At 42.2% G+C, this 57,671-nt stretch carries 50 protein-coding genes (2 of these 50 running past the window's edge); 23 read left to right on the forward strand and 27 right to left on the reverse strand.

What is annotated here, in order from left to right; all coding sequences use genetic code 11:
• Positions 1-417: the 5' portion of a JAB domain-containing protein gene (locus tag AC1XUE_RS15315; protein WP_483356855.1), read on the reverse strand. Its footprint begins 54 nt before the window's first position; the window shows 417 of its 471 coding nt (coding positions 1-417); the start codon lies at positions 415-417; its stop codon lies off the left edge, out of view.
• 241 nt (positions 418-658) lie between these two features.
• Here AC1XUE_RS15315 and AC1XUE_RS15320 point away from each other — a divergent pair, with 241 nt between their 5' ends.
• Positions 659-1,282 (forward strand): AAA family ATPase, encoded by a 624-nt coding sequence (locus AC1XUE_RS15320; protein ID WP_483356856.1) that lies wholly within the window; start codon positions 659-661, stop codon positions 1,280-1,282.
• Positions 1,283-1,560: 278 nt separating this feature from the next.
• Here the strand turns inward: AC1XUE_RS15320 and AC1XUE_RS15325 are convergent, their stop codons facing one another.
• From AC1XUE_RS15325 to AC1XUE_RS15335, 3 genes are all read right to left on the reverse strand, one after another.
• Positions 1,561-1,923 (reverse strand): helix-turn-helix transcriptional regulator, encoded by a 363-nt coding sequence (locus AC1XUE_RS15325; RefSeq protein WP_483356857.1) that lies wholly within the window; start codon positions 1,921-1,923, stop codon positions 1,561-1,563.
• Between the two features lie 168 nt (positions 1,924-2,091).
• Positions 2,092-2,781, reverse strand: a complete 690-nt coding sequence (locus AC1XUE_RS15330; protein ID WP_483356858.1) for a putative nucleotide-diphospho-sugar transferase — start codon at positions 2,779-2,781, stop codon at positions 2,092-2,094.
• A 239-nt stretch (positions 2,782-3,020) separates the two neighbouring features.
• The gene (locus AC1XUE_RS15335; protein ID WP_483356859.1) at positions 3,021-3,392 is read right to left on the reverse strand and encodes a helix-turn-helix domain-containing protein; all 372 of its coding nucleotides are present in this window, start codon (positions 3,390-3,392) and stop codon (positions 3,021-3,023) included.
• Positions 3,393-4,197: 805 nt separating this feature from the next.
• Here AC1XUE_RS15335 and AC1XUE_RS15340 point away from each other — a divergent pair.
• The 6 genes from AC1XUE_RS15340 (at position 4,198) to AC1XUE_RS15365 (ending at position 14,627) form a co-directional block, all read left to right on the forward strand.
• Complete coding sequence (locus tag AC1XUE_RS15340; protein WP_483356860.1) at positions 4,198-5,550, forward strand: nucleotide disphospho-sugar-binding domain-containing protein; 1,353 nt, start codon at positions 4,198-4,200, stop codon at positions 5,548-5,550.
• A gap of 43 nt (positions 5,551-5,593) precedes the next feature.
• Positions 5,594-7,228 (forward strand): vitamin K epoxide reductase family protein, encoded by a 1,635-nt coding sequence (locus AC1XUE_RS15345; RefSeq protein WP_483356861.1) that lies wholly within the window; start codon positions 5,594-5,596, stop codon positions 7,226-7,228.
• A gap of 438 nt (positions 7,229-7,666) precedes the next feature.
• On the forward strand, positions 7,667-8,743 hold the full coding sequence (locus AC1XUE_RS15350; protein ID WP_483356862.1) for a TlpA family protein disulfide reductase: 1,077 nt from the start codon (positions 7,667-7,669) through the stop codon (positions 8,741-8,743).
• A gap of 179 nt (positions 8,744-8,922) precedes the next feature.
• A complete protein-coding gene (locus AC1XUE_RS15355; RefSeq protein WP_483356863.1) occupies positions 8,923-10,800 on the forward strand; it encodes a glycosyltransferase family 2 protein in 1,878 nt (625 codons plus the stop codon).
• 85 nt (positions 10,801-10,885) lie between these two features.
• Positions 10,886-13,306: a peptidase domain-containing ABC transporter gene (locus AC1XUE_RS15360; protein WP_483356864.1), complete on the forward strand. Its 2,421-nt coding sequence runs from the start codon at positions 10,886-10,888 to the stop codon at positions 13,304-13,306.
• Positions 13,307-13,322: 16 nt separating this feature from the next.
• Positions 13,323-14,627, forward strand: coding sequence for an HlyD family secretion protein (locus AC1XUE_RS15365; RefSeq protein WP_483356865.1), 1,305 nt, complete (start codon positions 13,323-13,325; stop codon positions 14,625-14,627).
• A gap of 309 nt (positions 14,628-14,936) precedes the next feature.
• On the opposite strand, the gene AC1XUE_RS15370 is transcribed toward AC1XUE_RS15365, so the two are convergent.
• From AC1XUE_RS15370 to AC1XUE_RS15380, 3 genes are read right to left on the reverse strand one after another with little or no spacing between them, the layout of a single operon-like run.
• Positions 14,937-18,167, reverse strand: coding sequence for an error-prone DNA polymerase (locus AC1XUE_RS15370; protein WP_483356866.1), 3,231 nt, complete (start codon positions 18,165-18,167; stop codon positions 14,937-14,939).
• 6 nt (positions 18,168-18,173) lie between these two features.
• The gene (locus AC1XUE_RS15375) at positions 18,174-19,673 is read right to left on the reverse strand and encodes a Y-family DNA polymerase (protein WP_483356867.1); all 1,500 of its coding nucleotides are present in this window, start codon (positions 19,671-19,673) and stop codon (positions 18,174-18,176) included.
• 1 nt (position 19,674) lies between these two features.
• Positions 19,675-20,409: an ImuA family protein gene (locus tag AC1XUE_RS15380; RefSeq protein WP_483356868.1), complete on the reverse strand. Its 735-nt coding sequence runs from the start codon at positions 20,407-20,409 to the stop codon at positions 19,675-19,677.
• A gap of 72 nt (positions 20,410-20,481) precedes the next feature.
• Between AC1XUE_RS15380 and AC1XUE_RS15385 the strand changes: the two genes are divergently transcribed.
• Together AC1XUE_RS15385 and AC1XUE_RS15390 are read left to right on the forward strand one after the other, a co-directional pair.
• Positions 20,482-21,300: an XRE family transcriptional regulator gene (locus AC1XUE_RS15385; RefSeq protein WP_483356869.1), complete on the forward strand. Its 819-nt coding sequence runs from the start codon at positions 20,482-20,484 to the stop codon at positions 21,298-21,300.
• 811 nt (positions 21,301-22,111) lie between these two features.
• The gene (locus AC1XUE_RS15390) at positions 22,112-23,137 is read left to right on the forward strand and encodes an FRG domain-containing protein (RefSeq protein WP_483356870.1); all 1,026 of its coding nucleotides are present in this window, start codon (positions 22,112-22,114) and stop codon (positions 23,135-23,137) included.
• 5 nt (positions 23,138-23,142) lie between these two features.
• On the opposite strand, the gene AC1XUE_RS15395 is transcribed toward AC1XUE_RS15390, so the two are convergent.
• The 4 genes from AC1XUE_RS15395 to AC1XUE_RS15410 are packed head-to-tail and all read right to left on the reverse strand — an operon-like array spanning position 23,143 to position 25,602.
• Positions 23,143-23,472 (reverse strand): hypothetical protein, encoded by a 330-nt coding sequence (locus AC1XUE_RS15395; RefSeq protein WP_483356871.1) that lies wholly within the window; start codon positions 23,470-23,472, stop codon positions 23,143-23,145.
• Positions 23,473-23,487: 15 nt separating this feature from the next.
• Entirely contained in the window at positions 23,488-24,744 is a 1,257-nt protein-coding gene (locus AC1XUE_RS15400) for a Y-family DNA polymerase (protein ID WP_483356872.1), read from the reverse strand.
• A complete protein-coding gene (locus AC1XUE_RS15405; RefSeq protein WP_483356873.1) occupies positions 24,744-25,187 on the reverse strand; it encodes a LexA family protein in 444 nt (147 codons plus the stop codon). The genes AC1XUE_RS15400 and AC1XUE_RS15405 overlap by 1 nt, the downstream gene beginning before the upstream one ends.
• Before the next feature lie 19 nt (positions 25,188-25,206).
• Positions 25,207-25,602 carry a hypothetical protein gene (locus tag AC1XUE_RS15410; protein ID WP_483356874.1) on the reverse strand — a complete coding sequence of 132 codons (396 nt, stop codon included), beginning with the start codon at positions 25,600-25,602 and terminating at the stop codon, positions 25,207-25,209.
• 275 nt (positions 25,603-25,877) lie between these two features.
• Between AC1XUE_RS15410 and AC1XUE_RS15415 the strand changes: the two genes are divergently transcribed.
• A complete protein-coding gene (locus AC1XUE_RS15415; RefSeq protein WP_483356875.1) occupies positions 25,878-26,600 on the forward strand; it encodes an SOS response-associated peptidase in 723 nt (240 codons plus the stop codon).
• Between the two features lie 96 nt (positions 26,601-26,696).
• On the opposite strand, the gene AC1XUE_RS15420 is transcribed toward AC1XUE_RS15415, so the two are convergent.
• Together AC1XUE_RS15420 and AC1XUE_RS15425 are read right to left on the reverse strand one after the other, a co-directional pair.
• Positions 26,697-27,551, reverse strand: a complete 855-nt coding sequence (locus AC1XUE_RS15420; RefSeq protein ID WP_483356876.1) for a hypothetical protein — start codon at positions 27,549-27,551, stop codon at positions 26,697-26,699.
• A gap of 85 nt (positions 27,552-27,636) precedes the next feature.
• Complete coding sequence (locus AC1XUE_RS15425) at positions 27,637-28,080, reverse strand: DNA methyltransferase (RefSeq protein ID WP_483358000.1); 444 nt, start codon at positions 28,078-28,080, stop codon at positions 27,637-27,639.
• Positions 28,081-28,092: 12 nt separating this feature from the next.
• On the opposite strand from AC1XUE_RS15425, the gene AC1XUE_RS15430 reads away from it, so the two are divergent.
• Entirely contained in the window at positions 28,093-28,203 is a 111-nt protein-coding gene (locus AC1XUE_RS15430; protein WP_483356877.1) for a hypothetical protein, read from the forward strand.
• 468 nt (positions 28,204-28,671) lie between these two features.
• Here AC1XUE_RS15430 and AC1XUE_RS15435 read toward each other — a convergent pair whose 3' ends face one another.
• From AC1XUE_RS15435 to AC1XUE_RS15470, 8 genes are all read right to left on the reverse strand, one after another.
• Positions 28,672-28,848 carry a hypothetical protein gene (locus AC1XUE_RS15435; RefSeq protein WP_483356878.1) on the reverse strand — a complete coding sequence of 59 codons (177 nt, stop codon included), beginning with the start codon at positions 28,846-28,848 and terminating at the stop codon, positions 28,672-28,674.
• A 355-nt stretch (positions 28,849-29,203) separates the two neighbouring features.
• Positions 29,204-29,695, reverse strand: a complete 492-nt coding sequence (locus AC1XUE_RS15440) for a hypothetical protein (RefSeq protein WP_483356879.1) — start codon at positions 29,693-29,695, stop codon at positions 29,204-29,206.
• Between the two features lie 726 nt (positions 29,696-30,421).
• Positions 30,422-30,754: a YegP family protein gene (locus AC1XUE_RS15445; RefSeq protein WP_483356880.1), complete on the reverse strand. Its 333-nt coding sequence runs from the start codon at positions 30,752-30,754 to the stop codon at positions 30,422-30,424.
• A 506-nt stretch (positions 30,755-31,260) separates the two neighbouring features.
• A complete protein-coding gene (locus AC1XUE_RS15450) occupies positions 31,261-32,079 on the reverse strand; it encodes a TIR domain-containing protein (RefSeq protein ID WP_483356881.1) in 819 nt (272 codons plus the stop codon).
• 45 nt (positions 32,080-32,124) lie between these two features.
• On the reverse strand, positions 32,125-33,750 hold the full coding sequence (locus AC1XUE_RS15455) for a DUF4435 domain-containing protein (RefSeq protein ID WP_483356882.1): 1,626 nt from the start codon (positions 33,748-33,750) through the stop codon (positions 32,125-32,127).
• Entirely contained in the window at positions 33,732-34,046 is a 315-nt protein-coding gene (locus tag AC1XUE_RS15460; protein WP_483356883.1) for a hypothetical protein, read from the reverse strand. The genes AC1XUE_RS15455 and AC1XUE_RS15460 overlap by 19 nt, the downstream gene beginning before the upstream one ends.
• Positions 34,043-34,387: a hypothetical protein gene (locus tag AC1XUE_RS15465; protein WP_483356884.1), complete on the reverse strand. Its 345-nt coding sequence runs from the start codon at positions 34,385-34,387 to the stop codon at positions 34,043-34,045. Before AC1XUE_RS15465 ends, AC1XUE_RS15460 begins: the two co-directional genes overlap by 4 nt.
• Positions 34,388-34,649: 262 nt before the next feature.
• A complete protein-coding gene (locus AC1XUE_RS15470; protein ID WP_483356885.1) occupies positions 34,650-34,904 on the reverse strand; it encodes a helix-turn-helix domain-containing protein in 255 nt (84 codons plus the stop codon).
• A gap of 513 nt (positions 34,905-35,417) precedes the next feature.
• On the opposite strand from AC1XUE_RS15470, the gene AC1XUE_RS15475 reads away from it, so the two are divergent.
• Genes AC1XUE_RS15475 through AC1XUE_RS15485 form a run of 3 tightly spaced genes read left to right on the forward strand, consistent with a single transcriptional unit; the run spans position 35,418 to position 41,389 of the window.
• Positions 35,418-36,779 carry a TlpA family protein disulfide reductase gene (locus AC1XUE_RS15475; RefSeq protein ID WP_483356886.1) on the forward strand — a complete coding sequence of 454 codons (1,362 nt, stop codon included), beginning with the start codon at positions 35,418-35,420 and terminating at the stop codon, positions 36,777-36,779.
• Between the two features lie 18 nt (positions 36,780-36,797).
• On the forward strand, positions 36,798-40,007 hold the full coding sequence (locus AC1XUE_RS15480) for a SusC/RagA family TonB-linked outer membrane protein (protein WP_483356887.1): 3,210 nt from the start codon (positions 36,798-36,800) through the stop codon (positions 40,005-40,007).
• Positions 40,008-40,054: 47 nt separating this feature from the next.
• Entirely contained in the window at positions 40,055-41,389 is a 1,335-nt protein-coding gene (locus AC1XUE_RS15485) for a RagB/SusD family nutrient uptake outer membrane protein (RefSeq protein WP_483356888.1), read from the forward strand.
• Between the two features lie 55 nt (positions 41,390-41,444).
• On the opposite strand, the gene AC1XUE_RS15490 is transcribed toward AC1XUE_RS15485, so the two are convergent.
• From AC1XUE_RS15490 to AC1XUE_RS15500, 3 genes are all read right to left on the reverse strand, one after another.
• Complete coding sequence (locus tag AC1XUE_RS15490) at positions 41,445-41,753, reverse strand: hypothetical protein (RefSeq protein WP_483356889.1); 309 nt, start codon at positions 41,751-41,753, stop codon at positions 41,445-41,447.
• A gap of 141 nt (positions 41,754-41,894) precedes the next feature.
• Positions 41,895-42,335 (reverse strand): MauE/DoxX family redox-associated membrane protein, encoded by a 441-nt coding sequence (locus tag AC1XUE_RS15495; RefSeq protein WP_483356890.1) that lies wholly within the window; start codon positions 42,333-42,335, stop codon positions 41,895-41,897.
• Positions 42,336-42,480: 145 nt separating this feature from the next.
• Positions 42,481-43,044 (reverse strand): Crp/Fnr family transcriptional regulator, encoded by a 564-nt coding sequence (locus AC1XUE_RS15500; RefSeq protein WP_483356891.1) that lies wholly within the window; start codon positions 43,042-43,044, stop codon positions 42,481-42,483.
• Between the two features lie 350 nt (positions 43,045-43,394).
• Here AC1XUE_RS15500 and AC1XUE_RS15505 point away from each other — a divergent pair, with 350 nt between their 5' ends.
• The 5 genes from AC1XUE_RS15505 (at position 43,395) to AC1XUE_RS15525 (ending at position 50,207) form a co-directional block, all read left to right on the forward strand.
• The gene (locus AC1XUE_RS15505) at positions 43,395-46,526 is read left to right on the forward strand and encodes a lantibiotic dehydratase (RefSeq protein ID WP_483356892.1); all 3,132 of its coding nucleotides are present in this window, start codon (positions 43,395-43,397) and stop codon (positions 46,524-46,526) included.
• 75 nt (positions 46,527-46,601) lie between these two features.
• Entirely contained in the window at positions 46,602-47,405 is an 804-nt protein-coding gene (locus AC1XUE_RS15510) for a LytR/AlgR family response regulator transcription factor (RefSeq protein ID WP_483356893.1), read from the forward strand.
• A 4-nt stretch (positions 47,406-47,409) separates the two neighbouring features.
• The gene (locus AC1XUE_RS15515; RefSeq protein WP_483356894.1) at positions 47,410-48,570 is read left to right on the forward strand and encodes a sensor histidine kinase; all 1,161 of its coding nucleotides are present in this window, start codon (positions 47,410-47,412) and stop codon (positions 48,568-48,570) included.
• Between the two features lie 93 nt (positions 48,571-48,663).
• Entirely contained in the window at positions 48,664-48,819 is a 156-nt protein-coding gene (locus AC1XUE_RS15520) for a hypothetical protein (RefSeq protein WP_483356895.1), read from the forward strand.
• A 194-nt stretch (positions 48,820-49,013) separates the two neighbouring features.
• Positions 49,014-50,207: a hypothetical protein gene (locus AC1XUE_RS15525; protein ID WP_483356896.1), complete on the forward strand. Its 1,194-nt coding sequence runs from the start codon at positions 49,014-49,016 to the stop codon at positions 50,205-50,207.
• A gap of 206 nt (positions 50,208-50,413) precedes the next feature.
• Here AC1XUE_RS15525 and AC1XUE_RS15530 read toward each other — a convergent pair whose 3' ends face one another.
• Genes AC1XUE_RS15530 through AC1XUE_RS15540 form a run of 3 tightly spaced genes read right to left on the reverse strand, consistent with a single transcriptional unit; the run spans position 50,414 to position 54,697 of the window.
• Positions 50,414-51,313, reverse strand: coding sequence for a DUF4249 domain-containing protein (locus AC1XUE_RS15530; RefSeq protein WP_483356897.1), 900 nt, complete (start codon positions 51,311-51,313; stop codon positions 50,414-50,416).
• Positions 51,313-53,685 carry a TonB-dependent receptor gene (locus AC1XUE_RS15535; RefSeq protein WP_483356898.1) on the reverse strand — a complete coding sequence of 791 codons (2,373 nt, stop codon included), beginning with the start codon at positions 53,683-53,685 and terminating at the stop codon, positions 51,313-51,315. The genes AC1XUE_RS15530 and AC1XUE_RS15535 overlap by 1 nt, the downstream gene beginning before the upstream one ends.
• 28 nt (positions 53,686-53,713) lie before the next feature.
• Positions 53,714-54,697, reverse strand: coding sequence for a hypothetical protein (locus AC1XUE_RS15540; RefSeq protein ID WP_483356899.1), 984 nt, complete (start codon positions 54,695-54,697; stop codon positions 53,714-53,716).
• Positions 54,698-55,816: 1,119 nt separating this feature from the next.
• On the opposite strand from AC1XUE_RS15540, the gene AC1XUE_RS15545 reads away from it, so the two are divergent.
• The 4 genes from AC1XUE_RS15545 to AC1XUE_RS15560 form a co-directional block, all read left to right on the forward strand.
• Positions 55,817-56,278, forward strand: coding sequence for a hypothetical protein (locus tag AC1XUE_RS15545; RefSeq protein ID WP_483356900.1), 462 nt, complete (start codon positions 55,817-55,819; stop codon positions 56,276-56,278).
• A 231-nt stretch (positions 56,279-56,509) separates the two neighbouring features.
• Complete coding sequence (locus AC1XUE_RS15550; RefSeq protein ID WP_483358001.1) at positions 56,510-56,806, forward strand: DUF4134 domain-containing protein; 297 nt, start codon at positions 56,510-56,512, stop codon at positions 56,804-56,806.
• A 126-nt stretch (positions 56,807-56,932) separates the two neighbouring features.
• On the forward strand, positions 56,933-57,445 hold the full coding sequence (locus tag AC1XUE_RS15555; RefSeq protein ID WP_483356901.1) for a hypothetical protein: 513 nt from the start codon (positions 56,933-56,935) through the stop codon (positions 57,443-57,445).
• 56 nt (positions 57,446-57,501) lie between these two features.
• On the forward strand, positions 57,502-57,671 hold the 5' portion of the coding sequence (locus AC1XUE_RS15560) for a DUF4133 domain-containing protein (protein ID WP_483356902.1). It continues 160 nt past the right edge of the window; the window shows 170 of its 330 coding nt (coding positions 1-170); its start codon is at positions 57,502-57,504; its stop codon lies beyond the right edge, outside the window.

A 57,671-nucleotide genomic window follows, 5' to 3' on the forward strand; every position in this document is an offset into this window, starting at 1 on the left:
ATGATCCAGTATTTCAATATCAAGGATTTTACCTGCAGTTTTGATACGTTGTGTCATATCTTTGTCTGCAGAACTTGCTATCAGCTGCCCAGATGGGTGATTATGAGCCAGGATCAGACCGACCGCATTTACTTTTAATGCAGCTGTAAAAATCAGCTTTACGTCCACTGCAACACCTGACAACCCTCCTTTTGAGACTTCATAAATACCTAACACACGGTTGGCGCGGTTTAGCATCATAATCTTAAAGCATTCCCGCAGCTCCAACTCATCTTCATTCCAGCTGTTTCTGAAAATCCTGTAGGCATCTTGGGGAAGTGTGATTTTGGGGCGGTCAGATGCTTTAACCTTGCTTTTATAAACAAGTTCTACTTCAGCTGCTATGATAACGTTTGATTGATTTTGCGTGCTTTCCATAATTCTGTGATTTTAAGTGATCAGATCTATTATGGTGCACCCATAAGACGCGGGCAGCTAAGGATGTTGAAGCAACGGAATAAAGGATAGCCACGCGCGCAGCCCAGTGTTTATGCCGGACATTTGACAGACTTCCAGCTGAGCCCGGCGGCTAACTTAGCAGCAGAATTGATGAGTGATACTCTGAGGAAATTTTACTATCAGAATCAGTTCAACACTTAACAACTTTCAAAACAAAAACGTGATTTCAAAGACAAATCAAGATCCACATGTCAACCTATTCGTAATCACAGGTGGTCCGGGTGTAGGAAAAACCGCCCTACTACAGGCGCTTCGTCAATCCAGATTCAATATCGTAGACGAAGATGCACGAAGAATAATCCAGCAACAGGCTGCAAGTGGCGGAGACGGACTACCCTGGAAAAATAAGGAGCTTTATGCAAGTTTAATGCTACAGGCGTCTATTAATACATATCAAAAAGCAATGACAAATCACTCAGACGCGCCTATGTTCTTCGACAGAGGTATCATTGACACCCTGTGCTACATGGATATGGAAAATATTCCGTTACCAAATAACCTTGACAAAATCGTCAGTGAATACAGATACAACACCAAAGTCTCCATCCTACCGCCATGGAAAGAAATCTATCAAACGGATTCAGAACGCAAACAAATCTGGCAAGAAGCAGAATTTACGTTTCATCAAATGAGCAAGAACTTGAAGTATGGTTATGAGCTGATTCAGGTTCATAAAATCAGCTCTGAATTACGGGCTCTATTCGTGCTTGGACATATTTTATTAACTACTCCGGGACCGGCAAAGAAAATCTCTTTAAATCCTAGCATCAGGTTGCACGTTTAAAAATAAATGTTAAAAAATGTAAATAGCTGATTAATAATACATTAAAACTACAAAACAGCGGGTATGGTGGCAGGAATTTGAGAAAATAGAGGAAGTATCAGCAACGAGTAACAAATGATTCTAACCGGACATTTCACAGTTAATACTAATTCACAAATGTCCACAGATAGCAAGCAATATCTAGATTACAAGCTAAATGAGCTCCTTTCAGACAACCCTACCACCGAATTCGCATTTATTATAAATTGAAGACATTTAGAAACACTATCATCTGATAATCAAAACATTGCAACCAAAGAAGCTTCAACAATCACTAGCTCATGATTAATATCCCCCTGCTCCTTTCTTAAAATTTCTGAATATTTTTTATAATAATTCAGCATTTCTCTCATATCAGTAATACTATTTCTAATCTCTGCAGACATAGGCTGTGATACCTTACCCATAAAATAAGCCATAAGTTCCACCGGACAGACATCTAATGCAGAAGCTAACTTTAGATAAACCTTCATTGACGGCGAAAACTTATCATGCTCCCAATCGGTGTAAGTACTCTGCGACACACCGATTCTCTTTGCTATTTCCCTAGTGGTAAGCCTCTTACAATCGCGCAATTTACGTAGGGACGTTCCTATTTTCATGATATAGCATTTAATTTGGAAAACTCTTGTTGTAAATCTTACATTTTCTTGTATCAAATCTGTCATCCCCTAGGGCAGACCATATTGACAATTAGCAATTGTTTCTGAATTCATGTATTCACCAGCAAACTCCTAGCCAATAAATTATAAACTCACAAATACAAGTAACTAATCAGCTACATTATAATCCGTAGATAAATAGTCAGCTATGAACCTTAATTGTTCCAGCTTCAACTCAATAGAGCCAATTAAGGAATCATTTCTTATAATGGGCGCTGTACAATTCGCATGGTGAAGGACAATATCACGAGGAGGCGCGAGCGAATCAGAAAGATAGTGTGAAGTCGCCCAAAATTGCCTGGGTAATACACCCCATCGAATAGGCAACATATTTGAACTTAAAATAATATTTAGCGCTGACTGATCAGCAAAAGCCAACTTATCAATTTCATACTGCAAAACAAGTTCGAATAGTGAAATAGTAATATCGTTGCACCTGATAACGATAAAACCCGCGTTCACTTCTTTATCTGGCCATCGCTCTGCCTGAAACAAGATATCACGATCGACCATATGAGAACATATAATATCAGAACAAGTGGCATAAAATTTTACATCAATGTCCGACCATATGATTATATTTCCATAATTTTGCCTGATTGTTTCAATCAGAAAAACAATCTTTTGCCGGATAGTATTGTACCATCCTGGAGAACGAAAGTTTCCATCTCCCTTTCCTATTCTCCCAATGTATCTCAAATGTACTTTAAAATCGTCCTTAATACTATCCTTGAAAATACTCATCAGTTCTGAAGACTCATCTGAGTAAATCGAGAATATACAAGCTATTTGATCCATATCATCTAAAAAATATCTAGTATATATTGAAATCCAATACTTTTACTCACAAAAAATTATCTTTCTAGTAGACACCTCTCTTACGCTTTCATTAGATACAATAAATTCGCCAGGATTATTAAAAATAATAAATGAATAAAAATCAACATGTATAAAAATTGTTTCTGCGTATACAAATATATATCTCATTATCATTGATTGATAATATCAAGCAAAAACTACGTTCACATAAGCAATAACTAACGAGAACTACTCTTCCGTTTCAACCTTTTCTTCAACACCTCTAGTTTTAGCTTTGCGGCGCTGTTATCATGGGCAAGGCGCTCCGTGTAGTGTTGATAAACCTCAATCATACCCCTTAACTCCTCAACATTCTCCTTATCATGAGAAGATAATGGCTCCAGTTTCTGATCTACAAAAAAAGACATCAGCTCTATGGGGCAAACATCAAACACAGATGCTAAACTTAAATAGAATTTAATTGATGGAGACGTCCTGTCCCGTTCCCAATCAACATAGGTACTGTGAGATATTCCAATAGTGTCAGATACACTTCTAGAACTCAATTTACTACGGGTTCTTAGCATACGCAGAAATGTTCCTATCTTCATTCAATTGTATGATTTTAGTTAGACAAATCCATAAAATTCTTCATATACAAAATATACCTACCTATATAAAATAAATGTATTGTAATTGGAACATTAAAAACCATGTTTGTTGACCATATACATTCATTTCACTTGGATCAGTTCTGTAGTAGCTGTACTGCATTGACTATCAATTACAAAATCATCTTAATAAATAAGGACATTATTCAATATTTCACCTTCGATGTATGATAATAATTACTTAACGAATCGGCAGAAGTTCGTATCAACTTCGCTGCTCAAAGCACATCAGAGGAATTTCCCAGATAAAAGAAGATCAATAAAGGAGGTGTCTATTCTTAACAGACTCCTCTTTGAATCGTCATATATATAGACAAGATTACACCATTTCGCTTCATATACGATTAGAAAATAGTGACCCCTTTATACTCATTTTTGCAAAATATTTTTTTTTAAAATATCCATACAATCACAATGATCTGATATTTAAGCCATTGCATTGAATACCCAAATTATAGCTAATCTTTCAAAGCCCATCCGCGGTTCTGATGCTGAAGACATAAACGATCAGAAAAAGCACGATAGATACTCGATGCCAGCAGCTATAAGCCAAAAAACTAGGCAACACTTCAATGCATTAATAGGAACAAACTTTGTGTAACCAGGCATTCAAATGATCTCTAGCCGATGTCACATAATCACCGCATCGATTCTTTTGATCGGTTTTCCGTAACAAGTTAATCGCTTTTTACTACGCTAACGATCATAAAATAAGTATACATTTGCTTAGATTAACAATATAACTATGAAACAACCGATTCTATTTATACCAGCATCGATCACAAGCCATGTTATCCCAGCCTTATATTTGGCAGGTCAGCTATCTGATAGATATGAATCGTATTTCGCCCTATCAGATTTTTCTCTACAAGATCTGGTTGACAAAAATGGCCATCACTCAATAGCGACGGAAATTTTCAGGATAGCAAGAGGAATGGAAAACCAATATATACATTCAAGGTATAATAAAAAAAGTAAGTTGCTAGTCCTGAATAGTATCTTAAATAATGACATTTACCACTTTCGCAAAAGCGAATTGGCTCAAATTATCGATCGCATAAAGCCGGTTCTAATTCTGGTCGACATATTTAACAGCACTGACTTTATAGCATTGTTCCCCCTTTGCAGACACAAAATAAAAATTGCATTTTTTAACCCGATGTTATCTACCTACAATGAAGTGAAACAAGCTATACCATACACTAAAAAAAAAGACAAACTCTCCTACTTGTACACTTCATTATCTAGAATAAGGCAAATGTGGTCAAATATGCCCTTTAGACCCTTGGAAGCTTTAATCAGGTTAGCATATAAAAATCAGTTTAATAAATTAATCGAGTATGACAGATTAAAAGACATACATCCCATTGAACAAGAATCTTATTTAGCACTACTTTTTAGCAACGTCCAAGAAATAATACTAGCACCACAGGAACTAGAGTTTACTGATACCGTAAAAAAAAGTAATCAAAAATATATTGGTCTTTGCGTAGATGATAACAGGCTTGGCTTGGATATAGATAAAAATTACGCTCCGGGACTTCTTTCTAAAAGTTCCGAAATATATAGAAAAACAATTTACTGCTCCTTCGGAACATTCTACGAAGGATCATTGCATACATTATATAAATTTATAAATAGAGTAATAGACGCAGTTGAAGATCTAGAAAAAACAAAAGTTGTAATATCAGTAAATAGCTTTGTTATCGAAACAATATTACATAGTAGAGACGTTCCTAGTCACATAAAAATGTTCAGCGGCCTGCCACAACTTGATATTCTAAAAAATTGTGATCTGTTCATCTCCCATGGTGGACTCGGATCTGTAAAGGAAAGTATACATTTTGAAGTTCCTTTGCTTGTATATCCACTAGATCCTAAATTTGACCAAAATAGCAATGGGGAAAAAGTTGAATATCACAAAGTTGGTCTAGCTGGATCTATATATGATGATAACAGCGCAGATATCAGATCAAAAATACTAAACATATTAGAAAATAGATACTTTAAAGACAATATTTCTAAAATGAATACCAGGATAAAAAGCAAATTTTCTAAACCCTCTGAGATTATAAACAAACTTATCCTAGAACTCTGAAGTACAAATTTTAACAATTTGAAAAGTACTTAACATTATCGTGATGATCAGCCTCGACTCTGCAGAAAAAAATGCATTAAACACAATTAACTTTATAGTTAAATATTATAAATTGAGGATAAACTATAAGACCATCAAAGAAAAGATATTTTTTCATCCAGAAACTCCTTCATTGGCTGCACTAAGTGACCTTATGACTGAATGGAAAATTCCAAATCTTGCCACTAGAATATCACCTGATCAACTGATTATTGCTCCTTTGCCATGCATAGCATTTATTAATGTAAACGGTGGTGAGTTCGCCCCGATCAGAAGAGCGTCCAGAGAACAGGGTATCGAATGGCTGGATAGTAAAAACCGGTGGAATACTGATCCAGTAGATCAGTTCACGGAGAAGTGGAATGGCATTACCTTATTGGTTGAACCCAACGAAAGTTCGGGAGAACTAGACTATGAACAGAATAAGAAAATTTCAAGGATGGAACAGCTGAAAAGTTTATTTCAGTTTGCATCACTGGTTATGTTCCTGACATTTACACTGTATACATATAGTGCAATTTTCACAACCATTCCATTCTTAATATGGGCACTTATAATTTGTAAATTTTTCGGAATAGCTGTAACCACACTTCTCGTAAGACAGACAATAGGACTAAAAGACGAACTTGTTAGATCAATTTGTAATATTGAGCAATTCGACCAATGCAGTTCTATTTTGAATTCCAGTGCTTCCAAGTTCATGGGCAAGATTAGTTGGTCAGAAATTGGTCTCTTTTACTTCATAACTGGAACATTTTTTATTATCACATCCATTTTAATGAGTGATAGTATAGCTCCAGTTCTTGTACTAAATATTCTTTCCCTACCATTCACTATATATTCTTTGTGGTATCAGGGCATAAAGGTAAAACAGTGGTGTGTACTATGCTTATCAATATTGTGCATTCTATGGTTAGAATTTTACCTGGGAATTCAGATTTACACTTCCGTATCAACTAGTATTCAACTCAATGGGTTGTTTATATTAGCATTTAGTTGTTTAATACCGGTAAGCATTTGGTCATTGATAAAACAACACCTGATTATGGCTCAAAGCAAATATCCGCTTCTTCGAGAATTGAACAAGATAAAATTTGACACATCATATGTGGAATTGATGCTAGGTCAGCAGACTACAATGCCTCCAGTCTTTAGACAAATGAGAACGTTAGTTGTAGGAAACAAAGATGCGGAGTTTACATTAACGGTGGTTACAAACCCGCTTTGCGGTCCATGTCGAAGGTTACACTCTAGTCTCGAAGACCTAATCTCCCGTAATGCTGAAATAAATATACAATTCATCTTTTCTGGCAGTGGCCAATCAAAAATTATTGCAAACACTCTACTACGTGTTGCAGATGAAAATATACAAAACGCAATGAATAGTTGGTATTTAGGGAGCTCCCATGACGTAGATGAATGGATTGACCAATATCAGAGTTTTGTTCAGTTGTCTAAGGGAAATCTCAACCTTGTCGAAGCGCATATTAGATGGTGTGAATTGGCGGAAATTAAGGCAACTCCAACTTTATTCCTCAATGGATTCGAATTACCTATTGTCTACACGGTAAACGATCTACCGAATTTAGTTAAAGTGTGGCCTAAACGTTTGGAGAAGTCAAGGGCAAATACTTTTTAATTCAATTCACATAAACAGTTTTTTCACTTAATTTAACAAAAAATGAAGCAAAAACTCGAGATTTTTAGCAAGTTCTCTCTAACAAGATCGGAGATGAGTAGCATTAAGGGAGGACTAGCCGGAGCCTGTAAAACTGGTCATTGCAGGCTAGTAATTTGGAATTCTGCCACAGAGGAATACATTTCCTATGATGGTATGTGCGAAAGTAGTGGAGCAGGCCTACCTGTTCAGCCTGAAAATCATTGTTTCTGTAAGACAGACCAAAGTCATGTTCCAGCCAAACTAAAGGGCGGAGCGACTAGCAACTGTTTCGCCTAAAATTTAAATCTAGATAATTTATTGGCGGCTTTTTATTATTGTTGAGCTATGCGTGCTTTTATAATTCGATAATTGTACGCATAGCCAATTTAATTTCCGTATAAATAAACCCTTATAAAAATGAAATATGTGATAATATTCATTCTTATTACATTGTCTTGCTGTACAAAAAGTCACGAAGAAAAAATTATCATCGAAGGAAATGTTATCGGGCTTCCTGATGGGGTTTTACATTTTCAATCTTACCTTGTGAAACTGTACTCTACACCAACTAAGAATGGGAATTTTAAGTTAGAAATTCCGATAAAGCCTGATTTTGAGCCTATTTATGTTAACCTTGTGCATATTGCTAGTAAAGACAGTGTAAAAAGATTATTTTCTTTTTCGACAAAAGCAGTATACAAATCAAAAAAGACAGCCAACAGCCGTATCTTGATTGAAAAAGATTTCCCCAAATTAGAGGGAACTATTAGTGATTCTGATATAGGTATAAACGTAAAGTCTTCTAAAATAATTGGAGATGTAGTATTTGGTAAACAAAATAAGGTTATGTATGAGGACACAATACCTTCATTTGTTCCATACTCACTTATACACCTTCGGAGAATGGTGAAAGAGTTCCCATATTCATACCATGTCTTTTACAGTTTTGAACAGGTAGTATCAAGTATTCCAGATGAAGAAGCAATACATATTATGAATCAGTTTAATCAGGAGATAAGAAAAAGCACTTCTGGAGTCAGACTAACTAGGCATATAAGAACAAGATCGTCCAATAAGCTTAATTCTACAACTACCCTCCCCGACACGAGCGGCAGGATGATAAAAGTTCTTTCTCCATCTTCAAAAATGAACCTAATAGTCTTATGGGCTTCTTGGTGTGCTCCTTGTCGCCAAGAGATTCCAGAGCTAAAAGTACTATATAAAAAAAGTAAATTAACCGATAAAAATCTTAATATCGTATCAATATCTGTTGATGAAGATTTAAAAAAATGGCGGAAAGCAGTTAAAATAGAAAACATGCCATGGAATCAGTTGATAGTTGATGAGAAACACAAAAAGTACATGCAAGAATTTTTTAGCTTCGATGGAAGTATTCCTACTTCAATATTGGTAGATAACAAAGGAAGTATAATTAAAAAGTTTGTAGGATACGATAAGAAGAATATTGAACTATTAGAAAGAGAAGCGCTCTAGTTCAATATTTATCCGGATCACACTCCATTTTATATAAATTGTAGCTTTTCTATTCTTTAAAAAAGCTCATACTTACATACTTCATCCATATTGATGTACAATTAGAAATTCATTATTATTATTCCAATATCGATAAATCATTTCTTTCAAGCATCTTCAAATTTAACCTTCTCATTTTCATGCCGGAAGATAAGTCTTATTGCCAAAAAATATCAGTTATAATACCTGTGTTCAATCAGGCACTATTTATTAGTAGAGCCATAAGGAGTGTTATATTACAAGACTTTACAGCATGGGAGATAATTATTGTGGATGATGGATCTACAGACGACTTAGACGTTGCCCTAAAGCCATATATCACAGGATCTTACCCAATAAGGTTGATACGAAATGGGACAAACTTCGGATTAGGTTATTCGTTAAACAGAGGAATCGAATTAGCTCGTTACGCCTACATATCATATCTTCCTGCTGACGATATATTTTTTAAAGATCACTTAGCCATATTATTCCAGACGCTTTCATTGAACAGCTCGGCAGTTCTAGCATTCTCAGGAATGAAATTCAACTATTATGATTCTGTACATACCAGTGTTGCTGAAACGACAATGCATAAAGCCACAGGATTACCTCTCCAACTAGTGCAGGTTTTGCATAAGAGAAATAATATTAAGTGGATGGAGCGTAGTGAGCTGGTTACAGATGACCTAGGAATTATGTATTGGAATCGCTTAGAGAGCATTGGCAACTTTGTCCCAACAAATCATATTTCTGCCGAGTGGGTATCGCATCCTCACCAACGTCACAAAATAATCAATGAACTTGGATCATCGGGTGGGATCAATCGCTACAAGCAACATTATAATGTCTCCACTCCATTACGATTCAAGTCTTCAAATGGTAATCTGATAGACGAGATCAATGATTTCTCATCACTCGGATACGAGGGACGAACGAGCGGCCCAGCAGGATTAAAAATACTTCTGGTGGGCGAGCTGTCTTATAACGCAGAGCGTATTGCTGCCTTAGAAGATCAAGGACACAAGTTGTATGGGCTATGGATACGTAATCCGTATCACTTCAACACAATTGGCCCGCTACCCTACGGGAATGTGCAGAATCTTTCTTACGAAAATTGGCAGAAAGAAATAAATATCATTAAACCTGATGTCATATATGCCTTATTGAATGCTAGCGCAGTACCCCTAGCTTTTGAAGTTCTCAGGGCATGTAGGGATATCCCGTTTGTCTGGCATTTCAAGGAAAGCCCATTCGTCTGTAGGCAGCAGGGAATGTGGGATAAACTTGTTTACTTGTACCAAGAATCAGACGGCCAGATTTACATCAACAACGAGGCCAAAAGGTGGTTTGAGGAGTTTCTTACATCTCCCAGCCAGAACGTCTTCGTATTAGATGGAGATTTGCCTTCAAAGTTTTACTTCGGCGACAATCAATCCGAGTTGCTTTCCGAGACTTATGGAGATATCCACACGGTTGTTCCGGGTCGCCCATTTGGTATTGAACCTAGTGACTTGAAAGAAATGGTTGACCAGAACATCCATCTCCACCTCTATGGAGATATCAGCAATAAGACTTATGAAAACTGGATCAATAGAGCTTTGGAGCATGCACCGGATAATCTTCACCTTTATCACCATTGCCCTCCATCGATGTGGACTGAAGAGTTTTCTCAGTATGACGCAGGCTGGTTGCATATTTTTGAAAGTTCAAATTATGGAGAAAATATGAGAGTAACCTGGATGGATCTGAATTACCCTGCTCGTATGACAACATTAGCTGCAGCAGGAATTCCCATGATTCAACGAGAAAACGGTGGGCATATAGTAGCAACCCAAAGAACCACTAGCGAACTAAAAACGGGAATTTTCTTCTCTTCTTACGAAGATCTTGGAAAACAGCTTGCCAATAAGGAGCTTTTGCTTGAGATTAGAAAAAACTGTTGGAGTAACAGATCCTATTTCACCTTTGATCGGCACGTTATTGATCTGATTGGATTTTTTAAGCAAGTAATCAGATCCAAAGGTAGCAAATCCTAAATGCTTGTATTGACCAAACCGCCAGATAGTCTCAAACCTAATTAACGATATTTCTCGATTTGCCTTAAACTACAAATATTAATTCATGAAATTCCCTCACTATAGGCAATTGGATCAAATGGACTGCGGCCCAACTTGTATTCGCATGATAGCGAAGTACTTTGGTAGACATTACAGTGCGCAAAGTTTAAGGGACAGATCGCAGTTGAGTCGAGACGGAGTATCAATGCTCGGTATTGCTGAAGCAGCTGAGGCTATTGGATTCAAAGCGATTGGCATTAAAGTTAATTTATCTAAATTGAGTACGGAAGCACCTTTACCTTGCATATTGCATTGGGGACAGAATCATTTCGTTGTACTGGTTTCCGTCACGGAAAAGCAAATTGCATTGGGAGCATCGGTTTTGAACCGTATCTGGGGTGGTAAGGGACTCAAAGATGACTTCGAACACCTGACTTTACGTGCTAATTCCACTGACTTGTCAGAACGAGAACTGATTGACATCCCACCTTGTAGCAGATCAGCAAAATCAAAGAGAGATGTAGAAAAAACAGTCTTTCATGTAGCTGACCCGGCCATAGGATTGATTAGTTATACTTCTGACGAATTTAAAAAACATTGGCTTTCCGGTCATCTCGATGGGGAGAGTGAAGGTGTAGCGCTCCTATTGGAGCCAACTCCCCGATTCTACGAGGAAGAAGGTGAGAGGTTAGATGAGGTCAAATTTGATCAGTTACTTGGATATCTCTGGCAATACAAAAAATTGGTAGTTCAGCTTGGCTTGGGAACAATCATTGGAAGTGCATTATCATTAGTTCTTCCCTTTCTTACACAATCTGTTGTAGACGTTGGAATTGGAACTCAAAACTTGCCATTCATCTATTTGATATTAATTGCCCAAATGGTACTACTATTCAGCACCACGGCGGTAGACTTTCTGCGCAGCTGGATATTACTACATGTCAGCACCAGAGTTAATATTGGAATCCTATCTGATTTTTTTTCGAAGCTATTGCGGTTGCCTATATCATTTTTTGATGTTAAACAATTTGGCGACATCATGCAAAGAATAGGCGACCATCATCGTATTGAGTCGTTTCTTACTGGGCAAACACTCAGTTTGTTATTTTCTATTTTTAATCTGTTGGTATTTGGCTTTGTTCTGGCGTATTATCATTTGTCCATCTTCATAGTAACCGTGTGTACATCTGTTATTTATGCTCTCTGGGTGATTCTGTTTCTCAAACAACGTCGTAAACTGGATGCCAAGCGGTTTGACGTATCTTCTCGAAATCAAAGTCAGATAATTCAACTCATACAAGGCATACAAGACATCAAGCTATCCGGGGCTGAAACCTCAAAACGCTGGGAATGGGAACGGACACAGGCCCGACTTTTTAAATGGAATATTAAAAACTTATCATTGATTCAAATCCAGCAAGCAGGAGCTTTGTTAATTAACCAAAGTAAGAACATATTTATTACTTTTCTTTCTGCTAAGGCAGTTATAGACGGAAACTTAACACTTGGAGGAATGATGTCCGTTCAGTATATTCTGGGACAATTTAACTCACCGATAGAACAATTAATTGGTTTTTTACAAGGCTGGCAGGATGCACAGATTAGTTTAGAACGTTTAAATGAAATCCGAGGTCTGCCAGACGAAGAGCCAATTGAGCAACTGAAGCGAAAAAGCTGGAATCATAAGCTGGACATATGTTTGTCCGGAATCGCTTTTACTTACCCAGGTGCTGGCAATGAGCCAGTATTAAAAAATATTCATCTGGTAATTCCACGCGGAAAAACAACTGCGATTGTAGGAACCAGTGGGAGTGGTAAGACTACACTACTAAAATTACTTCTTCGAATCTATGAACCACAGCAAGGATCGATTACCCTAAAATCAGGTACAGCATTGACTGCTGACAGTTCTGATGGCTTGGTAAAACCTCAAAAATCCTCCGGGCTAGGCATAAACTACATTTCTCATAGAGCATGGCGCAAACAATGCGGAGTAGTCATGCAAGACGGATTTATTTTTTCAGATACGATAGCGCGAAATATCGCAGTTGCTGACGAAGTGATCAATCAACAGCAATTGTACAATGCTGCAAGAATAGCTAATATTCACGAGTTCATTGAATCACTTCCGCTCGGTTATTACACGAAAATTGGTACTGAAGGAAATGGAGTTAGCCAAGGGCAAAAGCAAAGAATTCTAATTGCTCGTTCTGTTTACAGAAACCCTCAGTTATTACTTTTTGATGAAGCAACAAATGCGCTGGATGCTAATAATGAAGCAGTCATTGTCCGCAATCTTACAGATTTCTTTCGGGGAAGAACTGTGGTAGTTGTCGCTCACCGCCTAAGTACGGTTAAACATGCTGATCAGATTGTGGTAATGGAAAAAGGTGAGATTGTTGAGGTCGGAACACATTCTGAGCTTATACTTGCTAAAGGCAAGTATCTGGAGTTGGTGAGTAACCAGTTGGAGTTGGCAGTCTAATCCAAAAGTTTGTTGTATGTCTCCAAATCGCAATTCCGCTCAAAGTGTTATTCCATTTTTTGAACCTAAATCAGAAGAAGTTCAGGAAATTATGAGCCGACCGCCACACTGGTTGGTTACCTGGGGTATGACCCTTTTTTTTATTGTATTACTTATGCTAGCATATGGTGCATGGTGGCTCCGTTATCCAGATGTCATCACAACCTCTTTCTCACTCACTGTTACAGATCCCCCACGCCCTGTCATAGTACGCAGTGAAGGAAAACTTCATAAGCTTCTAGTGAAAGATGGAGATAAAGTGGCCTCGGGGCAGGCCTTGTGTTATTCAGAAAGTACTGCGGATCACAATCAAATGATTGAACTAGCTAAAGCCTTGAAAGAAATTAGTTACGCTGTCGAACATAATCAATGGGCTGATGTCCATCAATTTACCACCGACCATTTTAGAAAATTGGGTGAGGTTCAGCGCGATTTCCAGGTTTTCAACCAACAGCTTAATGAGTTAAGATCCTTTTCGCAAGGCGGGTATTATTTTAAAAAGAAGAATCTATTAATTGAAGATCAATTAGATTTGGTATCAATGGAAAAGATAATACGGGAGCAACTCGATTTACAAAACAAGGATTTACAACTCGCCAGCGAAGAATTCCTAACTCAAGAGAAGTTACACAAAGGCAAAGTAATATCTCTTTCAGATTTTAATAAGGAGAAATCAAAACTGCTTTCCCGTACCATGCCAGTTAAGGGCCTGTCTTCATCACTTCTTCAAAATCGCTCATCTCAAACAGCCAAGCAAAAAGAGCTCCTAGAATTGGAGAATATGATTCAGGAGAGAAAAAGTAATTTTCTCCAGACCTTACAGACACTTTCAAATAGTGTTGATGCATGGAAGCATCGATATATTTTAACCGCACCTATAAATGGAGGTATCTCGTTTACGGCTCCATTACAAGAACAACAGCATCTTGCGATAGGGTTAGAAATAATGAGCGTTGAATCTGAAAGCAGTATTTTTCAAGGTGTCGTAAAAATTCATCAGGCCAGCATAGGAAAGCTCCAAGAAGGTCAATCGGTACTAGTCAAGCTCGATGGATTTCCATTCCGAGAGTATGGCATGCTCAAAGGGAAGCTATCTAAACTGTCAGTCACGCCAGCAAAGGACAGCACTTATTGGGGCTATGTTGACCTTCCAGGAAAATTAGCAACAACTTATGGCAGAGAGTTACCATACCGAAATGGACTAAAAGGTTATGCTGAAATTATCACTACAGAAAGAAGCCTTTTAGAAAGGCTTACATCATCGTTCAGTATAGGCAAATGATTGATCTGTCACCCTTTCAGCCAGTATCTTCCGTTCGCAAGAATTGTAAAAATTAAGGCTATGAAAGCAATTACTCAGTTGCGAGAGCAGTATGTCTACCGCATCGGTCTAACTACCCACCGTCAGGCAAAAGCACACTGCAAATCAATTTTCATTTTCTCTAAGTTTCTATTCTGACCCCATTTTCTATACTTAATAGTTGATGGTTCAAAGACTGGTTGAAGATATAAATCCTAATCACGTAGGGCCAGGAAAGACGTTAATTCTTAAAGATTCACGCGATACAAGTTAAAAAATCCAGAACTTCCCCTACCTAAAATTCCTCCCTGAAGGAAAAATCTCTGTCTGTACACCCGGCTTTCTGACCTGTGTCCTTTTGTTAACCGCCTGCGAAGCGTATTCATCCTTTTCGTCTGCCCGTGAGAGCGTCTGAACAGCCGGATCAGTCTGGTTCTGGTGCATTTCTTTCAGAAGAGAAGACATATCGTAGCAGTGCCGCACGATCACGTGCGTGACCTGGCCTTCTCTTTGCAGCTTGCCTTCGACCATCAGCAGTCTTGCCCTGAGAATCTCTTTTCTGTATTTCTCAAAAAGGCTTTCAAAAAGCACCAGATTACAAAACCCTGTCTCATCCTCGATCGTGATAAAACAGACCCCTCCTGCCGTGCCCGGCCTTTGCCGGACGAGCACAAGCCCAGCTACGCGCAAGATCATGCCATCTTTGTAAAGCTCCAAAGCACTAGTCGGAACCGCTCTTTGGCTTGCAAGCCCCTCTCTTACAAAGCTGACAGGGTGCGCCTTCAAGGAAAGTGAAGTGGAAGCATAATCCTGCACGACATGCTCAGAGGCGCTCATGTTGGGAAGGGCAACATCTGGCTCAAAATCACTTTGTGACCGATGCCCTTTGAAAAGCCCATCCGGCCGGTCAGTGAGTGCTGTCGTTTCCCACAGCGCCCGTCTTCTGTCAAGGCCCATTGAGCGGAACGCGTCGGCATCAGCCAGTTTTTCAATAGCCTGCTGGGACACACCTGCATCCCGGATCTGATGAATGCTTCCATAGCCGCTGCTTCTGCAGGCAAGCAGAATCAGTATGTCAGTTTGTGCCAGGCCTTTCACCTGCCGGAAACCAAGACGGATACTTTTGTACTTGCCCCCTTCATCTATCAGTGTGTTGTCCCAGTCAGACAGGTTTACATCAATAGGTAATACCTTCACACCATGCTTTCGGGCATCAATCACAATCTGAGCTGGCTGGTAAAAGCCCATCGGCATACTGTTCAAAAGCGCGGCTGCAAAAACATCCGGGTAGAAGCATTTCATGTAACATGACACATATACCAGCAGCGCAAAACTGGCAGCGTGGCTTTCCGGGAAACCATAACTTCCGAAACCTTCCAGCTGCTTGAAGATCCGCTGTGCGAATTCAAGACTGTATCCGTTGGCCAGCATACCCTCGATCAGTTTCTTTTCATACTGCGCCACCAGCCCCTTGGCTTTAAAGGTAGCCATGCTCCGCCGGAGCCCGTCGGCTTCAGCAGGCGTGAAGCCTGCCGCCACGATCGCTATTTTCATCGCCTGCTCCTGAAAAAGCGGAACACCCAGTGTCCGTTTGAGGATCTCTTCGAGCTCTTTGGAAGGGTACTCAATCTTTTCTTCACCGTTACGCCTTCTCAGGTAAGGATGCACCATATCGCCCTGTATCGGTCCGGGCCTGACGATAGCTACCTCAATGACCAGATCATAAAAGGTTTGGGGCTTCAGCCTTGGCAGCATCGACATCTGCGCGCGGCTTTCGATCTGAAAAACGCCCAGGGTGTCCGCATCACTGATCATATCATAGACCTCTTTGAGATCCTGCTTTATATTGGCCAGTGTGTAGTGCTTATTATAATGCTTTTTAGCCAGATCAAATGCTTTTCTGATGCAGGTAAGCATACCCAGGGCCAGCACATCGATTTTCAGAAAACCCAGCGCGTCAATATCGTCCTTGTTCCACTCAATGTTGGTGCGGTCGGCCATACGCGCATTGATCACCGGACAAAGGTCTGTGATCTTGCCTTCTGTGATTACAAAACCGCCGGTATGCTGGCCAAGCTGCCGTGGAAAGCCCATAAACTGTGAGGTAAGCTCCAGGACCTTTCTCAGGTGTGAATCATCCGGGTTAAAGCCGTGCTCGCTGATTCTTTTGCCATCAAACCACTCATCGGTAAACTCCCAGATCGAGTTAGCCAGCCTGCCGATTGCATCCTGCGACATGCCCATCGCTTTGGCTACATCACGGATCGCGCCTCGCTGGTGCAGCTGGGTGACCGTGGCCACAATCGCCGAACGGTCACGGCCATACTTATTGTAAATATACTGTATAACTTCCTCGCGCCGCTCGTGCTCAAAATCCACGTCAATGTCAGGCGGCTCGTTTCTGGCAGAAGAGATAAAACGCTCAAAGAGAAGATCAAATTTGGTGGGGTTCACAGACGTAATCCCTAGACAAAAACAGACCGCGGAATTAGCCGCCGATCCCCTGCCCTGACACAGAATACCCTGCTGCCGGGCAAAGCGCACAATGTCGTAAACTGTTAAAAAGTAGGAAGCATAATTCTTCTCTTCTATGAATTTAAGCTCATACTCCAGGGTCTGCTTTACTTTTTCCGGGATTTCCCCTCCAAAGCAGTCGGGTGCCATCTTCCAGGTCAGATGCGTCAGCTCCTGCATGGGTGTTCTGCCTTCAGTGGTAATCTCTTTGGGATATTCGTATTTGAGACTATCCAGCGAAAACCGGCAGGCGCTTGCCAGCACCTGTGTATTGCTGACTGCATCCTCATACGCCCTGAAAAGCCTGAGCATTTCAGCCTGTGGCTTCAGATGCCGCTCCGCATTCTGGTGCAGTCTGTATCCCGCATCATAGATGGTGCACTTCTCTCTGATGCAGGTGACAATATCCTGAAGCTGTCTTCGGTCCGGGTGATGGTAGTGCACATCATTGGTGGCAATCAGCGGCACACCCAAATTATCAGAAAGTTCTCTGAGCCGGAAAAGGATTTTGGCATCATCTCCACGGTAGGCCCTTCTTACTGCCAGGTAAAGCGAGTCTGCCAATCTTTGTTTGTATTCTTTCAGGTGGGCAGCAAATGAGCTGTCGAGCTCAAAGAATTCATTCAGCGACTCGGGAGGCAGCACGATAAACTGCATCCCCTCTTTGCGTGCATACACATCCGCTTTGTAAAGCAGGCACTTGCCTTTTTCAGTGCGCGAGTTGCCTAGCGAGAGCAGGGCCGATAACTTGCTGTAGGCAGCTATGTCTTCCGGATACGCCAGAAGGCTGGGTCCATCTGCCAGGTTCAGACGGCAGCCGACAATGATGCGGATTCCTCGCGCTTTCGCTGCTGTGTGTGCCCTGACGATCCCAGCCAGCGTATTGTGGTCAGTAATGGCGATCTCTGTATAGCCCAGATCAGCTGTCTGCGCGATCATCTCTTCAGGATGCGAAGCGCCCCTCAGAAACGTAAAATTGGTCGTGACCTGTAGTTCTGTGTATTTCATCGCTGTTCAGGAAAAAAAACCATGTAGAAACCATTCGGGAAAATCCTTTCCGTAATGCCCTAGACGGAAAATCCAGTAGCGCGCGCCCTGATGGTCTTCGATGATGTAATAGTCTCGGTGAAGGCCAGCTTGTATCCACCACTCCTGCTCTATTCGCTCAGGACCATCTGCCCTGATTACATTATGGATAACGCCCAGGTAACGAAACAGCATCGGCGGGTAGTCCGGCACGGGTGCTGTTACATGTATTTTCTCAGGCGTCGTTAGAAGACTGATCGGTCTTGGCCGCTCTGTCGGCCATTTGAAAACAGGCATCTGCTGCAAAGATCCCGCCACTTTTACCGATCGCTCTGGCCAGTAGTGCTCATCGGGCAGATAACGGCTGACACTGCCCTGCCCTGTCTTGGCTGTGATCGTATCGAGCAGCTCTGCGATCTCAGCGCTGTCTCCACTGGCGGACTGAGCAAACATCATTTGGGTATGCTGCTCTGTATCTTCCAGCATCAGCGCCTCTAATTCAAAAAGCTCAAAACCCAGATCGGGCCGAAGTTTGGGGATCTGCAAAACAAAGAGTTTTAGAAGATGCTGGGTGCTGCAGCTGGCAGCGTGTGTACCGATCTGGATCTGCTGGCTGCTGCCATCCATTCTGTGGGCAGTCAGAACCGCTTTTCTCAGTCCTTTTGATTCTTTCGAGAGTCTTTGACATATGGCTTCCAGAAGCTTTTGCACCGCTATTTCAATACCCGCGCCGCTACGGATTGCTTCCAAACAAGGCAGGATCTCTTTGTAAGGCTCATCTGCCTCGATGGCCGTAATCGGCTCCGGGGCCAGCCCCAGCACCTGGTCTAACCTCAGCAGCAGCTGCGGGCCGAACCGTCTTCTTAACACGCTGCACGGCATATCGATCAAACTTGCCAACTGGTAAAAACCGAGCTTTTCCAGCTTTTCCACTACGGTTGGATCCACTCTGAGTGCTGCCGGCGGCATCACAGAAATTGCCAGCGTCTGCCCCGCTGGCTCAATGATGGCTTTCAGCCTGCCGTAGCGGCTATTGGCCCAGGCCGCAGCCGGTGTTTCAGCAATCGCGCAGCGCACATGATAGCCTTTTTCTTTCAGTCGCTGATTGATATCTTGCAAGTAAAGCTTCTCTGATCCCCATAAATGCGCGCAGCCTGTGATGTCCAGTAGCAGGCCATCAGCTCCGTCTACAGCCACGATAGGTGTAAATCTGAGCGCCCACTGACCTATACCGTTTAACAGCTTTTCGGCCAGTCCGGGTTTATCTTCCAGTACGGTCAGCTCAGGAAATACCGCTCTTGCATCAGCCAGTACCATGCCCGGAAGAATACCTTTCTTTTCTGCATGAACGCTGCTGGCGGTAATGAGCATACGCCCCTTTCTGGGCGCGGCAATCACAAAGGCTGTCTCTTTCAGCTCAGGCATGCGCACGGCGCGCTGATCGCAAAGAAGGTTTCTAAACCAGATGGCTGCATATCGGCTTTTCATATCAGCCTGCTTTTAAAAGTGCTTCTTTCCCTGGCTGAGCCGCAGCGTCTTGGGTGAAATGACCAGGCATCCATTGTATATCCCAGCTTCCCGGCTCCCCGTTACGTACTTTCAAAAGCTCTACATGCCAGCGGAAAAACCCAACACCCGGCATGCCATCAGAGAGCGTGCTGGCCACAGGTGTGATCCTCCAGCGGGCAGCGGCGGCGGTGCTGCTGACTACCGAAGGATTGATACGGTGCATCAGTCCTGTCACCCGGCTTTGCTCTACTGCCAGCTGAAGACGCCTGGATTCTGTCAGGCCTATGTCCTTCAGCTCTGTGATCACTGCTGATAGCGCCTGGCATTTCAGACACTGCTCTGTAATCCATAAAAGATCTTTCTGGTTTTTTACATCGATAAAGATGACCCTGTCAGGGTCCACGCCAAAGTATTTAAGCCCTGGGGCAAACACGGTCCTTGCCGTGCTGATCCACACGCTCATGCCGCCCGGCCTTGTGATCTTGCCTAGCACTGCGGCCATAAACCCGCTGGCAGCCGCTGCCTGTTCACTGCTGTGACTGACCAGCTCATGCACGCAGCCTACCGGAAAGACCCCATTTGGAAAGGACTTTTCAATCTGCCCAAGGCCCATCTCCACTTTTCTGTGACGGGTACTGCTGTGGTAGCCCTGGCGCTCTAATATGTCGCGGCGGAGCTTTGTTACAAGCTCACTTTTGTTTGCCAGCTGTTTCATATTCTTCCATTTTTAAATTACATTTGATACAAATTGTATCAATTAAATGATTGTAATTATAACAAACATATTATGGATAGTCAAAATATATTTTTCCATAGCAACATTAAATTCCTGCGGGAGCGTCTGAAAATGAGCCAGGAAACACTTGCAGAAAAAGTAAATCTGACGCGCACCAAGCTCAATGCACTGGAAAACGGGCATACCAAAGCACCCCAGCCACTGGATTATATCAACTACTCCAATTTTTTCAAGATCAGTGTGGACAGCTTGCTCAGAGTCGATCTCTCTAAACTCTCTGAGCTGAAACTTCGGGAACTGCAGGCCGGAAATGATGTGTATCTGACAGGTGGACAGATAAGGGTGTTGGCTATTACCGTCAACACAGAGAACAAGGAGAATATTGAGTATATACCTGTAAAGGCCAAAGCTGGCTACCTGGCAGGCTATTCGGATCCTGAGTATCTGGCCACGCTTCCCAAGTTCTCACTTCCCAACCTTCCCAAAGGACAGACTTTCCGCATGTTTCCTATCACAGGTGATTCGATGCTGCCGCTGCCGGACGGCGCAGATGTGATCTGCCGGTTTGTGCAGGATTGGACGGGACTAAAACCCGGCACCTTATGCATCGTGATCCTAAGGGGCGAACAGGACTTCGTTTTCAAAAAAGTGACCGTGGATGCCAGCGCAGGAATGCTGATTCTTGAATCTTTAAACCCTGCCTATCAGCCCTATCAGGTGGGTCTTGACCAGGTGCTGGAAATCTGGAAGTACCATAGCTATCAGTCCAGCATCGTTCCGGAGGCAGTGGCTGAGGTTCAGCATATATCAGCTACACTTAATGAAGTGCTCAAAAGACTGACGCTGATTGAGGGTAAGGTTCAAGGATGATTTTAATTTGATTCTGAAATTACACGGTTGAAGAAATCTATGACTTCTTATTTACAGATCACATGCAATTCTTTAAAACGTAGAAAATCCTAACCAACAGCAATAGGCATAGTAACTTGGGGAGTGCCGATAAATAGCCCAACCATCTGGTGCTTAAGACTTCATCTACAGATTATGCGTTTTTAAAATAGGACATTAATGAATTAGAGCTTTTTTCAGTGTTGTCTTAAAATCAAACACTTATGATCTCTAACTCACAGGTAATTCAGATACAACCAGAAAAAGAATAAAGTGACCATTTATAGATAAAGCCATCGCTCAGTACAGAATCTTCAAAAAGATTTCAATATTTAAAGCACTGGTGCACTCAGATTGTGCCGGGACAATGTTCTGAAAACTTCCCTCTAAACTGGCATACTATTGCGTTAGAAGAATGTAATCTGAAGGACAGGGGTTACACGCTATATTCCTGGAAGCACATGGGTGCAGTTAATGCTTATCTGTAAGGAGTTGGAATTAAGTAACTGCAAGCTATGCTCCACCATAGCACGGTTCAAATGACGGATATTTACTTGAATTCGCTTGGCCTGCGGACAGGTCCAAAAATCGAGAGTTATAACTGGTAAGCATATTTCTCAGAAGTAGGAATCAACGAGTTGTAGCTTATGCTCCGACATAGTACGGGTCAGATGACCGACATATATCTAAAATCTTTGGGATTACGGACTGATCCAAAAATAGAGAGTTATAACTGGTAGATTCGTGCTACTTACTTATATTGGACTTCAATTAATAATTACCTACCCTCATTGTGATTGAATCTCAAAAATTTGATACCGCATTGGATCTCCTTGATTTCATTAATCCATCAAAAGGAAACTGGGCTAATCTAAGATGTCTCTTTCGAGCACAGTATGAAACTGACGATAATGAAGGCTATCCACTAGTTCCCACATTATTTAGAAAACCTGTGAATAAGACAATAGGTAAGATAATGTCTCATGTAGTTACTTTAATTGGTACTTCTTCAAGAGATGGAATGGTCCATTACGGCAGTCTTCAATCGCAAAATAAAGACAATATTGAATCACTCTCACTTGCTGGAGCTGAACAAATAATTTTACAAGATTTTGTATCGCGAGCCAACAAGCTAGGATTACAGGTTCCAGAGGCTGAGAAAATTTTAAACTGGGAGTATAATGATATGGAATTGCTCACAAATCTCGATCACCAAGAAGCCCGATTTTTTAGTTCAGGTCAAAGCTCTGCATACCTAAGTTTGCATGAAAGATTCTCCGATACGCATTTTAGCAGACCTCCTTTGTTCATGGGTTTGGCACAGCATCACGGTTGTCCTACACGTCTACTGGATTTTTCTCATAACCCTTATAAGGCACTATTTCACGCTATTAACCGAACGGTGCTTACGGATGATACAGGATTCATATCATTGTACTATATTCCGGAAAATTTATTTAGCAAGCGTCATATTTTGAATAAAACAAGCTTGATGAGGGCTGAAGAAACAACCTCAGTGTACCGATTAATAAAAATGCCATCCAGTCACAATCACTACTTATTTCAACAAGAGGGTTTATTTGCATATCCGATTACTCCATTTCACCACTATTTACTTAAAAACGAGTATCCAAGCATAAACTCATTCGCAGAAATGATGGCTGGACCACATCCAGAGAGTAATGGACTGAAAAAAATTTGCATTCCAGCATCTGAGCACTCTGAGTTAAAAAAACTATTGAAAGCATTTAACATTTCCTTATCGACTATGAAGCCCAACTTGGATAACGTGGTAGCAGAAATGACAGAAAGTGCTTAGCAAAGTCAAAGTATGCATAACTGGTGTAGCTGGTGCAACAGGTCATTAAAGATCAATCCACCTTTCCGCCAAAGTGGCTGCGTCAAAATCCGTTTTTCATCTGGATTAAGCGAAAGTATCAACAACTCAGCTGCCTGGTGAAACTCTGTTCTTCCGCACCGGTGTTCGTGATAGATTTTTACCGACTCACCAGCCTTTTCAAAGTACCGAAGATTCCGGGTGACAACGTCATCCGGTGTCATCCTGGGATGGATATCTAACTTGTCTCGCACAAGTTGCAATCGGCTGTGCAAAGCATGCACCTGTATTGGATAGTTTTTCTTTATCGTTGACATATCATAATCATTTTATCAGCATTTTATAGTGACTATCTCACTCATACGCGTGGTGTACCTGGGTGATAACCTCTCCCGTTTCATCTTCCAGACTCTATCCAGATCCTGCGAGGCCAGCTTTACTTTCTGCTGGCCTAACGCATGATTCAATTTATCAACTACAGCCATCAGGTTTCCGTGTTTTGGATCGGTGTTGTCGAAAATCATGAGCTGGGCATCGGCTGCAGGTGTAAGCTCCATCACAATAACCCCTGCTTTTTTATAACCGAAACCTGATTTGTAAATCCGCTTTAGGGCGTCTTGGGCAAAGTGTGCCAACTCAATATTTGAGTTGGTGGGATACGGAAGTTTGACTGTAGTTGCAGGTGTATACTGTGGCTGATCCGGACGAAAAGAATTTGTGAGCAAGAAAACCTGAATGACATTACAGCAGGAGTCCTGCTTTCTCAAACGCTCCGCGCATATGGTAGCGAACGTAATTACACGCTCCTGTACCCGTTCGTAATCATCGTAATTTTCATTGAAACTTCGGGTTACGGCAATGTTCTGTTTCGGTTTTACATCTTCCAGATCCAGCGTGCGGATTCCCTGCAATTCATGTTTTAACCGTAAACCGACAACACTCATTTGTTTTTTTACCCATGCGTCGGGCAGTCGGGTAAAGTCCTGAACCGTCCTGATCCCCATTGCCTGAAGCATTTTAAAATGCCGTGGGCCAATACCCCATACATCATCAATGGTGAATTTGGCAATCTCTTTTTCTAATCCTTCCCGTGTATCAATCACAAAAACGCCTCCGGTTTCTTTGCGTTTCTTCGCAATTTTGTTCGCCATTTTCGCCAGCGCTTTTGTAGGCGCGAAGCCTATGGAGATTGGTATTCCCGTTCCTTGGGTCACCTCCTGTCGCATTCGTTTGCCGATCTCCTGAAGACTGAAGTAATCAAACCCGTCAAAGCGTAAGAATGATTCATCAATGGAATATACTTCGATGTCTGGTGTATACACACTAAGCATACTCATGACCCGTGCGCTAATATCCCCATACAATGCATAGTTAGATGAAAACACATGTACATTCTGATCCTGAAAGAGTTTGTCAAACAGAAAAGACGGCGCACCCATTTTTATTCCCAGATCCTTTGCTTCCTGGCTACGGGCAATCACACATCCATCGTTGTTGGAAAGTACAACTATTGGCTTTCCTATCAGATCTGGCCGAAAAAGGCGTTCGCATGATGCATAAAAATTGTTACAGTCAACCAGTGCAAACATCAGAAAGATTTGATTACGTGAACAACTACACCCCAGATTTGAAAGTTGTTTCCCTCCGTTACCCGAATCGCAGGGTAATTGGAATTTTCTGCACACAACCAGCATCCGGTTTTTTCGATCCGGATACGCTTCACAGTAAATACACCGTCTAGAAAGGCGACAATAATTTTTCCATCAGTAGCTTTCAAGCTCTTGTCGATCACTACAATATCGCCATTGCAGATACTGACATCTTTCATAGAGTCACCCTCTATCCTGGCGAGGAATGTACTAGGCGGATTTTTGATCAGTTCCTTATTCAAATCAATAGTGAGATCGATAAAATCGGCAGCAGGAGAAGGGAACCCGGCGGACAGGCCAGGTATAAGAAGAAGATCCAGTGACGTTTTAACGTCGGCTGGAAAAACTTCAATTTTTCCGGAGTCTGAGAGTGAAAATGTCATATCAGCTCGCCATTAGCATTCAGATATAATCGGAATAAATATAATCCTCAATTACGTCCAGTTGTCCAGGTGTCAAATCGGCCTGCTCCCTTATGCAAATCTTCATTTCTTCTGACTGCATAGGAGTTAGGTCAAACATACTTTCATATCTTAGTCGTCCATCCTGCCCTTGGATCTGTAGTGTGATGTTTACTGGTACACTGTATAATATTGCGGAATCTGAGACAAATCTGATGGGGAAAATGATTGGCTGAGTCTTTGTTTGAAAGCCAAAAATCAGGATTGGCATGCTGCAAAAGATATCAACTCTGAATGTCATTCGAGAGAATGAAATGCGGTCGATATCGTTGTCCTGGAACTGGACGATTAGTCCAGTCTCATGTTCTATAACGTTGCTTTCGTGTAGCATTTTCATATTTTTCGTTGATTAAAGTTAAAATTTACCTGACTCGATATAAAAGATTGATTCAGAGAACTTAAAATTAAAATGATACGTTTAGTATCAAATAAATGATGTAATTAATACCAAGTTTAGCGGTTTTGAGAACGGTTAGCAAGTAGTATTGAAATTTTATTTTCGACGTATACTGTTAGTAAAGAGTGTTCGAGTCTGCGTATTTTTTGCGGAATTTACTCGCTGGCTTGGTTTTAGATTAGCAGTATTTCAACAGATGAAAAACTTTGAAAATTATGTGTTACCACGTATCCAATGAGCTGGACGCTGACGAGATTGCGAGAGAGTTCAGACTACCGGCTGCCAAGCTGGAGAATTTCAAAAAAGGATTTGATTTGAACGGGTTTGATAAGCCATATTTGCCTGTGATCAGTAAAGAGAATCCGCGCGAATTGACGACTTATCGCTGGCGCCTGGTGCCGAGCTGGGTAAAAGAAGAAAAGGACTGGAAAGCGAATACGCTCAATGCTCGAAACGACGAGTTATTTACAAAGGCGTCCTACCGGGATTCCTGGCAAAATCGTTGTCTAGTGCTTTGCACAGGTTTTTTTGAACCACATTATCCAGTACTTGGAGGAAAGGAACATGAATCCTGGTACATCAAGCCTACCACAAAAAAACTTTTTGCTTTGGGTGCTATCTACTCGAAATGGAATGGAATGAACACGTTTGCCATCGTAACCACAGATGCTAGTCCTAAGATGGCAAAGATTCATAATGACGGGGTACGGCAGCCGCTAATTTTAACGGGTGACGCTGCACTGTCCTGGCTTATTCCAAATTTGACACAAGATGAAATGGCAAATCTGATGGAATTCAAATACCCGGATGACAAAATGGAAGGCTACAGGACTATTGATGGTATTTACAATGCGCGTCAGGATACGAATGTTCCGGAAGCCATTCAGCCGTACGAACGGCCTCCGTTTGATGCGTTGGAGATGTTTGGAGTGAAGTAGTGTTTATCAAATTAAAGAACAGAACTTCTATAATGAGCTAGTTTGCAAGCTTATTAGTGTACCCCACTTTAAAACATGTGTAATTTATGTCGTGATCTACGGAAGATTAATACGCATCTCTGAATCACGTACACCATTATCTTTGTTGACAAGATATATGAAATTGCCTTCGAGCTCCAAGCCACTATTGTCCTTATTAAAACTGTATTCACCGGACTGTAAGTATGCGTCCAGTTCCCTAAGTCCTCCAATAATGGTATTGGCAAACCGGGCAGCATTAACAGATGTGCCACTGCTCGCAGACCCCATACCGGGAGGTGCATAGATGAGCCCATTACTCAATTTTACTGGACTTACGATATTTGCCTTACGTAGGAGGTGAGCGTCTTCCGTATCTATTTCGACTGCCAAACCTGTTACTCCTTTACATATGTATTTTTCAAGCAGATGCGGAAAATTTCTCAGGATAATTTCTAATAATTTTTTGTCAGAATACTCATAACCAGATAAATGAGGCAAGATATCTAGGAAATAAACGTTAGAATCGGTTTTATAAAAGAATAGTTGAAAATCACTTCGTTTAACAAAATAAGAAGCAGGATTCTCCAACTCCGTTTCCATATGTGCATGATAAATATCCCAGTGAATAAGTAAGCCGCCATTGGTTTCTTTCAAAATGCTCTTGCTAAGATGCTTTGTAATATCAGCACCTATCTCCAAATCATTTTTGATCGACAAATATGGACTCATCAACTCCTCATTATCCTTAAGGGTATTACACACATCCTCCGACTCATGAATAATGTACCTAGAGGGCCTAATTCTCCTTCTAGCATGATCATAAAATCTGATCAAACATTGCTTTAGGTCGTCTTCAGCCTTATTGGGAGCTACTTTAAACTTAACTAATTCCCGATCCAATATTGACCTAAGGTCGTTTTCTAATAACATGTTACAAGATTTATTTCTTAAATGATGCAAATTTCCAATCAAATGAGAGAGCTAAAACCTGCTCTTTCTTAAAACTCTCGTCAGTTCACAAACCACGCTTTTTTTTTCTATTGCTATCAGGAGTAAATAAACGGTTATATCCGTTTCTGTATTTATTGAGTAAAGGTCGTTCCGATTCAATATTAGAGAATCTGGAAAGTATATCATCTACTGGTCCAATTTCAACTCCAAGCCATTTCCGCTTTTTCAATTCAGCAACTATATATGTGCTACCACTGCCGCCAGAAGGATCAAATATTACGTCACCGGGTTGGCTCGACATCTCCAAAACTCTATCAAGTAACTTAATCGATAGTTCATTTGTTCCTTTTCGCTTCTTATATTTGGTATGCCGAACTGGCGGTATATCATACCATACATCAGTCATACTTATTCCTTTCGGATACATTTTATCTTTATAGCCGCCATAGTCTTTCAGATCGCCCTTGCATTTTGGGCATATTTCCATTGGGAGACGGTCAGCATTAATATAGTCGGTGGGGTGTTGATATTACCAACGAAAGAGCTTGCGCAGTATATAACTGACAGGGCTGGCAGTTATGACGAATTACAATCATACTTCACTTTATATAATTATCTTTCTATAGATTAAGGCGTACTCGGTGTGATCTCTGTAACTTACGATGAACTAGATAGTGATGTACCTCTTATTCCAAAAGGAAAAGATGGTAACAGTAAGAAACTATAAACAGGTAGCTTCTTACTGCATTTTTTACTCCGTCAACTCCCGAACATGGTAGTCAGTGTAAATGTCCTGACCAGACTTCTCGTTCCTTAGATGCAACTGAATTTTAGTTGCTCCAAGCTTTAGAGCTGAACGGATCTGTTCTGTAACTTCCCCTTTCACGTCATTCTTTATCCATCCCTGACCGTATATCCAGAACTCCTTAACGCCGGTCGGGGTGCAGCTAGGATAGAGCCGGTTAACATTTCGAAATGTTATGGAGCGTTTAGAATAGTGGTCGAAATTGCTTTCTGGCTTTTGTTCCATTGTGTTCATCGTATTATGGTTTAGAGTATGAGATTTACAATTAGGGAGGCTTTCGCCTCCCTTTACTGCTTAATACGGCAGCACCATATCACAAACCTGCTGATACAGCTTGTACAACAGTGAATACTTGCTTTTCAGAACAACTTTGGCTGCTGGTGATTTGGCTCTGTGCAGTTGCTTCTGAACTTGTGAGAGGTCTGAGGAAAGACTTTGCTGTAATGCGAATAGTTTATCTAGCGTATCCATGTGTGTAATCTTTAACCTTCCAGCACCGCACTGGAATTACGCGATCCACAGGTGTTAGAGCCGGATACATGCAGGGGAGAATTGAAAAATACTACCCGACGTCAGGAGGGTGGAGATTTTTCGATTCGGCGTAGCGCACCCTTGCGTGTTTCCGGCCGAGCCTAACTTTCGTAATACCTGTGTGGTAAGTGAGCAACCAGGATGCGGCATCCATTTGCGGAGCCGCCAACGCCGCTCCGCAGGGCGGCTAAAAAATGTCGGCACGGTCAACCAAACCCGGCTGGTACAGAGCTGAGCGGTGGTCGAGCTATGGAGCGACCTAAGCAGGCGGGAAGAATGAGCCTGATGGTCGGAATTACTTTTGCGAAAGCTGCTCTATCAGCCAATCTTCAAATCTCCCTGTGGATTTTCCTTTCAGAGAGTAATCGCTTGTAAAAGCTTTTGCATCGTATAGTTTAATGCGGATCTGGGTTGTGCTGCTGTCAACGGGGACTATCAGTAAGTTCCATGAAGCGGTAAAAGTGAATTTGTCAGTCCGGTCGGGGTATTCGTCTGAATAGCGCTCAGCGACAATATATGCGTCTGTGTTGGGAACGCGTCCGCTTTTACTTTCGAATCCTCCGTGTTTGGGAAATTTAGTCGGGCCGACGGTGATCAGTCCAGACCTGGTATCGCTACTTTCTACGGGGTAGCTATTGTCTACAGCAAGCAAAGCGAAGTCGTTCAGGACATCTTGTAGCGGTCTGCTTATTACAGCAACACGCGGCTGTTCGTCGTACTGATTTTTGAGAGGCACAAGTCTAACGCATGAAGTGCAAAGGAAGGCGAGTAAAAAGAGCTTTTTCATTTTTTTACTGGTTTGGTGAAATAGAAAAAAGGGACTGAAAAATATTCAATCCCTTTCCTGTTACCCTCCTTATGGCAGCAGCCGCCATATTAGTTAAGACGCGATTTTTGAAAACTGGTCACATGGGCAGAACGTTATTTCTAGGGTCTGGGTACAACGCTTTTTCTTGGACATTAGCACGACGCTACTATCGAAGGCGTGATGCGTGCCCGGGCCGGCGCCGCGCTGGAAGGGGTGCGGGGGCGCGGAGACGGCCAAAGGGGGCACACAAAATATGAAAGGTGGTGGACACACCTTAGACCCCGCAAAATATGCCAGTGGCCGCCACCGCCGAACGTCGGGAATGAAGGAAGAGCCGACGAAGGAGGGCACGCTGGCCCGGCGGCATGACTGACAAAGGAAGGCGTGACGGTGGACGCAGCGCCTGACTGAATGACCAGAGAGAGACAGCTAGACCCGCATTGCATAACGCTACTTGTTCGCGAAACCGCTGGCGGGGCTACCAGCCAAGCTCCCGCGCAGGCGTATTAAACATGATATCCTTACGCCTGTGGCCGAACATGCGCTAACGTGCGCGTCGAAAATTAAATTGTCCGGTCAGGGTTGCTTTTTCGCAAACTGACCGGACTGTTTAATGTGCGGTTGGAGATGTCGGAAATCTGTGTGATGCTGCACTGCGTGGCCAAGCCAACCGCTTCTTTTTCGAAGGGGTTGGCTGTGGGCGGGCTAAGTCAAGTCTTGAATTGGTGCGTCAGGAGCGTCACGCTTAACTGCTGCGATTCCATTTTCTCTTGCGGCAGCTGTTGTATAATTTTCACTCCTTCCAATTATTTCACCATTCCCTGCTCTTAAAACGAAGGTATAATTTGCAAATCCATCCTTTCGATCATATCTAACATCGTAGGGAGCATTAGTTTTTACTGATTCAATTCCATTATAGCAATTCTGCCTTGTTGTGTATCCTTCTCCTGAGAGAATTATTTCTGAGTTACCTGTTGCTCGAAGGCGATAATAAAAATTATTGTCCTTGGCACTCTTAAAAACTTGAAAATTTCCCATAACTGATATTCTAGAGGTTAGTTGATAATTCAAACAAAATATTAATAATTGTCTTAGTAATAGAAAATATTGTAATTAACTTATTAAACGGAAACCTACATCGATACCCGCTTGCCACCTCAGATGGTAGACATGTCAGCCATAATTGGATCTTTTGATTGCAAAATCAAGCTTTAAGTCAGAAATTAGGCAATTCTACGATCCGACGTTCAGAAGGAGGTAAAATCACTATTTGAGTAGCATGTTTGGCGGGGCTACCCGCCAAGCTCTTGCGCAGGCGTGTAAAATACGATGCTGTTAAGCCCGTGGCCGAATGTGCGCTAACGTGCGCGTAGAAAATTAAATTGTCCGGTCAGGGTTGCTTTTTCGCAAACTGACCGGACTGTTTAATGTGCGGCTGGAGATGTAGGAAATCTGTGTGATGCTGCACTGCGTGGGCAAGCCAACCGCTTCTTAAAAGGTTGTGCGGTTGGGAAGGGGTTGATTGTGGGTTGGTAGCATCTGTACTAGGTTTGAAAATCATTATCGCTGTCCCTGTAAGCCTCGTATGTGGATATCAATTTACGAACAAGAGGTTTAGGCGCAGGAAATTTTTCCAATGCTTTTTGTTCAATCAATTGCACTGGCATCATCTTTTTTACTTGACCAATTATGAATTTTTCCAATTGATTTACATTTAAATTGGGTATTTCTTCAAAAGACGATACGACTTCATAGCTTTGAAATTTTAAGGACTCCTTCAATTCCATCTGCCTAATTCTTTTATCCATTCCACGTACAGATGAAAGAACTTCTGACAAGATGCTGTCATCATCTCTCTTCTCTATTTCGCCTATTTGAGGAGATTCTTCAATAATTTTGTTGAACTTTTCTTCAAACTGATTCCAATATGTACTAAAAACTTTCTCCAAAATGGCTTCTTTGAGAGCTTGATCTTTAAGGGAAACGTTTATTGTTCTAACTAATTGCCACATTCCATCTCTATCTGGTTTTGTATGATTAAATTGAGCCAAAGGATTCTCAATTTCAGATGGTTCAATATCTACCAGGAAAGTACATACACGACCTGTTGGCAACCCCTTGGTTATAGCACCTGATTCAAACAATATCCAAGGTTTGTTTTTATTCTCGGCAGTTAAACAAATTATTCCAATGGATGTATTAGCAAGTTGATCATTTATTTCTGAAAACCAGAGTGCTCCTCGATCAATATCTTTACTTGATAGCCAAGGCGAGCATGCCTGTATAACACATTGTAACCAATCATCTAATAATGAGGCAACTCGATGACTGCGCTCACCAGACCAACTAATAAATACTCTCATAATATTTTAAAATATAAAATGGTTGTAAATGCATAAAACAAATATCTATCCCATAGATATTTGTTTTATCCTGTTGATTACTTGAATTGAGTTGTATTCCCTTGAAAGAATCTTGCTATAAAATAAATTAAAAAAACTATCTCTTTTTAAACCCAAAATATCCAGTAATTTGGAATTATGCAGTAATCCTTTGTCATTAAATACCTCTAAAATTGAAATGTAGTCTCTTTTTCTAACTATGTCATTAAACCATTCGATGTTAAAGTCATAAATTGGTTTAAATTTTATATTCTCCAAATGTGTTTGAAGTTCGATTTCAATCTCCGATACCTCTTTCAATTTCGGATTAAATGTTCTATCAAACTGTCGATTTATACTTGACTTCGCGTGATCAATCGCCTGGTCGATCATTTTTTCTTTAAAACTGTTAATTATATTGTTAACACAGATTTCAAATGTTGATATGTAATCCTTGGACATGGCTAAGCAAATTAGCTCAATTGATTCTGGTAATAAGAATAAATTTTCAATTTCTGCAACCTTCAATACGGATACATGGTCTTTCTCTAGGCGGTTGATCTCATCCGCGGTTCTTCTGTCTCTATCAACAATCCCAAAAGCTTGAAAATGGTGAAGTTGCTTGATGTTATTATATGCAATAACAGAGCTTATTACGTTTCTACAAGATTTTAATGGATATACATAAAATTCACTAAAAACAATATCAAATATCTTTTTGTCGTAGCTATTTTTATCTCCTTCTACAAATAGGATATTCTTTCGAGCTCCAAGTAATTGTAGCAATATTGCATCTGGAATTTCATTGTCTTTCGGAAGTATTTCAAAATCCCAAGCTGGCTCAGGGTAATATTCTTTAATCCATATTTTTTCCGAATTAGTCCGACCTGCTGCAAACTCTAAATCATGAGTTAAATATACAAATATGCAATCATGTCTAAGCGATTCCAATTTATCCCATAGTTGAGTATTTACTGACCGGTGGAGATGAATTTCCGGCTCATCAATAATTAGTATGGTATTTAAAGGGACAAACATAACGGACGCAGAGAAATAAAGTATAATTTTTTCTCCATCACTCATATGGGATGCATTGTATATACTGGGATGGTTTTTCCTTTTTACCAATAGCTGTCCTGATGTCACAAGCATTTCATTATTCGTAATGTTATTCCATATTTCTATTACTTGATCAAGTTTTGTAAAAGGTTTATCTATGTGACCTTGTTTGTAATCTAAAGCATTTTTATACTCATCACTATGAATTAATGTAAGTAATGTGCCAAAATCATCTAATTCATTAATTAAACCTTTCCATCTATTTCCAAATTTATATTCACTATAAAATTCCTTTTGCCAGTTCTTGTCATAATATCCGAACAAATGTCTTTTTTCAGCTTCCTCAATCCCTGTAGGCATTGTAGTGTCAGGCATTGTTAATGACTTTTGAGCTGATATTCTATGAACTTCTGTAATATAACCTCTTTCAATCTGCTCGCTAAACCTAGTTTTTCCTGCGCCGTTAGCTCCAATAATTACTAAACTATGGTCGACATCAAGAACGTTGGTTTCATCGCTGTTAATCTTTTTTGGTAAGACGATAGATCTCATATCAACTAAGAAAAATGTTTTATCTAAAACTCCACCATCCATCCAAACCTACCCTTATAATCAATCAAAGTATCAACACTGGCAGTCTGCTTCTTTACTTCTGCCTGTACTTCAATTCGCAGGTGACCATCTGGAATGTAGCCTATGTGCAAACTTTCGCTATGGGTGCGGTCAAAGTATTCTGTTGCTATTATTGTGCTGTCGGGATTGTAGAGCCGGACGGTGGCAAAGTCGGCGTTCAGTACGGTGATTTCAATATCACGGTAAGGGCCGATTTGGTTTGAACAAGATAGGCAGAAAAAAAGAAAAAAGGGGGCGGTTTTTAGTAAACGGTTCATAGCTTCAGATGATTGATGTAACCGGATAGTTTAATTGGCTCATTCTCAACAGGAAGCGGTTTCGCATTTAATACCTCCAGTTGTAACCGTATTTTCTGGGCGTTGTCCTGCATATCGGGAAAGGATGCCAGTTCGCTATTCAGCTTCTTTAATTCATGCGTTGCTTTTTCCCGTTCGTACAGGTCCAGATTTGGAATGGCTTCTGTCAGGTTATTGATTCTGGCTTGTAACAGCTGTCGTTCTGATCGTTGCTGTGCCTGGCGGCTGAGTTCTTTTGAAAGCTCGTACTGAAGTATCTTTCTACGGCTGCCGGTTGTGTCTTTTGCGGGTTTTGGCTGCACTGGCGTGAACGTGAAAACAGGATTTAGGACGAATTCCAGTTCTGCCTTTTTGCCGCTCTCTGGCAGGTTTTCTTTTTGGTAATTGAATTCCGTATTGGACTGTACGGTAAGGCTGATCAGCGGTTTTCCTGATATCAGCGCTACGAGGCTGTCGGGTGAAATAGGAGAAAGATCTCAGCAGAAAGTGAGAGTAAGTCGTTGTTAGAGGATGATCATTTTCAATTCCAGTCTGACTCCTTGAGAATATAAAAGTCTTGGCAACCTATTGGGAATGTTCAAATAACTCCGAATCAAAGAAGTCTTTCATTGATATCCCTAACGCTATGCAGATTTTATTAATAGAATATACAGAGGCCCCTCTCCCCGATTCCAATCTTTGAAGTGTTTGTTTATCTGTATCTAAATCTTCTGCAGCAAAATGGAGCTGTTTCTTACCAGACGACGTCCTCAGCTCCTTGATTCGCTGAGCAATTTTATTTTTCAATTTAACATCTGTATCGTCTAGCCTTGCACTCATACTTGCAAGGAGTAAAATTTCAAAAAATTAAAAGTCAGCCATTTGGTTGACTTTTGTGTATTTTTGGCTAAATTTGAATATTAAATCAATACCGCGATACTTCACAAAGAAATTTGAAGCATTCGCTTAGAGTCTCACATTAGAAAACTGGTAATTTTTGCAGCGAGACAATAGGCAGAATAGCTCACGACCTAGGCGTGGGTTTGCTTGTTGCTGCATGGTATACCAGTACCTCTAATGAAATAAGCCAAGTTCCACGCCTTTTATAGGCTCCCCTACCACCGCACATCAGGGAACTGGCTTAGTTAATTTTTGTCGAACGCTGCCGTATCTTCGGAAGCACAAACTGATTAACGCGTATGATTGCCATTATTACCCTAGTAATCTGTCCACCGGACTAAGCACAATTCCAATATTCATGATCTGACCGTCAATTGACGGTTACTGCATTGCCGTTTTCATTTTTTGAAAACGGGCAGGATATCTATTGTTTTCACTCCAATCTTTTTTGCAATGAACTCACGTTTTTGCTCACCAGGGAAGCTATTGCCTTACCTGTTGTATCTTCTACTTTCATTTATACTAATGCTTTGCTGGCGGCCTGCGAAAGCTCAGCAGGTTAAGGCCCCATTCCGTTCACTGTCTATTGGCGACACGGTTCCGGACGCTGTCATCCGAAACGTTTTAAACTATAAAACACCTACAGCGAAAGTCTCTGATTTCACAGGAAAACTGCTAATCCTGGATTTCTGGGCTTATTGGTGCAGCCCGTGTGTCTATATGATCCCCCGAATGGATTCGCTTCAAAAACAGTTTGAAGGCAAGGTCCAGTTTCTGGCAGTGACCACAGAGCCCGCAGCAAAAGTGGCTGCCTTCCGTGTTAAACACGAGAAAAGATATGGCAAACGTATAGCCCATCCGGAAGTCGTTGCAGACACAGTTTTAAGCAGGATGTTTTACCACTCGACCTTTCCTCACTACGTGTGGATTGATCAGACAGGCGTGGTGCGCGCCATTACTGAAATGGAGGAGATTACCGCTGAAAAGATCAGCTCAATGCTAAGAAAACCGGATGCGGTACTCAGCGAAAAGAAAGACGAAATACGAATCCCCTATTCAGACAAGCTCCCGCTGCTAGCGAACGGAAACGGTGGTGATGGCAGTAGAATCATCTACCACTCGTTAATGACCGGCTACACACCGGGATTACCGGGAGGGTTCTCCTGGAAGAATGAACAGGAAAAGGGAAAAAGAATCACAGTACGCAACTGCAGCCGCCTTTGGCTGTACCGCATCGCTTACGCGAAACCCGGAGGGTGGTTTGATCAGGGTAGCGTCATTATTGAATCTGACCGTGGCTCCGAGCTCACATCAGAGCTTTATGGTGCCGACTACCGAAACTGGCTGGACGAAGGCCACGGCTTTTGTTATGAATTGATTGTTCCGCCCTCTTTATCCGGCAAAGCCAATCAATTGATGCAAAAGGATTTGGAAAACATGTTTCCCGAGTTCTCGGCTAGTGTCGAGCTGCGCCGAAAAAAATGCCTTGTGCTCAGATCTACCACAGAGACCGGTAAACTGGAGATCAGTGGAACCGGGCCTGTACAGATCCAGACAGACCGCTTTGGCTGGCAGGTAAAAAATGCTACGCTGTCCATGCTCGTAGAGAGGCTTAACAAATCCCAGAACCACCCTATTCCTATTGTTGATCAGACCGGCTTTAAAAAACGTGTTAACCTTCAAATTGAATCAGGTCTTTCCGATCTGACTGCCCTGAATAAAGAACTGGCCGGTTACGGGCTGACAATGACAGAAACAGAGCTTGATCAACGTGTACTGATTATACGTGACAATCTATCTGCATCAGCGCGCTAACCCTTGATCCCCATCCATATGAAAACACTTTTCACCCTATTACTAATCATCACTTTACCTGCTGTCTCGCTGGCGCAGCTTACAAAAATCCACGGCAGGATCGTGTCCGCTGATGATCAGACCCCACTTGCAGGAGCATCTGTGATCCAGAAGGGCACTTTTCAGGGAGTATCGGCAGACTCATCGGGACGCTTCAGTATAGCTGTGAACGGCACGGATCCTGTACTGGTCATTTCATTTATCGGTTATCTCAGACAGGAAGTTCGTGTAACTGGGTCCCAGCTGCAGTTGATAGAATTGCTGGCAGACGCAAATCAGCTTGGCGAGGTGACTGTTTCCAGCGGCTACCAGCAAATCGCACGTGAACGGGCAACTGGTTCTTTTGTTCAGGTCGATAATCAGCTTTTAAACCGCAGCGTGAGTCCTGATATTATCAGCAGGCTTTCTGATGTGGTACCCGGTCTTGTATTTAACCGGAACGGGATCACCCCCCGTGAAGCGCAAAGCCCTATTACGATTCGGGGCCAAAGTACCATCTTCGCAAGGCAGGACCCCTTGATTATATTAGATAACTTCCCCTACACAGGTGATCTTGCTTCAATCAATCCCAACGACATCGAGAGTGTTACAATTCTCAAAGACGCAGCGGCAGCCTCCATCTGGGGAGCCCAGTCTGGTAACGGGGTCATAGTAATCACAAGTAAAACAGGAAACTTCAATCAGCCTGTTCAGGTGTCTGTCAATAGTAATGTCACCGTGCAGCAAAGGCCGGACCTTTATTACGTTCCACAGCTATCTACTTCTGAGTATATCGACATTGAAAAGACGCTGTTCCAACGTGGCTATTACAACAGTATTGAAAATGACAATGCCAAAACTGCATTTACACCTGTACTGGATTTACTGATTGCTCAAAGAGACGGCAGAATCAGCACATCTGAAGCAGAGGCTCAAATAGATGCTTTTCGCGGCAAAGATGTCAGAGAAGACATCAGCAGGCACCTGTACCGAAACAGTGTCAATCAGCAATACGCTGTAAACATCCGGGGAGGTGCAAAAAATCAGCGATACATGGTCTCCGGCGGTTTTGATAAAAATATGGCTTCCACTGTGGGCAGTGATTTTTCAAGAACCACGCTTAATGCTACAAATACCTACACACTGCTCAAACAAAAGCTGGAACTGACCACCGGGATCTATTATACGTCCTCAGAAAACCTGTTAAACAATGTAGGGGTCAGTGATTTGAACACATCGCCCGGGAGGCCGCTTTATCCTTATGCCAGCTTCACAGATCAGAGTGGCAACCCCGCCCCACTCGTCCACTCTTACAGGAAAAGTTTTCTTGATCAGGCCAACGCGCAGGGACTTTTGGACTGGAGTTACAATCCGATCATTGATCAAAAGCTTCTTGATAACAAAGTGCGTCTGACAGACTACCGGGTGAATTTGAATGCTACATATAAGATCAACTCATGGCTGTCTGCGCAGGCCCTTTATCAATATGTCAACAACATGAGCCAGGTGCGAAGGCGTCAGGATAAAAACAGCTGGTTCGTACGCGATATGGTCAACCGTTATACGATTGTCGGCCAGACGGGAGCGCTCACAAGGCCGGTTCCCTATGGTGATATTCTGGACATCAGCGACCTGCAAGCTATAACCCACAATGTAAGGGCGCAGTTAAACGTCAACAAGGATTTCTCAAATCAAAGCAATTTAACCGCATTAGCAGGAGTTGAAGTCCGCGAGCTTGCTACCAGAGGTTTTTCAAACCGGCTGTATGGTTATGACCCTGACCTGGCTACAAGTGTTCTGGTCGATCACCTCTCCAATTTTGCTTCCTATGTGAACCCGGCTTCGACCACCAACAGGATAGCTTCCATTAATGGCTTAACTGATCTAACCGACAGGTATTTATCCTTTTACGGTAACGCGGCCTATACCTATCTGGGTCGTTACATCCTGTCGGCAAGCGCAAGGTATGATCAATCAAACCTGTTTGGTGTAAAAACAAATCAGAAGGGCGTGCCGCTCTATTCAGCGGGCGCAAGCTGGAAAGTAAACCGGGAAGGGTTTTATAATCTCTCCTGGCTTCCCTCCCTGACACTTAGAACCACCTATGGATACAATGGTAACATTGACAAAACCCTCTCTGCCTACACTACAGCGCAGTACAGGCCTGCTCAGAGTTCTGCGGTAGGATTACCTTTTGCAAGCATCATTAACCCTCCCAACCCTGAACTCAGATGGGAACGGATCAGGATGATCAACTTGGCACTGGATTTCAAGACGAAAGGAAATGTGCTCAGTGGCAGCATCGAGTATTATCTAAAAAAGGGAATTGACCTGATTGGTCAATCTCCTCTCGCGCCTCAGACCGGCATGAGTGTTTTCAGGGGAAACACAGCCCAAACCAGTGGAAAAGGTCTTGATCTGAATCTTTCATCACGGAACCTGAGAGGGGAATTTCAGTGGAACACAGACTTTTTTGTCAGTTACGCGGCAGATAAGGTGAGTAAATATCTGGTCAAACCAACAAACGTTGTTGGCTCCTATCTGAGCGGAGGGACTATTGTACCCGCAGAGGGCAAGCCACTTTACGGCATTTACAGTTTCCAGTGGGCTGGCCTGGATCCGGTCAACGGCAACCCGAGAGGTTATCTTCAGGGCGAGCCAAGCAGTAATTATGCTTCAATCAGGACCTCAACTACTTTAGAAGACCTGGTATACCATGGCACGATGCGCCCGCTTTTATTCGGCGCTATCCGCAACACATTCTCATGGAAGGGAATCAGTTTGTCTGCTAATATCAGCTACCGTCTGAAATACTTTTATAGGACCCCTTCGCTGAGCTATGATACGATATTGAGCGGCGCTGGCGGCCACGCGGATTATAGTAACAGATGGCAGCAGCCCGGTGATGAGGCATTCACCCACGTACCTTCTATGCCTCAGGTCAATCAATCTCAAAGAAATGAGTTTTACAGGTACGCATCCGTGCATGTAAAACCAGGTGACCACATCCGTTTTCAGGATATCAATCTGAGCTATTCACTTAACAAATCGCAAGTCAAAACCCTGCCCTTCCAATCAGCTCAGATTTACCTGTACGCCAACAATCTGGGAATCATCTGGAAAAAAGCAGACGGACATCTTGACCCGGATGCATTGACTGCGCCACCGGCACCCAGAAGTATTGCCGGCGGGATCAAAATCGATTTCTAACACTCATCTCATCCAACATGAAATACTGTAACATTCTATTCTTATGCATGACATTAGCAGCCACTAGCTGTGCACCGGATTTTCTGGACAAGAAGCCCAATCAGGCATTAGTAGTCCCAAGTGAGCTCTCTCACTACCAGGCTATGCTTGATGCCTTTTCCGACGGCATGAACAATGGTCCGGGACTGCAGACGCTGGCCTGTGATGACTTTTATCATTTGGAAGACAACATCCAAACTCTGGCTGCCGTCGAGCGGAATACCTATTTGTGGAACGAAGATATTTTTGAAGGAGGCTCCAGTAATGACTGGAACACACCCTACCGCTGTATCTTCTACACAAATGTTGCGATTAACGGCCTTGAAAACCTCGAACAGCAGCAGAGAGAAACCGAGCAGTGGAAGCATGTTTACGGCAGCGCGCTGTTTTACAGGGCTCATGCCCTGTTTCAGCTTTCTCAGCTGTTTGCCCCGGCATACAACGCTCAGACTGCGAAAAATCTTCCGGGTGTTCCGGTCAGAAAGACCATGGACATCAATGAAACTGTTAGCCGCGGTACGCTGGAGCAGACTTATGATCAGATTCTTGATGACTTAACAGAGGCCGAAGATATGGTTTCAAGTGATATGAGTCATGCCAGCAGGCCATCGAAAGCAGCTGTACTTGCGCTTCTGGCCAGGGTTCACCTGGTGATGCAATCCTACGATAAAGCAATGGAGTATGCATCTGCAAGCCTGGCCATTCACGGCAAACTGCTCGATTACAATACCCTTAATCCTTTGGCAGCAAGACCCCTACCAATACCTCTTATCAGTAATACCAATCCGGAAGTTATATTCTCTGTGAGATTAAACGGTTATATATTTGACATTTCTACCAGTACGGGTGTTGACTCAACCCTGTACAGATCTTATGATCAAAATGATCTGAGAAAAACATGCTACTTCAACTATGTGAATGGCCTTTATGTATACAAGGGAAGCTACCAGGGAAGCAGCACCCTATTCGGAGGTCTTAGTACCTCAGAGTTGTACCTGATTCTTGCTGAGTGTCATGCACGGCGCTCAGAAACAGCGCTTGCTTTGCAAAATCTGAACGCTCTGTTAAAGCAGAGATTTAAAAGTGGGACCTTCAAAGAGCTGACTTCCGAAAACAGTGAGATTCTTCAACTTGTACTTTTAGAAAGACGAAAGGAGCTCATAGCCAGGGGGCTCAGATGGTCAGACTTGAAAAGACTCAATCAGGACCCGGCTACAGCCACAACGTTGAAAAGGGGTTTAAAAGAAAAAGAGTACGTGCTTTTACCAGGCGATAAAAGATATGTGTTCCCGATCCCTGACGACGAAGTTCAGATCAGCGGAATAGGCCAAAACCCAAGGTAATTAAACAAAAATGCTGCTTGCCACAGTGCGGCAAGCAGCTTCAATAAAACAGCGACTAGTTTGTAGCGAATCCTGTGTTTACAGTTTCACTAAGGTTGTTGTCCCTGTTTGTTTCATCATCATGGTCGTTAGGCTGATAACCATTTTCAAACTCCGCACTGCAAAGTTTTTCTGATGACTGGCAACTGCCGCCACTAACACCTTGTATCCAGGTTCCGTCCTCAGTGCCATTTGCCGCAGTCCTGTACCATTGCTGCGTCGCAACATTTTTCGTTACTGTCTTAGGCCCGCTGGTCGCTACAGCTGCTCCCCCACCCAAAACCAAAGCACAAACAAACAGATAATCGATTCTTAACTTTTTCATGATTTTTGAATTTAAAGTGTAACAGGATTAATTTTTGCCTACTCTGTTTTCAGGTTTTCAGCGGCCTGCGCAGTGTGATTTGCGGAACCATTCCCTGGCGTAATCGGGGCAGTACTTTCCTGACTGAGCCCGGTGACGTCTTTATATCTTTGGGTTTTTCAGGCCAGCATCCAATGACCTTTGAAGTCTCAGCGATGCAATCGAGAAAAAAAGAAAGGTCAGATTGAAGATAAAATGCGTGGTAAACCCCATGCTTCTGAGTACCCCGCCACAACTGCAGGGAACGCGGTCAAAAACATTGAATGTTACCAGTCCCATATAAATGCTGAAGACCAGCATCAGCACAGCATAGACTCTTAGACCAGCTACTCTGTATTGGTTCGAAATCAGCATTGCCGCTACCACGAGCTCTGTCAAAGGGAGCAACCAAGTCAGCATGCCGACTGACCACTTTGGAATGATCTGATTGCGGAGCTGTTTTTCAAACTCTGACAGATCTGCAAGCTTTGATACTGCTGTATAGGTAAAAAGCAGTATTAACAAGGTGATCATGATGTTCAGCAGCTTCTGTTCTTTTCTCATAACGTCAGTGTCATTTTATCTGTCCTGCCGGCTGATCACAGATGATGAGCCGTGTAACTTTGTGATAAAACTAGACTGAACTTTTTTTACAGCATTTCAACTAGTTGAAACACAGTTAATTTTATTCTGTTACCGAAATGGAAAATCACCCTTTATTTTTTCTGATATCACTTAGCCAAGCCTGTGAGATTTCCAGGTAACATGAGATGTCTTTAAGAACCATACGTTCTGCTGGAAACACATTTTTGAACTCCTGATAGGCCTGAGCAGCAGGCAGTGTTCGTAAATGCGCTTTGATCTCAGCCTTACTTCTGTCATTCAGAAGTATTTTGCTTGTGAGCTTAGAAGCTTCTGGGAACCGGTTATAGAGATAGGCAGTATTTTTTTCACTGATAACAGTCACGGTAGAGTCCTCAAGCAAGGTGATCTGGCTTGCAGCCAGCGCGGTATTCGGAGTAACGTCTGCGAGCAGCATCGTTTCGCCCTGTTTCCAGAAACGGGTGATATGCTCTTTACCTTCCAGATCATAGTAGTTACCCTTGGCAAGACCTGATTTCAGATACCAGACCGAGGGCAGACCTTCATTAGGATACATTACATATCCTTTTTTCAGCCTCTGGTTTGTGACAGAAGCGCGCAATGCCGACTTAAATTCATCACTTAAGGGATAAAAAGATTCAAGATGGTCTATCAGGTTGAGGTTTTGCATATGTATTGTGAAGGTTGGTGATACCGCTAAAATTTCCGTTTGCAGGTCGCTTGCCGCGACCGGAACGAAGCTTGAAAACTTTCACCTGATTTAAAACCATCAAAATTTTAGGTGTGAAATGCCCAAATACCGGTGTCAAATGACGATTCCTTCTATACGTCGACAGTCTTCCACCAATTAATTCACCTTACCAAGATTTAAATTTACTTTTCAAAGGACACTTTTAAGACACTGACCGTAAGCTGGAAGACATCCCCGTAAAACTGCATTTGACACCAAAAACTATGACAGGGCCTGTGAAGCCGTGACTTTTATGTCTGTACTAAAGTGCTAACCTTAATACTGAGACCATGAATAACCGATTTCACGATTTCTTTCTTCTGCGCAGGCCAGCGATGTCATTAAGTAGTCTTTTGGCTTTTAATCAGCACATTGATGCTAATCCGGAACAGTACACAGACCTTATGCGGGATCGCTTTTTAAACCGGGAATTTGAAGAAGCCTTATTTCTAGCTTCACCGGATCTGTACTATTCTTTTGAAAAAATAATACACAGAAACTATCAGGGTGATACCAAACCCATTTACCGTGCCTTGTACCGGTACCTTGTCAGAATGAGCTCCCGCCCCACTCCATTTGGCACCATGGCTGGAGTCTGCACCGGGGATATATCTTCAGAGCCTACAAAAATAGCGTTTCCCCAGGATGCAGAAATGGTCGCAAAAACCCAGCTTTCCTTTACAGCATTAGCCCGGCTTTCTAGGGCGGTAGCATCTAAACCTGATATACTACCTCATCTTACTCTCATTAGTAACACAAGTCTGTACCGTTTTCAAAATGGGTACAAATACATAAAAAGGACTGGTCGGAACAGCGACCGCTTTGACCAACTGGAAGTAGAAAGCAATAATTATCTGGATCTTGTTCTCGCACAAAGCAAAACTCCTACCCCATTTACCGATCTTGTGAACCTTCTGAAAGAAGCCGGGCTTGATCAATCCGGTGCACAGCATCTTATCACAACACTTTTTGAACAGCAGCTTCTGTGTAGTGAAATCGACGCGGGCCCTATACAGGAGAACGGACTGGACAGCTTGATCCGAAGTCTGGAAACAATTCCTTCAGCCGCTTCCATCTTAAAAGACCTGCAGAAAATAAAGTATATTATGAGTCGAAGAACCGGGATAAACGTGATCTGCGAACGGCTTTATCCAGTGATCTTAAAATATTGTCCCGATATCAAGGCCGACCAAATTCTTCTGGTTAATTCAGCGCTGAAAGAAAACGGCTGCAGGATCAACCAGGCCCCGGTAGCTATTATTCAAAATGAGATTGAAGAACTAATGCCACTGTCTACACCCGCGGTCAATACCGGGCTTGACAATTTTACCTCAGAGCTTTTCCGCAAATACCAAACCCGCCCTGTACCTCTGCTCGAAGCTCTGGATCCGGACGCTGGAATAGGATACGGTAACAAATCATTCTGCAATGACTCCAATATAATAGACGTCGCAGAAGCCGGCAGTGACTCAAATCACCAGTTCCATTATGACAGCAGTCAACTTGAAGATCTGCGCCTGACATTGTATGAGCAGTCTACTTCAGAGCAAAACCAAAAAGTATATATTAGAAAAAAGCATTTGCAGGAAGCAAGTAAACATCCTGATGCTTCCAGTGACGGGACATACATGATGGGCAAATTTATAGCTGTCTCACAGAAGAATCTTGATAATGGAAAATTCAAGTTCAGCCTAAGCGCGATGGGTTCAGCATCTTCATTTAATCTGATGGGGCGGTTTTGCAGCCGGGACAATGTATTAAAAGGGCTTATAACTCATGCAATAGCTTGCGAGGAGCTCCCAGACGCAGAAGTCATATATGCAGAGATCAACCATATACCTTCTGATAGAGAGGGTAACATTCTGTTACGGCCACATTTAAGAAAATACGAGATCACTTATTTGTCGGCAAGTAAGACGGCCCCGGCAAACCAGGTGGCACCTGACGACCTGTATCTTTATACTCCAGATGGGAAGCAACTTCTATTATGGTCAAAGAGCCGCGAGAAAAGAGTGATACCACGCCTGACAAGTGCTCATAATTTCACAAATGGATTGCCGGTATACCGGCTGCTTTGCGATATTGCCCGCCAGAACGCAGCTCCGGTATTTAACTGGCACTGGGGTAACCTGGCAGGCAAGGATTTTCTTCCACGTGTTGAGTACAAACACATTATTGTTTCCCTGGCCCAGTGGAGAGTCTCAATTGATATGCTGCCAGAAGCACACAGAAAAAATACCACTATTGAACAGCTAACGGACCTGCTGAAAAATAAGCGCATTCCCCGGCTGATTCAGATAGCTGACGGCGATCAGCTTCTGCTCGTCGACAGTGATAGTACCGTGAGTATGGATATGCTTTTATCTATACTTAAAAGGCGAGGCAAAGTGCGGCTTATTGAGTTTATCGAACCTACAGGGCGAAGCTTTATGATGGAAGGGTTGGAAAGCTACTCGCATGAGGTAATCATCCCCTTTAAAGGTTGCGCCTGTGTAAGCCAGCCGAATATTCCAGTTCCAACGGTCAGTAAAAGCACCAGAGTTTTTGCAACTGGAAGCGAATGGATTTATGTCAAGGTTTATATGGCACCCTCAACAGCTGATCAAATATTGACAGAAAATTTTCTACCATTTCTGACCCAGCTTCTTGGCCAGGCAGAGATAAAGAAATGGTTTTTTGTCCGCTACTGTGATCCGGGTTATCATCTTCGCATCAGAATATTTGCAGAGGGCGATAAAAAGAGGGTGTTTGAAATACTCAGGGTATTCTGCGACCAGCTACATGTACTTTTGAAAGCCACAAAAATTGAAAAATTTGTCATCGATACCTATGAGAGAGAACTCGAAAGGTATCCTCATATTAATTACCGTCTGACTGAAACCCTGTTTTACTATGACAGTATCTCTGTCTGCCAACTGCTCTCGCTGTCAAACAATAACGCTATTCCAAAATGGCAGATAGCGGTCAGATCAATTGATTTAATATTAAATTCGCTGGGATATAATCTGCAGAAAAAGAGAGCATTCGTGCAAGCAGTCCACGGATCTTTTTATATAGAATTTCAAAGTCAGCAGCCGCTCATTTACCAGATGGATAAGTCCTACCGAGCCCATATTTCCCTAATTGATTTTATGCTTTCAAACGATCCGGAAAGTATGCTTATCCATCAAATTGATGAATGTCTGCAGACTTCATTAGATCACTATAAACATATTTCAGATATGCTTCAGCACGCACCCGGCGCAGAAACATACATTTCCAGTGTTGCGCATATGTTTCTCAACAGGCTATTTTCTGATCATCACCGTAAGCTGGAGTTTTTGGTTTATCACTACTTAAAGAAGTATTATGACTCAATTTACTTTAAGTTGAAAAATGGTTACATTTATTCAAAAAACGATCATTTTCAATTGTCAAACTAAATCTACTTTCCTAAATTGGGCTAATACTCACCCTCCTTTTGTTGCTCTTGAACCTGACACAAAGCCCAAACAGGAATGAATATACCCCCACTGCCTACCCTGCGTTGTCTGATCATAGATGATGAGACCCATGCGCACAAGAATCTCGAAGAGAAGATTGTCAAAGTACCCTGGCTGGCGTTGATTGGCAATGCCTACAACGGAATAGACGGACTGGCGATGATCGCCAATATGCAGCCAGACCTGATATTTCTGGACATCAACATGGATAGTATTACGGGTCTACAGATGCTGAAAATGCTGCCTGAATCCAGCTTGCAGGTGATCATGAACACATCATATTACCGCTACGCCGTGGATGGGTTCGACTTAAATGTGACCGACTTTCTTTTGAAGCCTGGCGACGAGGAAAGATTCCTTCAGGCAGTGACCAAAGCCATGGATATTCATTTGCGGCGAACGGGTTCGAAAATTCATTTTGATCCTTCTGAGCAATTGTCTGACCTGCCAAAGAATCCCCTGGACATCTCAACATGGACAGATTCAAAAACAGCCCAGTTTGGGACAAGCCGTTTAACGCTGAAAGTGGATAAAAAACTGGCTTTAATCCGTTATGAACACATTATTTTTCTTCAATCAGACAACAATTATGTGACGGTATATACCGATACTGAAATTTATACTGTACGTGGACTATTAACCGAATTTGAAGCCCATCTTCCTGTAAATCAATTTCTCAGAATACAAAAATCCTATATCATTAACGTCGGTTACGTCCAATTCGTCGATGGGAATGAATTAATCATGGAGAAGGGTTACAGGACACCGATCTCAAAGAACGAGAAGGATTATATACTTTCTGTCATTTTAAAAAGCTGATATTATGCGATCAATCATTGTGTACCTGCTTTTCGATTATATTTTGTTTCCCAAGACGCCTGCCAGGCGAATTGCTGTACATATACTGTTCTGGATTGTCTTTATCAGCTCCCATCTTTTGTTTTTTCTTCCTGAAGCGCTCCGGGGAAACCTCACTGCCTTCAAGGTCTACGCCTACATCCTGTATTATGGAAAGTTTCTCTTTATCTTCTACAGCTGTCTGCTTTTGCTTAGGCTGATGAGAAGATATATTGATATTCTCATTGTCATTCCTGTGTTGTTTCTGATAAGCATTGGGATCACCTATTTTTTTAATATGGTGATTTTTGCCATTGCTGACGCTTTAATGGGCCTGGAGAATACCACTTTAAATTTTGAAATGTTGGGACGGACCTTTTTGATGGGCGCAAGCGCAGACTCGATTACCAAGGTGAGCATTGTTACATTCAGCCTTCAGGATACACAGCTTCTTATTCTTCCGGTAGGTATCAAGATGGTCAAATTCGGGATGAAATTTCAAAAAGAACTTCAGGATATAGAAATGGAAAAAGTGAAAGACGAGCTTCAACGGTTGAAATACCAGCTCGGCCCGCACTTTATTCTCAGTTCGCTGAGCTCATTGTACATCGATCTGAAAACAATACACATAGAATCCGCCCAATATCTGGCCAGGCTAACAGACCTGATCCAGTATTCGATTTACGAGACCGGGCAGGATTTAATCGCTCTTGAAAGAGAACTCCATTGTTTCAAAACATTCCTGGATTTGGAATCGGGCCGGCAACACTGCAGATTAAAGCTCTCCATTGAGCAGACAGGATTAATAAAGCCTACGGACCGCATACCGTCCATGCTTCTTTTAACATTGGCAGAAAACGCTTTCAAGCATGGAGCAAGAAATGACCGTACACCGGCAAGTCTGGATGTACGTATAGCTGTAGAAGGTGGAAGGCTGAATTTTTCAATTGAGAATACAAAAAATCCTTTCAAAGTGATTTCAGATGAAGAGCATTCGGGTATTGGACTTAAAAATATTACCTCACAATTAAAGCTCTATTTTGGCAGTAACTTTACCTTTAAAATTAATGAAAACGAAAAGCTCTTTGCAGTGAATATGTCTATTCCACTGGATAGCAGCGGCCCAATAAGGACATTTCACACCTGAAATCAGCTGTTTCGCACCTTTAATTTCAATTACTTCCCGCATTCAGTTTCATTTGGACGGATAAATTTTAATGATCACCAAAACCGTATCAAAATGAAAACGATCAAACAATCTACAGGTAGCCAGTACGTAAAAATTGTATCCCAGTCCAGGTTTGAATCCGTCAAAACTGAACAAAAAGGTAAGGATGTTACCACAAGTGGCGCTCTGTGCACACTGATTCCGGTTCTATATCCATCCAAAGGTTAAGACCTTTAAAACGAAAAAGAGGCGGCCAGCAGCTAATGCTGGCCGTATTAGTTTAAATAGCCTACAAGCCCCAATTTTCTATTCACACCTCACACGCGGCGTTTCACCCCTAAAATTCGCATTGCAAACACTATCGAGCTTATTTGAAGATCACGAATGAAGATTTAGTGATCTACTCAACAAACCGGTGTAGCATGATAAATCGCGAAGAGTATGTTTTACAATGGCTTGACCACACAGTTCGTTTATCTTTAAACCCCAGAAATGATCTTCCCAGTCTTTCAGCAAGGGATTTACAATTGATTACCCAGAGAGCTCGCAGCGAAGTTGACAGACAGATGAGTTTTTTGCAAGAGGGCACCTTGAAACTGTTTAGCGAGAAAAAAATTAAAGTATTCATCAATCAGTATCACCGGAGTCTGGTCTTTCTGCTGGACAGCTCCTATCTAAACCTGTCGTTGATCGGCACAGAAGATGCGGGTAGGGTCAGCTGCTGTGAAGAAGTCATACTTTGTATTGAGAAACTACTTGAACTCGTCCGGATATGTTTCAGCGAACATCTTCTCAGTCACCTGCCTGTCGCCCGGAATCAAAGTACACAAATCCAAAAAGAGTTTTTGCAAAAATCTGAAGAGCTTGCAGAGCGATTCAAATCCGAGCCTGAGTGCGCCTCATTGACAACTTTGATATGGACAGTAATCCGCCAGTTCGCGCAACAAAGCCCTTCCAGTATTAATTACAGTCAAATACTTTATTTTCAAGGCCTGATCTCCCATTTGGAAAGAATAGAATTAAAAGTTGAGTCACAGCCGCTGCATGATAGATTGATTGACCTTTTGGTTGGGCTGAATTTTAATGACAGGCATTTTATTAGCTATTATACCCATTATGCTGCAAGTCATGTAAATCAAACCGGCACTGAAAAAATGCAGCGGCTACTTCTGCTGCGAAAACGGTTTTATCAGGCGTATCTGAGCTCCGATCAGGCTTTAAACGCGCGGCTTCCTTCGCTTAGAAAAATTATCGGTAACTGGTTTAAACTTGAAACAGCTTATCTCAGTCAAGTCCGCACTGAAAATGTCTACCCGCTCGAATCAAATGAGCCTGCGATCACTACAAATCCTGAGAAGATTACGCCAAAAATTATGTGCCTTTTGTCAGCAGACCAGATCGGGATGATTCTGCATTCACTAGATGCACTCAGAATTGTGCAGGCCAAATCTATGAGCGCTGTTTTTGAAAATATTGTCCCTTCACTTTCGACTCCGCAAAAAAAAGACCTCTCATGGAAGAGTATGCGTAGTAAATCTTATGTATTCGAAGAGAATGATCGCAAGGCGGTTACGGCAATACTTCATTCGGTGATCAAATTCATAGATGAATACTAAAATAGTTTTTTGTAGAAGTGCGACGATTTATTATCACGAAATCCGATTAAAAATTGGCGTGTGAATATTTAAGGCTCTCACAATCTCCAAAAGATTATAATGCACACCGATCCTTCTTATTCTTAGAATTTCTAAAGAAAGTCAGTCTAATTCATCAAGTACAAGCCATACATCAGTCCTGAAATACTCGAGGTTTTACAATACCGTTACTCCTTTATGATGAATTCCTTTGTAGTCTGGCTGTAGCCGGTAAAAATACCATAACCTCCTGTAATGTTAGTATACCTGGGGAAAGGTGGCATGAAAGCCGTGATTAATTCACTTTCGGTATAATAGGATTTACAAAATTCGTAATAGCTCTTAGGGATCTGGCGGGTAGACACTGTGACTTTATCCAAGGCAGTCCAATCAACCTCCTTTCCGAATTGAGTATTGATTTCTACCCCTTTTCTTAATATTATCTCTCCATTTTTAGCACATAAATCGGGTAATACGATGTTGGACAGGTAGCGAAATTGGCACGGATCTTCGAAATCATCCATCGGCCTGTCTAGGTCAAATATATTGGTTCCAAATGTATCCTTACCAATACTTCTCCTAACGATAACCATGTAGTAGTTCTCTTCATTTGGGTTGTCCCGTATACTGATAATTAGTTCCTTGGAAGGTGTACCCGGGTTAAACTTAGAATCGATTGACCGGCCGAATTCATAACTTGTAACAACCGGGGCTGGCGGCATCATTTCCAGTTCCGTTGACGCCGGCGGAAACCCCGGCGCTTCAACTTCAATTTTGTATCTGCTCCCTGGCTGCCATTTCCGACCGGAGCCGGAAACATAAATGCCTTTGCGTTGGTACTTGAGTGTTTCTAAAAAGCCTGCTTCATCAAACAACCTGACTGTCGCGTTTGCAATGCCATCAATGTACGTCGATTCACCGGTCGGAGGATAGGTCTTCTGAACTTCTATCCGCACTGTATCAGCAGCGTCTACCTGACCAAACAGCACTAATCTATCACCTTCGTATGGCAGCTTCAGGCTGACCCCCTTTTCTTTACACCCCAAAAAGATAGAAAATGACAATAAAAATATAATTAACTTTTTCATCAGAATGTAACTGTATGGCTAAAATAAGGCAAGAACGGTAGGACCCCTACCTTGTTAACGGATCCGACTAAGCCGGTAAATGGTTGAGAGGGTGCGGGTCTATTTGAAGGTTGAAGATCAACCGTCAAATAGTAAGGATTTAGCCTATTGTAAAGATTATAGACCCCGAATGTCATACGGCCTCGTCGCTTCAGATCAAAGCTGGCACTGAAATCGAGTCTGTGATAGGCAGGTAACCTCACACTGTTCCGGGCTCCATAAATGAACGTCGGGTATCCCATATTAACCTGTCCCTCATCGAATTGTTTGTGTACCGCTATGGGCATCGTTACGGGTGCTCCTGACTGATAGACCCAGGATACAGAAAACGTGGTATTTGTAGTGGGAGCGGTATAGCTTCCGACAAGCGAAATGACGTGCCTGCGGTCAAAATTAGAAGGATACCATTCCCCTTCGTTTATCCTATCGAAGCGCCTCTCATTTCGGGAAAGTGAATAGCCAGCCCAGCCCGTAAAATCACCTTTGGTCTTATTGATGAACACTTCAATACCTCTTATCCGCCCCACCCCACTTTGTTCGATAAGGCTTTGCCAGGATTTGTTGAAGCTCATCAAAAAACTACTGTTGGTAGAATAATCTATGAGGTTAGATAAAGACTTATCATAAGCATCAATACTTATTTCAACCTGCTTTCCCCAAGTCTTTGAAACGCCAATGGTATACTGCACAGAGGAAGACGGTTTTATAGTCCCGGTCGCGGGCACCCACACATCATTGGGCAGACCAACGCTGTTGCTGGTCAGCAAATGGATGTATTGGTTCATTTTAGAATAGGCTCCCTTCAATGCAAAATCGCTAGGGAAAATAAAATTGACCGCAGCCCTAGGTTCCAGGTTTTGATATTTTTTTGAATTGACCTGCATACTCACCGCCCTGCCGCCTACATTTGTCTTCAACCAGTTGCCCACCGACAGTTCGTACTCGGCGAAAGCTGCAACTTCACTGGTAGAAACGGGTGCGTTCATTTTTGACAGCGAATCAGCGGGTAGTGAAATACTGGTCTTTACCGACATTGGTCTGTATAGATATAAGGATGCCTGCAACCCCGCCCTGAGTGTATGGCCAGATCCTGGAAACCATTCGATAGAAGTCTTATTTGTCAGGTCATTGACAATCGAAGATGATTTAATGAAACTTGTTTCTTCCCACTTCCGGCCATCCTTTTCAGCGCTTTTGGTCGAAATTCCATAATGATACCTTGAAAAAGACAGTATGCTCTTGAGGAACAGTTTGGGTCTGACAACATAATTGTACCTCGTTGTCACTGTCGTGTTTCCCCATGACAAGCCCATCCTGCCCCTATTATCGGCTGATCTTTCCCCGGCGGAATAGAAGTCATTACCATGGTAGAGGCTTAGAAAAACCTGAGTTTTGGGATTTAGCTGATAGTTAATTTTTGCATTGAGATCATATAGCCAATAGTTGAAATAGTTGGAGGATTTGCCGGCTTGGTATAGCAGGTATTTCGGGAGGAAAAACAATGTAAGATACGATGTCCTTGCCGCAATCAGGTAACTGGATTTGCCGTAGTGTTTGTCCTTCAGCGATAGCGGGCCTTCCCAAAGCATCCTCGAGCTGACCAGGCCAATCGTCCGTTCGGTCTTTCTGGTCACCTTGTTTCCCTCCTTCATGGAGATATCGAATATAGACGAAAGTCTTCCACCATATCGAGCAGGAAAGCCTCCTTTGTACATTTCTACATTTTTGACGGCATCGGTATTAAATATTGAAACAAGTCCAAACAGGTGGGCGGTATTGTAAACGGGCGCGTCATCGAGCAATATCAGGTTCTGGTCTGGCGTACCGCCTCGTACCAGCAGGCCTGTTGTTCCCTCGTTCCCGGTGGTTACTCCTGGAGTGAGTGCCAAGGCTTTTATGATATCTGCCTCTCCGAACAATATCGGGACTGCCTTAAGCCTGTCTACGGGAATGCTCATATACCCTGCACTTGATTGGGAAATGTTACTCTTCGCTGTAACCAGAACTTCGTTTAGTTGTTGGCCCGCAGGAGACAAGCGGATGTTGAACGTGGTGTCCGAGGCCGCATTCAGATCAAGGGTCAGAGACTCGTATCCAATGCATGAGATGTTCAGTTGGGAAGTTCCCGAAGGCGATTTCAGAATAAAATACCCGTAAGTGTTTGAAACCGTCCCTGATGAATTTACCTCGTTGTGCACATTCGCGCCTATGATAGCCTCCCCAGTCTCTGTATCGGTAACATAGCCGTTTAAGATGACAGTTTGAGAAAAAGCAAGTGTTGAAATGAGACAAAGAAGAAGCGAAAAGAATGAGTGTCCGGTGATTTTTATCACCGGACACGAACTAATCAAATTTTGAGCACTAGCGAGTCTCTGTACATTCATGAAATAATCCGTCAGTACCAATTCCACTTGATTTTACCGAAGCAGTTGCCCGGTAATTTCCCGCCCAATTGTGCATCGATGCAACTTCATTAACATTGTATGCAACAATTTGAGTCAAAGTACCCGGAAAAAACGCACCATTGTCATCGATATAGGCAACATTACCATCCAGCCTTAGCTCAGTGGTTTTATCATTATGCCATATGAAGGCTGTCCTTTTCCTATGCTGGGCAATCCATATAACCGCGCTGAACTTACCGCTAAAATCGGCCGTCCAGTCACCCGATGGGTTAACAGAAGTTGAACCTATTAAAGCGAAAATCCCTTTGAACCTGTACCTGGTGTCGTAGGTCGTGGTACACGATCTTTCCAAATCTAAAACGCGGCTTGCTGACAAATCTTTAGATTCCTGCGTAACTCTACTATTCTCTATTTTAAGATGATTACTATTCTCATCTGGAGCCTCGAAGACTTTTTGAATCTTCTCTTCATTGTACGAGTCGATTTTTATCAGTCTGTCCTTTTGCAGTTTAAATGCATCTTTGCCGATTAATAGCAATCCTTCATGATTGAAAATTCTTGACATAATCGGATGATCGGTAACTAACGACGCTTCTTTTTCGCCGTTTTCAATCCGGATCTGCAGTAAGTGCTCATACCCATTGATCGAATTACGTTGAGCAATTTTTTCATAATCCACATCTGTAAGCTTATCATAGGCAGATTTCATTGACGTAAAACCCTTATGCTTACTCTCCCATGCAATTAAATACTCATTGCTCTGATTTTTCATCAATTCATCGTAAACTCTGTCAAAATGGGCTTGATTTTCAAAGCTTAAACGCCCGGACTTAATTTCTATTGTATCCAGTTTTTCCGCAGGATTTTCTTCCTTTGAACAACTTTGAAATAAGCCGCATAAAAATGCTAATACAAGCATTTTGGTACAAGTGTTTTTCATTCTTTTAAGATGTTTTAATTATCAAAAAATTTCCGTAACGGTGCTTGCCTGGATTTCAAACCATTCCTGAATTGATATTATCTCACCTCTTTTTTCAAAACATATCATAATTAACTTGCCTGCATGAAAAATACATGAGGAAGCCTTAGATTAGATGAGCCTAAATTCAAAAAAACTATCAGAAGTGAACAAAATGTTTGACTCCAAGCGAAAGACTAGCGGCCACTAATTTTTTCCTAGCACTCAAAGAATGAAAAGTATTTCTACAAAAACAAATTCATGTGTAAATTTATTTTTACATTAAGTTAATATATTAAAAATTCGCAGTTAATATATTAACTTTGATGTATATTTTAGTTGTATTACACACTGGAAAACAGATAGTTACGTCATATATTAGCAAAATCGCACATCTTCGATTTTCGAAAAATCTACAATTACTTTCCACTACACCTCTAAATGCATCAAAACCTTCCTCTCAGAAGACTAAATGATTTCTTAATCTTTGATGAAAATTTATAAAATACTGACAATAAGGAAAATAACATTAAATCAAGGAGTTTCTAAGTCAAAAAAAACCAAGGAGAATGATTAGATTAAGGTATTCCCTCAGTACTTATGAAAACCCTTTCGATTGGCATATAGCACCGGCATAATATCTTATCGCAAAATATACAAGCCCCGAGAAAGAATTACCCAGTTAGATGGATGACGCTGCGTCTGGTATTGAAATCGCCTACCAGGTCAATAATTATGAACCTGAAGTTGGTATTTCAAATAAGAATCATGCGTTCTAATTTTATTTCATAAAACAAACTTATTCCGCGGGCAGCTTCTAAATTTATTCAACTGTAGAACCGTCAGGGATAGCAGTGGAAATCATCCCATAGGGATATTGAAGCGAATAGCCCGGCCGAAGGTGATGGCCAAATCTCCATAATCACACACCACGTACCAAAAGGGCACAAGAAAAAGTTGTCCTTTTCTGTCACCCCGTCTGCGTCTTTACTTTGTAGCATCCTTTAAGACAAAAGGTTCTGGCAGATAGGAATTAACACTTATCTGATGCATGCAAATCCAAACCAGAAAGTACCACATTCAACAAAACAAATTACGATTATGCAAGCAGCAATATCATGGAGCAATTATCTAATAGGTGTAAGTATTGTGGCAATTGGCTACTACATGCTGATCGGATTCAAATTTTACAGAAAAGAGATTTCAGACCTATTCTCCGGAAAACTGGTCCGGGAAAAACTGGCAACAAGAAATAAGAAGGGTAAAATACAAGAAGAATTTTCAGGCCGAGACACCCAGGTGATGCAGGGTTTATTTGACGAGCTGGAAGAGGTCGTCGAGGATCTGAGAATGGCTATTCTGGAAGAGGCAGGCAAGCAAACGGGCGAGGATGATCTGCTGCAAATATTGCAGCAGCGGCTTGCACACTACTCCGGGTTACGGAAGCCTGCCTTCCGGGTAGCCATTAACCACTATATTATCCGGCAGGCAGCAGAAACCTGTCAGATTACCTTCACTGAACAGCAGCTTAATGATGCCTGGCAACAGGTGCTGAACAAATAAAATTCTTGTTATAAAGATATTGCGGGGCGGCCAGATATTGGTTTGTTGTGTGGTTGGTTTGTGTGAAGTGCCGTCCCGCTCTTATAAAGTTTCACCATAGTACTTCGGGTCGCTACACCCGCAAATAACCACCACACCCCTGGAAGGCATTTTCTTAATTATTCTTTAACTATAATCAGAGTGGGTATGAAACGTGTGTATGGACGATTTACGAAGAATGTAAACCGGCAGATGATCTGCGGGTGGGGCCTTATGGCAGGACTGGTTCTAATCAGCTTTTACGCATCAGCGCAGGATGGTGTCGCGGGCCTGAACGAAGCGAATTTGAAAGTACGAAGCTACTTTGTGGCAGGAACAAACCTGATGTATGCTTGTGGTTCTGTACTGGGACTGGTCGGGGCTATCAAGGTATTTACCAAATGGAACCAGGGCGATAATGATACCTCCAAGGTGGCTGCCAGCTGGTTCGGCTCGTGCATATTCCTGGTGGTAGTGGCGACAGTAATTAAGTCGTTTTTTAATGTATAAAAGGCGCGTATAACAATATGCGTTACCAGCGGGTTTATTGGGTCTGGTCGAAAGGTAGCACCAATAAACCCTGACTGGAAGACCCCAGTCACTGCCAAAAAATAATATGATCATTATTAACCATAAATGAACGAGATGAACAACCAGAACAAACCCAGCCATTCTTTCAATCCGCTTATGCAGTCGCTGGAGCGGCGTCTGAAACCCGGTATTATGAATTACATCGCTATGGAACACCCGAGCCTACGAGAAGAATTTGAAACCCAGGAACAATTCGACCAGCACATCGATAGTCTGATCCGCGATGTTGTGCCTCTATCCAGCCAGCTATTTGAGCACGGACGCCATTTGGTCTTTCAGGCGTACCATGGTTGTATGAGTGAGCTTATCGATACTTTGGGGATCTCACATTTTCAGTTCGTAATGTCTGTGATGAGTCAGGAATTCACTAAGGAATATCTGACGCTTGAGGCATCGGGAAAACTAAAAGAGACGGCAATTCACCTTGCGCGTATGTGTGAACCAGTTTTGGAGATGACTCAGCAGGAAGATTTCACTTGCAAAAGGAAGTACCATGCAGCTGTTGTGATGATGGACGAGTACTTGCAGGAAAATAAGGAGAAGATCGGATTAGATTAATTATTGCCTGGCTGATTCCAAAGTCAGATTCCATCTAACAAACCTGAACTCCCAAAATGTCAAACACCATATTTCAGATCAACAAGGGCATCAACCGACCGATCGAATTCCACGGCCTGAAAGCGCAGTATATCATATACTTTGTAGTTGGCGTGATCGCCCTTTTGGTGCTGTTTGCGATCCTGTATATCATAGGCGTCAACTCTTATATCTGCGTCGGAGTGAT

It is taken from the genome of Dyadobacter sp. HNCC25DJ187 (assembly GCF_056895255.1).

Bases quoted from the DNA above. Each gene is read 5' to 3' on its own strand.
- AC1XUE_RS15325 (WP_483356857.1), bottom strand. From the start codon at position 1,923: ATGAAAATAGGAACGTCCCTACGTAAATTGCGCGATTGTAAGAGGCTT.
- AC1XUE_RS15330 (WP_483356858.1), bottom strand. From the start codon at position 2,781: ATGGATCAAATAGCTTGTATATTCTCGATTTACTCAGATGAGTCTTCA.
- AC1XUE_RS15335 (WP_483356859.1), bottom strand. From the start codon at position 3,392: ATGAAGATAGGAACATTTCTGCGTATGCTAAGAACCCGTAGTAAATTG.
- AC1XUE_RS15340 (WP_483356860.1), top strand. From the start codon at position 4,198: ATGAAACAACCGATTCTATTTATACCAGCATCGATCACAAGCCATGTT.
- AC1XUE_RS15345 (WP_483356861.1), top strand. From the start codon at position 5,594: ATGATCAGCCTCGACTCTGCAGAAAAAAATGCATTAAACACAATTAAC.
- AC1XUE_RS15350 (WP_483356862.1), top strand. From the start codon at position 7,667: ATGAAATATGTGATAATATTCATTCTTATTACATTGTCTTGCTGTACA.
- AC1XUE_RS15355 (WP_483356863.1), top strand. From the start codon at position 8,923: ATGCCGGAAGATAAGTCTTATTGCCAAAAAATATCAGTTATAATACCT.
- AC1XUE_RS15360 (WP_483356864.1), top strand. From the start codon at position 10,886: ATGAAATTCCCTCACTATAGGCAATTGGATCAAATGGACTGCGGCCCA.
- AC1XUE_RS15365 (WP_483356865.1), top strand. From the start codon at position 13,323: ATGTCTCCAAATCGCAATTCCGCTCAAAGTGTTATTCCATTTTTTGAA.
- AC1XUE_RS15370 (WP_483356866.1), bottom strand. From the start codon at position 18,167: ATGAAATACACAGAACTACAGGTCACGACCAATTTTACGTTTCTGAGG.
- AC1XUE_RS15375 (WP_483356867.1), bottom strand. From the start codon at position 19,673: ATGAAAAGCCGATATGCAGCCATCTGGTTTAGAAACCTTCTTTGCGAT.
- AC1XUE_RS15380 (WP_483356868.1), bottom strand. From the start codon at position 20,409: ATGAAACAGCTGGCAAACAAAAGTGAGCTTGTAACAAAGCTCCGCCGC.
- AC1XUE_RS15385 (WP_483356869.1), top strand. From the start codon at position 20,482: ATGGATAGTCAAAATATATTTTTCCATAGCAACATTAAATTCCTGCGG.
- AC1XUE_RS15395 (WP_483356871.1), bottom strand. From the start codon at position 23,472: ATGTCAACGATAAAGAAAAACTATCCAATACAGGTGCATGCTTTGCAC.
- AC1XUE_RS15400 (WP_483356872.1), bottom strand. From the start codon at position 24,744: ATGTTTGCACTGGTTGACTGTAACAATTTTTATGCATCATGCGAACGC.
- AC1XUE_RS15405 (WP_483356873.1), bottom strand. From the start codon at position 25,187: ATGACATTTTCACTCTCAGACTCCGGAAAAATTGAAGTTTTTCCAGCC.
- AC1XUE_RS15410 (WP_483356874.1), bottom strand. From the start codon at position 25,602: ATGAAAATGCTACACGAAAGCAACGTTATAGAACATGAGACTGGACTA.
- AC1XUE_RS15415 (WP_483356875.1), top strand. From the start codon at position 25,878: ATGTGTTACCACGTATCCAATGAGCTGGACGCTGACGAGATTGCGAGA.
- AC1XUE_RS15420 (WP_483356876.1), bottom strand. From the start codon at position 27,551: ATGTTATTAGAAAACGACCTTAGGTCAATATTGGATCGGGAATTAGTT.
- AC1XUE_RS15435 (WP_483356878.1), bottom strand. From the start codon at position 28,848: ATGGATACGCTAGATAAACTATTCGCATTACAGCAAAGTCTTTCCTCA.
- AC1XUE_RS15440 (WP_483356879.1), bottom strand. From the start codon at position 29,695: ATGAAAAAGCTCTTTTTACTCGCCTTCCTTTGCACTTCATGCGTTAGA.
- AC1XUE_RS15445 (WP_483356880.1), bottom strand. From the start codon at position 30,754: ATGGGAAATTTTCAAGTTTTTAAGAGTGCCAAGGACAATAATTTTTAT.
- AC1XUE_RS15450 (WP_483356881.1), bottom strand. From the start codon at position 32,079: ATGAGAGTATTTATTAGTTGGTCTGGTGAGCGCAGTCATCGAGTTGCC.
- AC1XUE_RS15455 (WP_483356882.1), bottom strand. From the start codon at position 33,750: ATGGATGGTGGAGTTTTAGATAAAACATTTTTCTTAGTTGATATGAGA.
- AC1XUE_RS15460 (WP_483356883.1), bottom strand. From the start codon at position 34,046: ATGAACCGTTTACTAAAAACCGCCCCCTTTTTTCTTTTTTTCTGCCTA.
- AC1XUE_RS15470 (WP_483356885.1), bottom strand. From the start codon at position 34,904: ATGAGTGCAAGGCTAGACGATACAGATGTTAAATTGAAAAATAAAATT.
- AC1XUE_RS15475 (WP_483356886.1), top strand. From the start codon at position 35,418: ATGAACTCACGTTTTTGCTCACCAGGGAAGCTATTGCCTTACCTGTTG.
- AC1XUE_RS15480 (WP_483356887.1), top strand. From the start codon at position 36,798: ATGAAAACACTTTTCACCCTATTACTAATCATCACTTTACCTGCTGTC.
- AC1XUE_RS15485 (WP_483356888.1), top strand. From the start codon at position 40,055: ATGACATTAGCAGCCACTAGCTGTGCACCGGATTTTCTGGACAAGAAG.
- AC1XUE_RS15490 (WP_483356889.1), bottom strand. From the start codon at position 41,753: ATGAAAAAGTTAAGAATCGATTATCTGTTTGTTTGTGCTTTGGTTTTG.
- AC1XUE_RS15495 (WP_483356890.1), bottom strand. From the start codon at position 42,335: ATGAGAAAAGAACAGAAGCTGCTGAACATCATGATCACCTTGTTAATA.
- AC1XUE_RS15500 (WP_483356891.1), bottom strand. From the start codon at position 43,044: ATGCAAAACCTCAACCTGATAGACCATCTTGAATCTTTTTATCCCTTA.
- AC1XUE_RS15505 (WP_483356892.1), top strand. From the start codon at position 43,395: ATGAATAACCGATTTCACGATTTCTTTCTTCTGCGCAGGCCAGCGATG.
- AC1XUE_RS15510 (WP_483356893.1), top strand. From the start codon at position 46,602: ATGAATATACCCCCACTGCCTACCCTGCGTTGTCTGATCATAGATGAT.
- AC1XUE_RS15515 (WP_483356894.1), top strand. From the start codon at position 47,410: ATGCGATCAATCATTGTGTACCTGCTTTTCGATTATATTTTGTTTCCC.
- AC1XUE_RS15520 (WP_483356895.1), top strand. From the start codon at position 48,664: ATGAAAACGATCAAACAATCTACAGGTAGCCAGTACGTAAAAATTGTA.
- AC1XUE_RS15525 (WP_483356896.1), top strand. From the start codon at position 49,014: ATGATAAATCGCGAAGAGTATGTTTTACAATGGCTTGACCACACAGTT.
- AC1XUE_RS15530 (WP_483356897.1), bottom strand. From the start codon at position 51,313: ATGAAAAAGTTAATTATATTTTTATTGTCATTTTCTATCTTTTTGGGG.
- AC1XUE_RS15540 (WP_483356899.1), bottom strand. From the start codon at position 54,697: ATGAAAAACACTTGTACCAAAATGCTTGTATTAGCATTTTTATGCGGC.
- AC1XUE_RS15545 (WP_483356900.1), top strand. From the start codon at position 55,817: ATGCAAGCAGCAATATCATGGAGCAATTATCTAATAGGTGTAAGTATT.
- AC1XUE_RS15550 (WP_483358001.1), top strand. From the start codon at position 56,510: ATGATCTGCGGGTGGGGCCTTATGGCAGGACTGGTTCTAATCAGCTTT.
- AC1XUE_RS15555 (WP_483356901.1), top strand. From the start codon at position 56,933: ATGAACGAGATGAACAACCAGAACAAACCCAGCCATTCTTTCAATCCG.